The following is a 57,671-nucleotide window of genomic DNA, read 5'->3' as shown; positions in this document are numbered from 1 at the left end:
TTGGAATGAGGGTTTTTACATCCACAACTGATGACTTCACAATGAATCTTTACATTCAGCAACCACCAGGATCACCAGTACTAATTGATCAAGGAACAGCGCTAAACCCCGTTTAAATGAAATTTATAGAGGATATTCTAATTAGCCAGGATACAAACCAAAACGTATAAATTATTAAATTCCATGTTAGCACATACAATTTCACATATTTATAGTAAGGGAATGCTTGTAGAGCAATTTATACTGCATTTCCTTATTTTATGGATGCTAAAGTGCTATTCTTCAAACAGTAGAAATCATAATTAATCTTTAAACAAGAGGGAGAGTAGTTTATTGTTTTATATAAGTGAATCTGATTTTATGATTTTAAAAATCTATAACGCCGACTGTTCAGAGCATGCTCTGACTTTATTATTATACTAATGTATATAACGGAAATGATTATTATAGTAATAGGAAGATTTTCCCTAACCCCTTTCGTTTATAATATCTCTAACATTATAAACACGTTATCTAATAATATATAGTTTTAAAGTTTTAATTTTTATATACTTATACAAGTAATTTACTCCTTTTTAAAAGTTGAAAATACCTTATATATAAGGAGTGGTTTGAATAAAGAGCAAATTTAAGCAATTAATCATGTTAATAGTAGTAATGGCTTTATCAGTTACAGCACTTGCAGCATGTGGAGATAAGTTTCTAGTATGAACTTTAAAACACTAGAATATAAAGTGCATTGAAATCACTTTCTAACTAAATCTTTCTAATTAAATCTTTATAATTAATTCTCTATTTCGGATATTAATACTGATATCTAGCCCGAATACTACATTCATATTTTTTCAACTCTAAAGTTATCGAGAATACTACACATCGCTTTCAAAATTCTTCACATATTACAATAATGTATAATAATGTTAATCTAGGGCGTTCTCATCTGTTCTCATCTGTTCCAACTGGTGATTTAAAAAAGAGTGAAAGATGTTCCATTATTTCTACTTTCCCCTAACCAATTTTCAAAGTCAATCGTATCCCATACCTCTTTTCCATCTCCTCGAACAGGAAAATCATCAATTCTTACTTTATGATTTGTATGACTGTTAGCTATCAAAAGTAACGACTAATCAAGTAAGCTCGTAATAGCTACTAAGTGGCGGGTGGTTCACTTGAATAACACTTATTAAGTTAACAGTGAGATTAGTATGAATAATCAAACCCTCAATAAAATATAGAGGAAAAATTATAATTATATTGAATATAATTACATGTTTTTAAGTATACCTTTAAAGGGGTGTTGTCTATGAGAAAATACTTCTATTTGATTGGGCAAAAAAACAAGAGGATAACGTTTCACTAACCCATAAACTGCGTGGTTCCTCTTCAATATTAGAAGGAGAGTATCAGATTGAAGAAAATTTATTTAAATCCTATTGACAAAAGTAATTGGGAAGAAGCAATTAGACTGTCTGTTAAAGAAGAACAACAAACATTTATTGCATCCAACCTCTATTCTATCGCAGAAGTTCAATTTCTAGATCATTTCTACGCAAAAGGTATTTATCTTGATGAAAAAATGATAGGATTTACTATGTTTGGAATAGATCCTGATGATAATAATTATTGGATTTATAGACTTATGATTGATGAAAGATTTCAAGGGAAAGGTATAGGTAAACAAGCTATATATCTGGTTATTAATGAGATAAGACGAAATAATAACACAAATATTTCTTTAATTATGATTGGATATGCTCCTGAAAACCTTACAGCTAAATTTGTATATAAAAAAGCAGGATTTATAGAGACTGAATTATCACCTTGGGGTGAACAATTAGCTAAGTATTCTTTATGAGCACTTGAATTCTCAACGTTGAGTTTTGGGCTTATAAAAAAACAGTTCAATAGTATAACAATGTAGATAGGAAATGATTTATGCTATATTTTACCTCGTAACATCCTAAAACATACAATAGATAAAAAAGGACGACGCTGAATACGTCGTCTTTTTTATAAAGAGTAAAGTGATTTCTCAAGTTTTTCTTATCACATCAAAGCCAATTATCTCTTAGTTTATATTCAGGTAAAGCTTACACTGTTTTCCATAATGATAAAGCATAAATCCAGTTTGGATCCCCATGCCCTTGATGATTCTGGACTGCTTCATACACTTTTCCCTCGTGTAGAACTCTATCTCCCTTTTTATATGCTTTCTTTGCATCCCATGCTTCATATGGAGCGTTTTCAGTTTTTGTAGTAATTGTGAATGTATCACTCTGTACAGATTCATTTCCAGCTACATCAACAGCTTTCACTACATATTTATAAATAGTATTAGCAACTAAGTTTTTATCCAAATAAGAAGTCGTAGTGGATGTTGCAATCTTTTTCATTGATCCTTCTGTTTCTCTATAAATATCGTAATGGTCTACACCAATATTATCGTCAGATGGACTCCACATTAAATCTACACTTGACGCTGTTGTTCCCATACTATGTAATCCTTTTGGTTGTGTTGGTGCTTCTGTATCAGGAGCCTCAACAGTCGTTTTCACTATAAGCGCTTCACTTTCTTTTGATACATTTCCAGCTGTGTCAATTGCTTTTATAGTATAAGTGTATTCCATACTTGGTTCTAATTGTTTATTAATAAAATGAGTGCCTGGTACGGTATCAATCAACTCTCCATTGCGGAATACTTGATATCCCTTTACCGCCACATTATCCGTAGAAGCGTTCCATATTAGTTCAATACTATTTGCTGTTACTTTTTGAGCTTGAAGGCCATTCGGAATACTTGGTGCCTCTGTGTCTGGTTTCACATCATTAATCAGATTCACATCAATAACATTATAGAACGCATTCACAGTATCCGCTACATCCCATACAGCTAAAATCACATGGTATCCATTACGGTCAGTAGGTACATTGATTTTATGCGCTACATTATTTGAGGCTGCAGAACCATCATGTTGTACAGTACCAATTGGCTCAAAGTCTGCTCTTGTTAACGCTTTATTTGGATCCCATCCTTTTTTTGTAATGTAATAATGCCACTTGCTTGTTAAGTGTGGCGCTGTAAATTTCCAAGTAAACGTATTTTCCCCGCCATTAATTGTATTTTTAAACCAACGATCTATTGTTTGTTGATCTAAAATACCACCAAATTTGCCGCCGGCAGAAGCAATTTGTCCATCAATTGGGCCGGCTTGCGGAAATCCCTTTGGAGCTTCTAAACTTTGTGGTTCGTACATAATGCTTCCACAGTTTACATTCAGCGCACCGTAAGTTTGGCTACATAAAGCGGAACGGCTACCAGGTTTTTCAACAAATCCGTGCGCGTATGCATTTTGAGGAATAAGAGTTGTGCCAATAATTCCAGCTGCTAATGCAACAGCTCCTAGACTTTTTTTGTTCATTTTTAAATTTTTCAGATGTTTAATCATTCGGTTATTCATGTTCATGTCCCCTTCTTGTTATGCTTTGTAGTGTATGTGGGCTTTGATGTAAAAGTATAACAAGAGAGTAAATTGTTTCGGGTACGCGTAAGTTACGCAGGAAATATAGTGAAGATGTATCCTACCCTATATGTGAAATATTTCACTTGACTGATATATCATCACATAGAAACTACTTATATATGTGCAGAAGTTGTGCAGAAATATTTAACTTTTTATTAACAAAAATAACAATCAATGCTGAAATTAACAATTAAAAAGTAAGATTTATATAGCGGATTGTTTAAATGTATCGGGAGACATATATCGAGATAAATCTTCGAAAAATAATGACAACCCTTGTTTTTGATGCATATTCATAAATAAAGTTGGCTCTAATACAACCTGTACCAGAGCCAAACTATTTACTTTATATGAATAATTTCAATTTTAACAGGGAAAGATTTCAGTCCATATACAGAACTAACACTTGAGATAGGGACAGGAAGATTATGGTCAATGAACGAAAATGATTTATATTTTTTCATTAATTCCGTCAATACAATTTTTGCTTCTAATCTAGCTAGGGGAGCACCTAAGCAAAAGTGTATTCCATGGCCAAATGCAAGATGGGGATTTCGACTACGATGTATGTTAAAACTATCAGGTTCTTTAAAATGAAGAGCGTCACGATTAGCTGATCCGAGCCAAGCTGAGATGATTTGATCTACTTGTAGAGTTTGGCCTCCTAATTGAACCTCTTTTTTTACTTTTCGTACAATTCTTTGAGCTGGTGAACGATACCGCAGTACTTCTTCAATTGCTTTTGGAACAAGAGATATATCCTGTTGTATTTGCTTATAAACATCTGGATGTTCTATTAAACAATATAATGAGTTTCCAAGTAAGTTAGTTGTAGTTTCATTTCCTGCTACCAATAGTAATTTACAAAATGATACTACTTCCTTGCCCGAAATATTTTTGTCTACTTCACTTTGAACTAATAAAGAAATAATGTCATTTGAATCTTTTTTTGATTTTCCTCGATTGAGTTGTATGATTTCTTCAAAAAATTCCTCTAATTCATTTTCTGCTTGTAAACGTATATGAAAAAATTCTTTCAAATAATCCGGATCATCATGACTGGGTGAACTTACTATAATATCAGACCACTTCTTGAATCTTTCCATATCATTAACAGAAACACCTAACATTTCAGCAATTACTATAACCGGTAAAGGATAAAATAACTCTCGGACAATATCAAAATTTTCACGATTAGATAATTGAATAAGAATATCACTTGTAATTTGTTGAATTCTCGGCTCCCATACCTTTAATGCTTTAGGAGTAAAAGACCGATGTACAATAGACCGAATTTGCGTATGTTTTGGTGGATCTATCCCAAGGATACTTTGTGGAAATGGAGACTTTTTTTTCTCAGGCATAACATTAGAAAAAAACTCTTTATCCTCTAAAACTCTTTTTACATCTTCGTACAAAAAAACATTCCACATGTCAGCTTGAGAATTAAAGTAAATAGGTTCTTTTTCTCGCATCTCCTTATACCATGCAAATGGTTCATATGGGTCTCCTAAGGCCTGTTTTCCTACTAGCTTATTTGTAGGAATCATAAAGATTGATTGATAAGGTGTTTTCATATATAACGATCTCCCCTCAAAAAATAATTTGCATTACACCGAATGATATTCACCGAATATCATTCGGTGTAATGCAAATTATACAATAATAATCAAAAGTTTCAAAATTCTTTTTCACTTTCAAGATATCAGTTACTATATAGGTAAGGGGGAATAAGGGTTGCATAAAAAAAATTTAACCAAAAGAAAACAACAAGCTCTACAAACACAGAACAATATATTTCTTGTATTTTTAAATTTAACGAAAAAAAAAGAAATTGAAAATATAACTATTGAAGATATTTGTAAAAAAGCAAATATCTCTATTGGTACTTTCTATCATTATTTCTCTTCCAAAGAAGATATTTATCAAAAGTTATTTCAACAAATTGAAGAAAACCTAAATGAAGAATTGGAAAGTATAACTCAACATACGACAATACAAAAAACTATTTTGAATTTCTTTCAATGCATAGCTAAATATACTACTAAATTAGAGTTACATATAAATCTCCTTAACGATTTCAACAAAAAAATATTTGCATATGAACCTTCATTAATTTACAAAACTCTAAACAATTTTGTTAATCAAGGAAGATTTGAAAAAGAATTAACAAATGATATGAGTGTAGAAGAAATAACAACATATCTTTTTACAGTTGCTAGAGGGATTATATTAGACTGGTGTCTTTTAGGTGGCGAGTACTCTCTAGAGCAGCGAATGAATTCTTATATGAAATTAACCCTGAAATCTTTAAAACCATAAATTTTAGTCACACGGTATATTTTCTTATCCCAAGTCGTACTTTTAGCTAAATTTTATCATTCAAAATCATATGAATATCTTGATTTTAAAAAAGCAGACCCTTCATAAATGCCTTTTGTTTCTTATGTGGAATTAAATTTCAGTTGAATTTCACAATTAGATTTTACTGAGAACTAAAAAAGAGAGCATGGCTCTCTTTTTTAACTATTTACTATTTAGTTTTGTTTCAAATTCAGGTAAATTAGTTGAAGCGTTACTAAACTTTTGTTCAGAAAGTTGTATAGATTTTTGTGCTTCTTTCATTCTGTCTTTCATTGGAGCAACACCTCGTACTCCTTCCAGTACAGCATTTGCTAATCTTTTTTAAAATTTTTAGAATTTCACTTGTGCATGTGTAGTAGTTTCTGTAAATTTATCAGATTGACTAGCTGAAACTCCGAATGTAAGAGGTGAAAACGATATAGACGGAGAAACTTGGAATGTTGTTTCTTGATGCAAGTACTTACCATAAGCATCTATCTGAGTAGTAGCTGCTAATTTATCAACTGTATAATAAGAGAATGCGGATAAAGTTAGTACTTTTTCGTTATAGCAAGCGTAGGATTTAGTAACATTATTAGGTAAATCAATATTTAAAGCATAGCCAGAAGGCCCTTTTGACCATTTGTTGCTGTCCTTGGTATAAGTTGCACTCTTAGATTTAGTTTTGTTACAATCATACTTTAGCTTCCATTTTTGTTGTCCGTATTGTGATCCTTGAGAAGGAGCCCAAAAAGAACTGTTAATACTTGTTCCTATAACATCTATTTTTCTATTACTAGGCATAACACTCCATTCTATTGAAGTTTTTACTCTGTATTTTTGTTTCGCTTTTAATGAGACTATATTAGTTGTAACTTTTTTATAAGATGTGGTACTTGTATCGCTAGAAAGTTTTGCCACACCATTGCTTTTTTGAACTCTTTTTGCTTCTTCAAGTTGAATTCCATTTAAATATGTGTTCTTATCAATTTCAATTTCTTTACTTGAATTATTAACCCCATTTTCAGTAACTTTAATAAACTTTTCATTGGTAGCTACAACTTGGCCATCAATTTCTAAGTTTTTCATTATTTCCATTTCAGGCATGTCCGAAATTTCTTCTTTAGTGAAACCTAAAGACTCTAAATGTTTTATTTGCTCCACATTTAGCTCAGCAGCTTCAACTTTAATACCATCCAAATTAAATACTATAAACCCAATCAAAAAACCAACACACAAGTATATTTTTTTCAAAATAATCCCCCCTTAGTTATTTTTATATTTAAATTTAATGATACACAATAAAGTTGTTGCATTTCAAAGGTTTTACTATTGAATTCGAATTTTTATAAATCTGCTTGATAAACCATATATCGACCACTAGAAAGGGTAACGAATACTTGGTTATCTTTAATTTTTACTACAGTGCCATTAGAAGTATAATTATTTAATTTTGTTTTTGCTTTAACAGAAATTTTATTATTTCCGTCAATCTGAACCAAAAGCATCTGACCAGTGGAACTAATTACTATTGCATGTTTATCCTTGAGGGCCACCACTTTATTCCATTTATAATTTTTACTTTCTTGATCAGTAAGTTCTGAACTCTCAATCTTTTCCCCTTCTTTATTAAAAAGGGCGAATTTTGCACCCTCTCCAACAGCTATTATAGTACCATCAGAAAGTCTGTCAATTGACGTAATATCATGTTTTGTTGATCCCCAATCCCCAAAGTTGATGACGTTTCCATTTGTTAGTGACATGACTTGATATTTCCCTTTATCACCTACCATCAAGATCAGGTGTCCACATAACTGAATTGAATCGTTAATATTCCAATCATTTGGCCATTTTCCTGTTCGTGTTACGCCATAAGAATCACCATCAAGGATAGCATAATAACCTTTATCGTAAACTAATAAAAGCCTTCCATCCAATAGTTTCTTAACAAATCTCGGATTACGTTTGTCCGATAGTTGCCCTTGTTCAACTAAACCTGCAGATGAATCTACAACTTTCCATTTTCCTGATGTACCCGCAATAAAAAAGTTACCATCAGATGTTTTTACAATGCCCTTTGTAGGAAAAGAAGGTTTGTTCTTTTCATGTGAAACCATTGATCCACCAGATTCAGTGCTTAATACAGCTAAATCAGTAGAATTTCCAACAAAAATAGTATCCCCATCGATACCTACAGCTTCCTGGATAGTGCCAATTCCATCCCATTTATTACTCACAACACCATACAGATTTGCTGCACTTGCACTTGTAGGTAGTATCAATAAAGCGCTTGCAAGTAATAATGTAGATAATTTCTTGAGTTTAATCATATTTCCACCCCTATAAAATATATTTTATAAATCATATATAAATATATTAACACATTAGGTAATAAAAGGTAGCCGCTAAAACGTATTTATCAAAAGGATTCAGAATAATTAATTATATCATTCGATATGTATATTTGATTATAAAGGTTGCCCTTTAAATATTAATAAATATAAAATTTAGCTATGAAAAATTATGCAGAAAGGTTAAGTAGGGGGCGCATCACATGCCCTATTAAGCTAAGGTATGGTACCCTATGACCTTCCGATCTTGTTGGCTACATGCTTGGTATTTTGTATGTTGTTAAAAATACAAATTCCAAATAAACCTTGATAAGATGTGTTTTTAAAGATTATACAGAAAAGTTTTATCTATTATTTTACTGACCCTGTTTATTTTTGTATTTCAACAATAAAGATAAAAGTGACTCCGATTATATGATTTTAAAATGAATGTCGTCTGTTATACCTCTATAACGCTGACTGTTCAGAGCATGCTCTGAACTTTACCATTTTAGCCCAGAAGACTCCTGCCTCAAGGTGGTTAGATTTTTCTGATTCCGATTTATCATAACGAACTGCAAATGCAAGTTTAGAAATGTAACTCCCTGTTATCACAATTAGCATATCTGCTAATTGTAACCCAACAAACTCCTTAGAATCCTAGTCTACTATTATATCGCTAAATCCATACTTCTAAATATTTTAGAAGGTTTTCCCTGATTAAGAATTAGTGTGGTCCTTCCTTTTCTTGGTCATATTATATCTGTACATCTAGATTGTCACGTTTTGAATAAACAATTAGGTTTTGCTAGCTACATTTTTTTCTTATAAATTAAGATTGTCACTTGAGTTATAAAGATGAGGTTCTATCCTAAAATCTTTCTCAGACTATTTCATAGTCCATTTCTGAAAAAAGCGCTCTGTTTTATCGGAGGGGTTGTAAAAAAGACCATCTTTTTATTTATGACAAAATTAAATTTTTATATAAAAGACACACAATTAAACAAACATAACTACATATGATATATTGTATCCTCTCTTTTTAGATTCAATATTCTTTACAAAAGGGCACTTTCCTAAGTGCTCTTCTAATTACATACCAAATAGCGTTTATGTTTAAAATAATCGCTACAGAGCAATTGGACACATTCCCCAATTTATTTATTCCTATATCCATGTTAAAACTCGTTGTGAGTATGACATAACTCAATCTAGTGAAGCACTGTAACATTTCATGCAGGGCTTCTTTTTTCATCAAGCCGTTAGTTAATTGCACCGACTACCTTGACGTACAAAGTAACGTTTTTGTTGAATTTCCTTAAAATTATATATAAATATAATCAATAATTAGTTATACCATTAAAATTCCTAAAAGTTAATATTATAGAATCGACAATTGCAATAACTTTACTTCCAACATATTCATACTTCTCGATTCTCACCCCCTTGGAGTGCACCTTTTTTCTATATAAATCTTGATCAAAGAGCGCTTTGAAAAGTGCTTATTTTATTTAAAAACTACACCAAAATGAAAGAAATACGCATACAATGTCGTGTATTCTTTTTCAATGTTTGTTTAGGTGAAAGAGCACTCTCCAGGGCGCTCTTTCATTTTTGAAAAGGATTTTATTTAAAATATAAAAATAAAAACATATTTAGTTAAACCACTCATACACTTTTATAGGTGTTGTCATTTGGTCATGGAGTGCTCATCAGGCACTCCTATTTTTCCGCTTACTAAATAACTACTTTGTTAAAATGAACACTTTATATTTTATAATTAAAACTTTTTAATATAAATACAAGCTGTAGTCATTTTCTTTAGAGCTAAATCAAGATAAAAAAGGCACTGTACAATGGGAGAATTTTCGTTTGTTTTACTAAAATATATTGAAGAATTTTGTTATTGACTTAGAAGACAAAACACGTTACCTCGACTGCCTTATTACAAATTCGTTAGCTATCAAAATTAATGATTAACCCAGATGCCCCACTTCAAACAGTGCTTTAAGACGTTAAGTGGCGGGTAGTTCACATAAGTATTACCTACTCAAATGTTCGTTTTTTTCAGTAAAAAGAAAGCACCTGCGCCAGTAGGGACTCTCGTAATGTGAGAAATATTTTTCAATGAGCATTGAAATTAAAATAAGTTACAAACCTATAAACCTGTCTTTCAATTCAATATATGCTTGTCCTTACCAAAAAGCGAGAACAAAAGAGAGCACTCTCCCAATAAGTGCTCTCTTTTAAAAAATATAGGGGAACATATTGGAAACCGTTCAGTATCATTATATGATGATTCTCCTCAACTAAAACTAATATATCCATTAAAACCGGTTAATGTGTATTTATATAACAAAGAAAAAAGCATTCGTTATGGATGCTTTCCTTATCTCCTGCACAACTCTTTGGACATATAAAACCTAAAAAGAGTCTTATGAAACTCGTACTGTAATTTAGGTATTTTATTTAGCTAATTGAGATGCCGTCTGTTATCTTTTCTCTTTTTTGTATTTCCAATTACAATAAATTAATGCGCATTCTGCCCTATTGTAATTGGAAATACGAAAAGACCGATAGACAAAAAAATCCTCTGTAGTCATATGATTTTTTTTTTATTAGTAAAAGTTGGTTTTCCCCCACTCCCTACCGTCTCAGAGGTACGACATAAATATTCCTCTTTCGCCCTTAACTTTTACATATGTTTTATCAAATCTTCAGGAATTGCTTGTTAATCTAAAATGGATATTTGTTAAATCCTTTTCTATAAATCAATCCTTACTTACATTATTTTTTGCATATAAAAGGTTAAGAAGCTGCATATATTCATCTTCTTGTCCAATATCAAATCGTTTCCCTTCAATCATTTTTCCATATACCTTTTTAGTCATAATTAAAGAATGTATCGCATCTGTTAATTGATATTCCCCCCCAACACCAGGTTGAAGCTTTTTTAATAATGGAAAGATATCCGGTGTGAAAACATATCTACCAATTACTGCAAGATTAGATGGAGGGTTTACTTTTGGTTTTTCAATAATATTTGTAACATCTATACAATCTTCTTTTACAATATTGCCTTCAATAATACCATACTTTTCTACACATTCATTTGGTACCCTATGAATGCCTATAACACTATTTTTCTTATCTTCATAAATTTTAATTAACTGGCTTAAAGCGGTTTCTTTATCAGAAACTACAATATCATCTGGTAAAAGTACAGCAAAAGGTTCATTACCAATAAATGTTTCACCTAATTTTATCGCTTCACCAAGCCCTTTCGCATATGGCTGTCTTATATAATGAATTTGAATCTTAGGGACAGTAAGCTCTTTTAACAGATACGATTTTTTCTCTTTTTCCAAAAAAGCCTCCAATTCTAATGATTGATCAAAGTAATCAACTATTAAATCCTTTCTGCTAGAAAGTACAATTAATATTTGCTCAACACCCGACTTTACAGCCTCTTCCACAATATAATGAATTGCTGGTTTATTACCTATAGGAAACATTTCTTTTGGAATTACCTTTGTAATTGGAAGGCTCCTCGTGCCGTAACCAGCTGCTGGAATAATTGCTTTTTTAATCACTAATCTTCTCTCCTTCAATTGTTTATAACAATATATTCAGCACCCTCTGTACCTGCGCATAATGAAATTAAAAGAGGCCTTTACCTTCTGCCTACTTTCATTGCTTATATGAATAGGCCCTTTTACTTGTCACCAATTTAACTTGTCCATCAATATACTGTTACAACTAGTACTAAGTTTAGAAAGGTGATTAGCATATGAAGATATGTATTATAGGCTCTGGTTATGTTGGTATTACATCAGCAGCAGTATTAGCAAACTTAGGTCATGATGTGATATGCGTAGATAAAGATCAAGATAAAATTTACTCTCTCCAAAAGGGAGAATGCCCCATTTATGAACCAGATTTAAAAGAACTTATTCATAAAAATCGAAAACGATTACAATTTAGTTGTGATATTGATAGTACTATTCGACAATCACCCATTATTTTTATTGCTGTAGGGACTCCTTCTACATCAAGTGGAAAGACGGATTTAAAATATATCTATTCTGTTATCGATCTACTAGTTCCAGCTATAACATCATATAAAACTATTATTACCAAAAGTACAGTTCCACCAGGTACAAATCAGCAAATATGTGAAAAGCTTATTAAATCTGGTGTTTCATCATCCCTATTCAATATTGTTTCTAATCCTGAATTTCTTCGTGAAGGTTCTGCTGTTCATGATATGCTCAACCCAGATAGAACTATTATAGGAACCCAAAAAGGTGACAAAAAGTCGTTAAAAATTATGCAGAATATATATAAAGGAATTAGTGCTCCTTTCGTTTGTACTGGTCTAAATGAAGCAGAGATGATTAAATATACATCCAATGCATTTTTAGCTACAAAAATATCATTTATAAATGAAATCGCTCGGATTTGTGATGCATATAACATTGACATTGTTGAGGTGGCAAAAGGAATTGGCCATGACTTTCGAATTAACCCTCATTTTCTTCAGGCGGGAATGGGATATGGAGGATCATGCTTCCCAAAAGATTTACATTCACTCATCTATACAGCAAATGATAGGCACGTAGCAGTTCCTATTTTACAAGCTGTACAATCCATTAACTCCACACAAATAGATCTCTATGTTGAAAAAATCCGAAAAGCTATAAAAGAACCTTTTTTTAAAAAAATCACAGTGTTAGGAATTTCCTTTAAGCCAAATACTGATGATATTCGTAGCTCTCTTGCCGTAATACTCCTTGAAAAATTGATTCCTCTTGGCTATGATCTACATGCTTATGACCCAAAAGCTTTTCTTCCTCCACATTTAAAAAGACAAGTTACACAGCATAATAAACTAGAATCTTCAATCACAAGTTCCGATTGCATTATTATCGCAACGGAATGGGATGAATTTAAAACACTTAATTGGAAACTAGTCAAACAGGTTATGAGGGGATGCACAATCGTAGATGGACGCAATTGCATTGAAAAAGATGAAATAGAAAAATACGGATTACAATATATTGGAGTGGGTCGGTCATGAAAATACTTGTAACAGGAGCCGCTGGTTTCATTGGCTCACATTTGTGTCAAGCGTTACTTAAAAATTGTGCATATCATGTAGTTGGAATTGATCATTTCATCGGTCCTACTCCAGCCACTTTAAAGACAGATAATATACAATCTCTCGAATTGAATTCACGTTTTCAATTCATACAAGAAGATATTTTAAATATAGATTTATCAAAACTATTACAAGATATAGATGTTGTTTATCATCTAGCTGCTATTCCTGGTGTGAGAACAAGTTGGGGAAAAGATTTTCAGTCTTATGTTTCAAATAATATAATAGTTACACAGCAGTTGCTTGAATCCTGTAAACACATAAAATTAGATAAATTTATTCATATATCAACATCTTCTGTTTATGGTGAAAAATCTGGCGCAGTTTCTGAAGATTTATTACCTACCCCCCTATCTCCATACGGTGTTACCAAATTAAGTGGTGAACATTTATGTCATGTTTATCACAAAAATTTTCATATACCAATTGTTATTTTAAGATATTTCACAGTTTATGGGCCAAGACAACGTCCTGATATGGCATTTCATAGATTAATTAAACAACTGTTAGAAGATAAACCTCTCACAATATTTGGTGATGGAACACAAACTCGCGATTTCACCTATATTGATGACTGTATACGAGGAACGGTGGCAGCTTTAGAGACAAAAAAAAGTATAATAGGTGAAGTTATCAATATCGGTGGAAAAGAACAAGCTTCCATTTTAGACATCATTTCTATTTTAGAAAAAATATCAGGGAAATCAGCAACCAAAAAATTTCTAAAATCAGTTCCTGGGGAACCGAAGCAAACATGGGCAGATATATCTAAGGCCAATACATTACTGCAATATTCTCCAACAGTTTCTCTATCCGATGGGTTGGAAGCAGAATTTCATTATATAAAACAACTATACAAAGGAGATTAGTTTATGAAAATTGCATATATATGTACAGAAAAATTACCATCTCCAGCAATTAAAGGTGGAGCAATTCAAATGATGATTGATGGGGTGTCCCCCTATATAAGTCAACATTATGAACTTACTATTATCTCTATTTCAGATCCAAGTCTTCCAAATCAAAAAACACAAGATAATGTCAATTACGTGTATTTACCTCAAAAAGAATATGAACAGCATGTTATAAGAACACTCCAAACCAATACCTTTGATATTATACATGTCTTTAATCGCCCTAAAAATATACCTCTATATAAACAAGCTTCCCCACACAGTAAATTTGTATTAGGTCTTCATAACGATATGTTTGCTGAGCATAAACTATCCATTTATGAAGGCAATCTTATTCTTGAAATGGTTACCGCCATTGTGACCGTTAGCAACTATATTAAACAAACTGTGATTGAAAGATTTCCACAAGCTGAAGAAAAGATTTCTATTGTTTACTCTGGTGTAAATTTAAAACAATCCCCCTCCATCTGGACACCAACAGGACAAAAGATAAGAAATGCATATCGTACAAAATACGGTATCCAAGATAAAAAGGTGATTCTATTTGTTGGCCGATTATGCAAAAATAAAGGACCTGACTTACTCATTCATGCTATGAAGAAAATTATTCAAACACATAAAGATACGGTACTTGTAATTGTTGGTGGTAAATGGTTTAGTGATAACCGAGTAAATAAATATGTGAAAAGGCTATATAAAATGGCTAGGCCAATTAAAGAACACGTAATTTTCACCAAATTTATTCCTGCAGATCAAATTCATAATATTTTTCTAATGGGGGATATATTTATATGTAGCTCACAATGGAACGAACCATTGGCACGTGTTCATTATGAATCAATGGCTGCTGGAATCCCAATTATTACAACAAACCGTGGGGGAAATGCTGAAGTTATAACAGATGAATATAACGGCTGCCTAATAGAACAGTATAATAATCCAATGGAGTTTGCCAGACTTGTCCACGCTTTGCTATCCCAACGAGAATTTGCACAATGGATTGCTGAAAACGGAAGAAAGGTTGTAGAAGAAAACTTTACATTTAAACATACAGCCACAAAACTTGATCAGGTATATAAAAAAGTCGCAGAATCTACAAATCAACCTTCTAAAAACTTATTACGCCCTCTCAAAATTCAAATCATTTAAACTACCATTATTATCCACTTTGTTTAGGTCCACAAAATTTAAACGTAGAGCTAAATAGAATTAAATTTTTTTGATACAAATACATTTTTATTTCCGTACAAAGTTTTTTTATAGGGTAAACTCGATGGAGTAAGAATGCTGCGTTAATCTTTTTCCCGTTTCTTTAACGAGATGATTTAATATGGCAAGGAAACAATTAAATACAAAATGACTACAAATAATTGTTCTCGCAATTAAGGTTTTTTATCCTTGATTCGGCCAAATGCAAATTTGTATACCTAATTGATTAATATGAATTACATCTTGTTTCCTTGTGAAATTTCTATACTATAAAATAAAAATATAGGTAATGCCTAGTCAACTTCTTCCTATATTTAGAAGTTCATATTCTTACCTATTAAATATGTAGAGAGCAAAAAACGCTTGGGGAAACCAAGCGTTTTTAAGTATTAATTATTTTATGCGTCTTCTTCTTCACCCTCCTCGTCTTCTTCGTCTTCGTCATCTTCATCTTCGTCTTCTTCGTCTTCTTCGTCTTCTTCGTCTTCTTCGTCTTCGTCCTCTTCTTCGTCTTCGTCGTCTTCTTCGTCCTCTTCGTCCTCTTCGTCCTCTTCATCTTCTTCTTCTTCGTCATCTTCTTCGTCGTCTTCTTCGTCCTCTTCGTCCTCTTCATCTTCTTCTTCATCTTCTTCGTTTTCTTCTTCTTCTTCGTCCTCTTCGTCCTCTTCATCATCTTCTTCGTCATCTTCTTCGTCGTCTTCTTCGTCCTCTTCGTCCTCTTCCTCTTCTTCTTCTTCTTCTTCTTCGTTTTCGTCTTCTTCATCTTCTTCGTTTTCGTCTTCTTCGTTTTCGTCTTCGTTTTCGTCTTCTTCGTTTTCGTCTTCTTCGTTTTCGTCTTCGTCTTCGTCCGTAAAAGTAACTTCTGTTTCATCAAAATATTGAATTTCAACCTCTACACCATTATGCGTGCCTGATTGTATTACTTCAGCTAGAGTTTTTAGAACTTCTTGTAAATCATCGCCAGGATTAACACTAAAGCCATTCTCAACATCTAGTTTTATTTTTGCTCTTTTCACATCAGCCATTTACCTAACTCCTTCCATATAGATTTATATATACTATGTTGAAAGAGTATAAAAAGATTAATATATTTGCGGAAGTTTCATTAATCGTTCTCCCTAGCTTTATTTACCCATTTTGATACCCATGGACCTTTTAATGGATAATCCGGAGTAATAATAGTGACTTTTATTTTTGGCTTTTCTATTTGCGTTAAAACGACTTCATTTAATTCCTCACTTTGTTCTTCCAGCTCTATTACATCTTGAATCTCTTTATCTTGTATTTCATCAATCATTGTAGTTTTTGATAGTGACTTCTCTTCTAAATCTAGCAATCCGATTTTCGGTAACTCCTCTAATTCCACTTCCTTAATAATCGCTAAACTCTCTAGCACAGAGGATTCATTTAGTACAATATTTTTTTGCTGTTCATACTCTGCTAATTCCCATCCCATTGGCCCTGGTGGAGAAAACACAAATTTCTCTAAATCTAAAATAGGGATTACTATTTCTTCTTGTTCTGAACTCATTTTATTTCCCCCCACTATTGCACTTGATTTCGTGATAAATATCAGAGAAATTTTGTAAAAATTCTTCCTTAGAGTCTTCAAGTGCAATGATATTTTGCAGTGCCCAAATATACTTTTCGTCAGACCAAGAACGCTTTTGTCCTAAATAGTATTTATGTGCAATTGAACAGAATAAGTGAGGAAACGATAAATCAGTCCAAAGAACACGAAATTGTTTTTCTGAAAAATAATTTTCTGAATTATATGAACTCAACATATGAATAGCTAAATTAGTATCCCAAACTGACATTTTTTTCATTACTTTATTTAAGATAATACGTAGGTCCCTCACTGGTAAATCACTTGTAATAGAATGTAACTCTTTCATAAACATAGCATCATCTATTTCTGTAAATCTCGCTAAGGTAAAATCTTGCTGACAAAAACTATTAGATGCAATAACTTCTTTTGTCCATTGGTCATAATATGGATCATTTAGTTCTTGTAATGCTCTCTTTCCACGTTCTAACATTTTATCAACATACTCTAAAAACATAGTTGAAAATACATCATTTGGAAAGGAAAGCGCAATTCTTTTGTTCCCTTCTAATTCTTGTAATTTCCATCTGTATAATTTATGCCACTTCCCTAATCGACTCCGAATTTTACTTTCTTCCATAGGAATATATCCTTCCGATGCTCGATGGAATTTACCTGCATATATTAGTACCTTCTCTAATTGTTCTTTATTATAATAAATGACTTCTTTCCCTTGATGCTTATCATATAGTACATACGCATACTCATTAGATCCAATACAAAAGCCCCCTCTTTTTGTTTTATGAATTTTTGTAATTGGCAACCCATTTTGAAGAAGATGTAAATGTGCTCCAGCAATAAATAGCATCCTTTTTGGGTGCATTTGTGCTTGTTTTAATATTTTTAATCCTTCTTCTGTTTCAACTTCCCACATTGTTCTCCCACTTCTGCTTGATTGTAAATAAATATTACTTATTTCAAATGGATAAAAGCTAAGGACCTTTTTTAAATGTTCACTCTCTAATCGAGTTGTTTCTTCCACCTTTCATCGCCCCCTTCTTAAAATTTATAAAATTTCCCCATACACTTTCATTAAATCCTTAGCAACTCGGTTCCAATTAAATTCTTTTTCTACCTTAGTACGTCCATATTTCCCTAACTGTTTTCTTTTATTTTCGTTATTTAAAAGATTAATTATTTTTTCTGCATATGCATCAGGGTTTTCAAAATCATTGACAATATATCCATTTTTCCCTTCTTCAATTACTTCAGGATTGCCACCTCGATTACTCGTAATTATTGGTAAACCTGCTGCCATTGCTTCGTAATGTACCCTAGCAAGAGGCTCTTGCCACTGTGAAGAGCAAACAAAAATATCTGACATAGCATAAAGTGTTGAAATATCCTTTGGCTTAACAAATTTAATAAAGACTACATGTTCTGGAAACATCGCACCCAAGGTATATAAGTGTTTTACATAATTATTTACATTGTTATCCCCAAACCATTTTGAACCAATAAAAACCATTACAATGTCTGGATTCTCCTCAATTATTTTAGGAAGAGCTTGTAGCAAAATATGAGGACCTTTTACTTTACTTAAGCGTCCAACAAATAAAACTATTTTTTTATTTTGTAAATTCAACTGTTTTTGCACATGATTTTTAACTTTTGTACCGTTCACGGTCCACGAAGGATAATACTCGTTTACATCTACACCAGAATATACTGTTCTTGTCTTTGCTTTTGCAGCTTGAAATCGCGAGGTAATTGTTCTTCCTATATAATCACTAACTGTTACAATTTTTGAAACAGCTGCAATACATGCTTCTCCCTCTTTATCACTTATTTTTTCATATGCAAACATTTCATTATGCACACTTAACACGAATTTCGTCTGTGGTGCTGCCTTACGTAAAATGGTAATCCAATTTGGACGATTGCATAAATGAACCACATCATATTTTTCCTGTTTCAGATGTTTAATAACATAATCGAGATATTCCTCTTCCGGAAACCTTATATACCTTACACCTTTGTTTTTATCTTCTGGTTTCAAATTTGGATCTGTTATAGAAATAACTGTCACATTTTTCCCATTTGAAGCAATAATGGAAGCAACAGAATCTATATAAATTTGAATAGCTCCACCTCGTACAGCTGGTACAGGTAGCTTTTCAGTCGAAATTATTGCTATTTTCATTAAAACGCCTCCCTGTTTCATAAAAATACAACTTCTTCATATGTTACGAAAAAAACTTTGTGTTTGTGATTTTTCAGCCATTTTTTCATCCTTTATTATGAAATTTAGTCAATAGTACTTTTTCTTCTTAAAGGCAAATGGCTAGAACAAAAATGGTCATGTACCATACAGTAATAAGAAAGCATAAAAGGATGGTGATATATGTGGAGAATAACAATGAAGAAGCGGTATATACATTATCGCCCGAAGAGGAACAAAAATTGGTTGAATTGGCAGGGACAATGATTCAACATTGGGATATTCAAGCGACTACAATCGAATTAATACAAGGTGGACAACTGGCCTTAGTATGGAAAATTCATACTGCAGATGGACCATTTTGTTTAAAGAGGATTCATCGCCCCGAAAAAAAAGCTCTATTTTCCATTCACGCTCAAGATTATCTAGCCAACAAAGGCATGCGTGTTCCGAGCATAATCCCAAGTAAAGTGAATCAGTTGTATACAAAGCACGGTCCATTTTTATTTGTTGTTTATGATTGGATTGAGGGAAGACCATTTGAACTTACAATGCAAGAAGATCTTGAAATGATTATGAAAGGGTTAGCAGATTTCCATGTAGCCTCTATTGGCTATAAGCCTCCTCCAGGCATACCTATATTTACAAAACTAGGACGTTGGCCCAATCATTACATTAAAAGGTTTCAACAGATGGAGATTTGGAAAACTTTAGCCGTAACTATGCCAGATGACCCATTTTCACAGCTATACTTGGCTGAAAGTGATGCGTTTATTTTAGAAGCAAAACAAACGCACCAAAGATTATTGGAATCTGAATATACTAAATGGACTGAAGATTTACAAACATCCCCCAATTTATGTCATCAAGATTATGGAACAGGAAATTCCTTATTAGATCTAAGTAATCAAATTTGGGTAATTGATTTAGATACAGTTTCTTACGATCTACCTATTCGAGACTTGCGTAAAATGATTATTCCTCTATTAGATACAACTGGTGTTTGGAATGAAAACCAATTTCAAATTATGATTAACGCATATGAGTCAGTTTCTCCTTTAACACCTGCGCAGAAGAAAATTATGTTCATTGATATGTTATTTCCATACGAATTGTATGATGTAATTCGCGAAAGATATGTTAGAAAGTCGCCATTAATTGCTGATGAACTTGCTGGAGCTATGGAATATGAAAGGATTAAGTCAAAAGCTTTAAATATATTAATAGAGGAATTTTAATACGCAATACTAAAATTTCTAGTGTAAAAATTACCATTATTATTAATAAAGATAATAGTTTTATTTTTATAGTGACATAGAACTTATATAGATGATTCTGGTACAAAAAGAGAATTAAACGCATAGATTCATAACGGAATTGTATCTTATACTTCAAGTCCAAATAATTAATGGATAAATTCTTTCTGATTTTGGACAGACTAATCCCATAATTCACCTATTCTTTTTAACTATATGTATCACTCCTACTCCAGAAAGAATGAATATAGATGTGTCAAAATATTTTAACCCTAGCAAAAAGTGCTGATCTTGTTCTACTATTTTATTCAATCGCTTTTGTTGTCTAAGTGGCATACCACTAGGTATGCTTTTTTCTTTTTTCAACCATTCAATTGCTATAGAGCAAGATAAATTACCAAAACTGTTATAATACAATTCCCAAAACATAAAAAGTCTGCTAGCATTTCTTGAAATAGCGCTTTGCAGCCTGCCGGTCTCTTGTTTTAATTAAATAAAAAGCGCTTGTATTTCCTTTCAAATCAACAGCAAGATATAGGTACATACATGGACCTTTTACTTTGATATATGTTTCTGGCGATTTAAAACAAAGTCGTACCGTTTTGCACCATTGAGTAAAACTCCTGAAGCTTTGATTCAAGATGAAATAAAATTGTTTTCAAAGAAATTCTCCCGATATTTGGTATCATATATCTTAGATAAATTAGGTAGAGAAATAGGATTTTTTCAACAGGAAAATAATTTATAGCGGGCAGAATATAATTATAATAACGTGTTTTAATTTGTATCTTTAAGGAGGCGTTGTCGATGAGAAAATATTTTTATTTGATTGGGCAAAAAATCAAGAGGATAACGTATCACTAGCCCATAAACTACGTGTTTCCTCTTCAATATTGGAAGGAGAGTATCAGATTGAATAAGATTTATTTAAAAGCTATTGACAAAAGTAATTGGGAAGAAGCGATTAAACTTGCTGTTACAGAAGAACAACAAACATTTATCGCATCCAACCTTTATTCTATCGCAGAAGTTCAATTTCTAGATAACTTCTATGCAAACGGTATTTATCTTGATGAAAAAATGATAGGATTTACTATGTTTGGGATAGATCCTGATGATAATAATTATTGGATTTATAGACTTATGATTGATGAAAAATTTCAAGGACAAGGTATAGGTAAACAAGCTATACATCTGGTAATTGATGAGATAAGAAGAAAAAATAATAACGCAAATATTTCTATAATAATGATTGGATATGCTCCTGAAAACCTTACAGCTAAATTTGTACATAAAAAAGCAGGATTTATTGAAACTGAATTATCATCTTGGGGTGAACAGTTAGCTAAGTATTCCTTATAAGCACTTGAATTCTGCACATTAACTATTAGACTTATTCAAGAAAAGAGTCTAATAGTATAGTAATGCAGATAGGAAATGATTGAATACAAAGCGGGAACAACCAATCGTTTTGTTGATTAGAATTGCTTGTGCTTGATTTGGATAGATACGAAACTTATAGGCTTTATTGATCATCATTTCATTCACCTCCATTTCGGTATATAAATATCACACATCGAACATACATTCGATATATAGTGAAGTAACACTTTCTGTATGTCGAACAATTAAGATGGCTTCCTGCCATCCCTTGTTCGAAGCCAATTCATCTCCCGCCTACTCACTGGGCTGTAACCCTTCACGCTCCTTGAGGAAGGAGTCTTCTTGGCTAAAATGATAAAAACCGTAAAGATTAGAAATCCTTACGGTTTTTATTTGGATTATTTACATGCTTTGCGTATTCGGATTTATATAGTTATTCTGAATCACTTTATTTTTAAAAATTTAACTTCATTAGATTTATTTAATTGTAGCCTCCACTTTTATTTGTTCTTTTTGGGTATTGTTATCTATAGCTATATATATTTTTTCAATTTTATAGACGGTATTTCTTGGCAATAATAATTCGTATTGCCCTGGATATGCAGTCAAGTCATCTGAATTCATATAAGCACCATGAGTCCCAGAGCCTACCTTAAATTCTGTCATAACTGGTCTTGTTTTGGCATATCCGGCATCAATAAGTATAGAAGTACTTATATATCCAAATTCTGTTATTGTTTTTCCTTGGAATTTTTTTTGTATTTCCTTGAATTTCTCTCTATCAACCTTGCCATTTTTTATTATGGAATTATCATACTCCTTTCCAAAAATCCATGCATCATCCCCTCGATACACTTTTATATTGTCATTCACTTTTGCCTCTTTTCTATTTAATCCTTTATCTAAGGATTCAATTTTTTTCTTCATTGTAGGATCAGAATCTAATTTACCCGCATGCGTCCTTAAGAATTCATTATACGGCCTTGCATTTTTTGTATAATCTCTTATGGCAGATTTCTCTTCTTTGCTCCACTTACTAAATTGTTTTTTTCCCCAAGCATCAGCTTCTTCTTTGTTTGTACACAGCTTATATTTGTCTACATTATTACAGTCCTTGGGCTTTGACGGTATATTTCCTATATATTTTGATGTAAATTGAAACATCACATTATCATTCGGCTCAGTCATCGCAAATGTAGAGGTAGTACCACCAAATACAGTTAAACCTAATGATAGAATAGTAGCTATAGCTAGACTTTGTTTTTTCATACTAAAACTCCTCTTATTCTGTATTTTTTAAGAATTAAAGGTTTCCATTCTCCAAAATTATGTTTATATAGATCCGTAGAGCTATCATGACTATGAACTTTTACAAATGGGTAACATGGTCATAAAACAATAGAAAAGTATTATAGAAATAGTATTCAATTTAAAGAATAAACTAACCCATTAGAACTCGTACCTTAATAGTTATTCCTATAATTTACCCCTGGTTATTTATTGTATATAAAGTGAAGTGCGCATTGTATTGAATGGGAAATTAATAGAGGTTTTTTGATATTCAAATGTCCCCTGTTGATGTCCAGATGCATCCCACTTATAATACCAACCAACAATTGGGTTGCCGCCAATTACAGTTGATCCAATACTCTTTACTGCTGAACCATTCATTTTTGCAATTGGATTTTGTCCATATCCAATTTCTTTTGTGTAAATATATAGGTAACTTCCCCCATGGTTTCTTGTTGTACTAAAGCTATTAGTATTGATTGTCTCTACCCCACCTTGCTCAGACTCTACTTGGACAACGTTTAATGAAGATAATGGTGCTGCAGGACCAGCAGATGCCTCTGTTGCCATTCCTAAACCTACAAATGTAGTGATTGCTAACGATGAAATCCCTAAAGCTACTTTTTTAAACATAATAAGATCCCTTCCCTCCATTTATTGTATATCATCACAAACATAACTTTATCCCCTAAATATGTAAATAACTAGAAATTTTATAAATATAAGATGGAATATTCTGTTTTATATTTCTGCAGCTTTATCAACACAAGAGATAGGATTTTCGTCGATTTACGTAGACCATATTATAGGCCTTTCAAATTGTTCATTCTTTGTTACTCTGTGGGATTAGGTTATCAAATTAATAAGTTTAATAATTTAAATTCAAGATATTTATCAACTAGAGCTTTATCAATGATAGAACCATTATAGGGGTAGCGAAACGATTTTGGGTATGAGGTGCCACTATGGGGATTAATTAAAAATAAAAAAAGAACTTTATTCAAGTTCTTTTAACCAATGAAACTAGTTGGTCTAGCTCACACCTGTAATTTGACATATTTCTTCATTTTTTCCTTTAATCTATTAAAGCGTGTAGTTATAGGCATACCGCCAACCTTTTAACGAGAATATACGCTAAGCAAGATTTCACATAAGAAAACGTCACTTTATATATTATTCCTATAAGAAATCACAATGTGCGATCCAATCATTTGTTTTACTATTTTTAGCAAAATAAATTCCGCCACCATGAATCATCTTTAAATGTGCTTTTGGATCTTCTGTTATTTGAAAAACAAATTCATAATCCGCGGGCCATTGGATGCCTGATTGGGCAAAACAAGCATAGCCACCTAATTTATGTATGTAATGATTTTCTTCAAAAATATCCTCGTAGTAGTCAATCTCATTTGTGTTTTCAAGTTCTAAAATTCTATCTTGCATGTTGTTTGGAAAATCTTCTGTATCCCATTGTGGAAACTCATCAGTTACTAATTTAGGTATTAAGGGAAAAGGTTTTAGATTAGGAAACGTAAGTGACATTTCATTCGGTACTAGTTCCTCTAAAGAATCATATTCTCTAATAAAAAAATTTCCTGATAAGTTGGACAAATCTTTAGCAAAGTTTGGAGAGAGAAATACTGCGATGGCTTTCATATCTTTTACTGCTTCTGGAACAAAAGGTATTTGAGTTAAATTAAGCATCATGATCGCATACATTTTTTCTTCATAGCGGTCGATTGGATAAGTTTCATTTGCTAATGAATAGGGAATCTTTCCAATCCAACTTTCATTTATAGATAAATCGGGTCTTTTTCCACCTGTTTGAAAGATAGTTGCTCTTTTTCTTAGGATATGCTTTATTTGATCTATTTCCAAAGTATTTCTCCTCCTAAATTTATATTTTATTTTCTCCTTATTTCAATGAATAATTATATTGTATCAATATTGTGAGTTTTTTGTTATAACAATTCTTTTGAAGGGTACTATTAGCAGCAATTTCACGTATCTTTTTGTGGTTTTACTGTCGATTTAAAACAAATTTGCACTGTTTTAAGTCCTTTTAATTTGCAAAACTATGTGATATATTTTTAACATAAAGAGCGAAATATATCACGTAGGAGGATTGTATGAAAAATAAAATGGCTTATTTAGGATTTATCGGTTTTTTAGGGTTTTTGGCACCTTTCTCATTTTTAGGTGATATTACTTGGGCAGGTCTCCTATTCAATTTCTTTTTCTTCTTTGCATATGCAAAAGTGGTACCAGATGAGCTTTTTATACTACATGTTCGCATCGCTGCTACAAGAGCTTTTTTCGTAGCATTGGTGCTAGGTATCATACTAGTTTTGAGTATATTTATTTTTGAAAATCTACATATAATTCGTTTCCTTGTTATTATTTCAGTTTTTGCACCATTAGGTACCTTCTTAATTAACTTAGAAATATTTGAGCGTAGGGAAAAGAAAGGAATGCAAGATGCCACTTAAGACTCGAATGAAAGAATATAGAGTAAAGTTAAATATGTCTCAGGAAGATTTAGCTAATAAGGTTGGGGTTAGAAGAGAAACAATTGGCAATCTCGAAAACGGAAAATATAACCCTTCATTCAAACTTACTTATGATATCGCAAAAGTTTTAGAAGCGCCTATCGAGACTCTGTTTTGGTTTGAAGAATAGAATAATTCTAGTACAAGTAAGTCAACTTTTGTAATTAATATATTCATGTGTTTTGATCAATTTTTTCATAAAATCTACAATCAGAATTTAAAAATTGGAATCTATTTTGATTAATTTTTTTCAAAATAGATTCTTTTTAGTCTTAATTCAATACGGATTTTCAAAGCATTTAGGGGCACGCCACATCGCTATCAAGCTGACAAAACAAAATATCCCCTAAAACGAAAAAGAGATGAAGAAAATAATAAAAAGCTTATCATTATGTACTAAAAGATAAGCTTTTTTGTCTATACTTATTAAATTTTATTGGATTTATTCCATGCTAATACAGTAATAAAATATTGAATACCAAACAAAATAGTAACAAGTAGAATAAACTTAATACATACTAAGATCCATCCAACAATATCTTGAGGTAATTGATTATGATATGTAGTGTATGCTACACCAGAAAAAGATAAAATAAGAGTATAAGATAATTTAGCTTTTAATTTTTGTTTTAATTTTTCCTTGTTATCGATTTCTGGTTCGTAAACACCAGCTAAAATGGATCTAATAAAGAAGAATACCATATAACAGATAATGATACCAAGAGCTGTAGCCCATTCTAGAAACGGCCTTTGTAAGTATACGCCCCTTATTATTAAATCTAAGAAGGCTAGCAATAAAACCACAATTCCAGATTGAGCCCAAATTTTCATTTCGATTTCTTGAATTCTTTCATCTGAATGTGTACTGAGTGAAAACAAATTTTTAAATTTTTCCATTCTATTTTTCCTCCCAAAATAATTCATCTAAAGTTTTATCGAGTGATTTAGTTATATCAATACAAAGCTTTAAAGATGGATTGTATTTATTAAGTTCAATAAGGCCGATTGTTTGTCGGGTAACATTTACAAGCTCAGCTAATTCTTGTTGAGTTAGCCCCTTTTCTGTTCTTGCAATTTTTATTTTGCTTACTGACATTAAATGCACCCCGTTTGTAAAGGTAATCTTTACTTTATATCTTATATTCTATATATTAAATTACAAATAAAATAAATGCAATATATATTTTACATTAGGACGTATATAGATTGCTTTTATCCTTTCTTTTTCCATTTCTATTATTGTTGTCTCTAAAACTATCTCGCAAAGTTAAAAAACAAATTATGATTCTGGTACTGCGCATATTTATGGGAGCTTTGTAACACCTATTACATCAGTTTATAAGCCAGGATTATTTGTAGATGTTATGAAAATTGATGAACATTATTATTATGATGGCAGCTTTAAAATTAAAAAATAATGAAAGTAAATTTCACTAATGATAATATTTTTGATATGATCAATGTATAATAAAAACATAACTCATGTAATAGTCTAGGCGGTATACTTGACCAACGGCCGCTTAGCTAATGAGTTATACCCCTTAGAAAAGGTATCTTGCAGCAGGGGTGCCTTTTCTTTTATTTTTAGTGGTAAATTATTTTAAATTGAAGCTATATAATTAAAAAGTATAATAATTAAATGTAAATGAAGGAAAAGGTATATAAACTGTAATAATACAAATTATTACAAGTATTAAAAACTGCAGATACGTTTGGGTTTGTACTAAGCAATCTAAATATTTGTTGGCAGCATTTAACGCGTTTAAAGACAGTTTCCACTTTCTAAAAACAGCGTTCATAACATCCTTCCATTTTTATAATAGTAAATACATTTGACTCATACTCTTACATTCTAGTCTCCCCTACTTTTATTAAATGTAATCTTATCTCACTCTACTTTATAAAATTTCACGGACCATAATTTTCAATTATATTTAAAATATAGTCAACAAAGGGATTTCTATTATATATCTACTATTTCATCTTGATGGCTATGCGGGTTATTTCATTGAATTTATCTTTAAAACATAGAAATCATTTTTTCGTATTCAACACTGTAATTCTGTGAAATTAGAATGGCTAGAGTGTCATTTATATGAAATACTAATTAGCATTTTTCATGTCCCTCCATCATGTTTCAAATTCATCAATTACTCCTCATCAAGAAGAAACGAGACAGAAATTTCATATTCTTTCCTTCCTAATTAAAGTGTAGTGACCATCATATCATTAAACTTTCACTAAAATCTTCCCCTTACATTATGATACGTTTTGTAATTTAACACTCCTCCCCTCAAGTGGCTTCTGTATATAATACATTTAAAATATATTTTTTATAAATCAAAGATTTCCTGACATACTCTTAAAATTTTTTGTGCACGAATAAAATCTCTCCGTAAACGTCCAATAACTTTAAAATATACCAAAATTGAGAAATATGAAAAAGACACTCTTATGAGTGCCCTTCTTAGCAACTAAGTCCGCTGCAGCTACTTACCATAACCCATATGAATTTCTCCTGTAAGAGGATATTTTAAGTTCATATTTAGTTATTAAAATAAACCGCACCAAAGTTTTCATTAAATCTTTTACACCAAACAGAAACCGAACCATATTCATTTACATCTATCCCTTCAGGAATTTCGTAGTTTTGGTCTCCTTTATTTCCCTTTAATTTTCCTAATTCAATATACTTATAGTTTTTCACGTCTTCATTATTTTTCAAACGATTTGTAGGAACTAATACAACTCGTACATCTGGACCATTAGATGTTGCAAAATTAGAAAGCCGTAAAACACGTTTTCCATCCGCTAATTGGTGAATTTTTGCCGTTCCGGTTGTTTCATGGACACCGTTTTGAAACTGACCTTCCCTTATTACTCGATCACTTTGCTGCTTTACTTCAGTTGATTGTATCTCTGCTTGTGGCAATGATTCATTTACGTGCTTATCAATAAATAATTTCTCTGGTCGGAACAATGACCATAAAATCCCCAATACGATTATTAAACCACCTATAAGCCATACATATTTTCTTTTCATAAAGTAAAAAACCTCCTGTAACATATTGTGTAGTAATATGTTAACAAGAAGGTCTTTCATTTTTCTAACGTAAATGTTACAAAAGTCTTTCAGCCATCTTATTTTTTTACTGATGTGATGGGAAGAGTGAACCAAAATTCACTTCCCTGCTTACCATCTGCGCGATTCCTTACACCAATTTCCCCTTTGTGCATTTCAATTAATGATTTTGCAATAGCTAATCCAAGTCCGGAACCTCCAGATTTTGAACTTCTTGATCGATCTGTTCTAAAAAAACGTTCAAATACACGTAATTGATCATTTGGAGAAATTCCTATTCCTTCATCTCGCAAAGTGAATTGGACCTGTTGAGTTAGTTTATTTTCCACTACAGTCAATTCAATTGTTCCAGAGATAGGAGAATATCGAATTGCATTATGTAATAAATTACCTATGACCCTTTCTATTTTACAAGGCATAATCAAAAGTCGAGGTAATGTATCAGGGACATCCAATTGCACATGGATTTGTTTGTCTCCTAATAAGACAGAATGTGACTCTAATACATCTAATAGAACTTTATCTAAATGTGTGAAACTTGGGTGAAAATCTACTTGCTCAAACTCTAACTTTGAAAGATCAAATAAGTCGTTAATTAATCCGTTTAATCTTTCTATTTCTTTTAAAACCGTTGCTAAGTATTGCTTTTTCATTTCAGGATCTTCAATCAGGTTATCTTGTAATGCTTCTATCATCATTTGCATGCTAGCCATAGGTGTTCGTAAGTCGTGTGAGATATTGGTAATTAGCTCCTTACGAGAGTTTTCCTGTTGCTCTAACTTAGTAAACCCTTCTTCTAATTTTTTTGCCATCTGTTGAAAGGCAGTTGCCAATTCTTTAAACTCTCGTGGTTCTTGCCCAATTATATACATCGTTTCAAAGTGTCTATCACTAAATTGTTTCGTCAATTTTATTAAATTTTGTATAGATCTCATGATAGGACGTGTCATTAACCAATAAATAAACGTTGAAATAATAAATGCCACAAATGCAATTACTGTTAATAACCGTGTTTGTTCCGGTTCAAGTAACATTTTCGTTTCACTATACCATATAGCAATTACCATAATACTGGTACTTAATAGATTCATGAGTAACAATTGAATACGTAATCTCATGTTTCATTTCCTCCATTTGGCTCAAAGCGATATCCTATACCCCAAACCGTATGAATCCAACGATTCTTTATCGTATGCTTCTCGAGCTTTTCACGTAAACGACTCACTAATACGGTAACTGTGTTTGATGCCCCTTCATGTCCAAAATCCCAAATTAATTCAAGAAGCTGCGAGCGAGAAAATACTTGTTTTGGATGCTTTGCCATGAGATAAAGTACCTCAAACTCTTTCACCGTTAACTCCACTTCCTTATCACAAACAAGTACATATCTTGTCTTTGGATATATTTTTAAATCTGGAAACTCTATCACTTCCAATAGAGACTCTTTCGCTTGTATTGGTACATGGCTTCCTCTTCTTAGTATAATTTGAACCCTTAATACTAATTCACGGGGGGAAAATGGCTTTGTTAAATAATCATCTGCCCCCATTGTTAAGCCTAAAATTCGATCCCTTTCCTCTCCCTTAGCAGTTAACATAATAATAGGGACATTTGACTGTTGACGAATTTCCTCGCATAATTCCCATCCATCTTTTTTTGGCATCATCAAATCTAATATAATTAAATCTGGTTGATGTGTAAGAAATAAATCCCAACCTTCTTTACCATTTACAGCGGTATAAACTTCATATTCTTCTCTTTCTAAATACCGTTTGCATACTTCTCGAATATTTTCTTCATCTTCTACGATTAAAATTCTTCTCTTCATATACTATCCTCACTTCTTTTTCACCAATAACACAAAATTTATTTTTTCTATTATTTAATAAAAATATCTTTATAGGTAAAGATATAGAAACTAATCACTTGAACTACCCCCATTTTCACTTCCCTTAGAAGTGAAAGTGGGGGATTCCTAAGTAAAGAGTTCTATCGAACTCTAATTGATTAGGCTAACCCCGCAGTCCTTGCGGTTAGAAGCCTTATTGCTTCATTCTTTAGATTGATACTTGCGTTAATATCCCTATCATGGTGTGTACGACAAGAAGGACAGTCCCATTCACGTAGGTTTAGATTTTTAACGTCTTTGTTTTGATATCCACAACAAGAACATAATTGACTGGAAGCAAATGTTTTCGATACGACAATGATTTGTTTGCCATACCATTTTGCTTTATATTCCAACATGGTTCGAAACTGTGACCAAGATACTTCACTAATTGCTTTTGCTAACTTACGATTTTTTAACATATTCGATACTTGCAAATCCTCTATGCCGATAACATCGTGGTTTTTGATGATTTCAGTTGTACAAAACCAACATCTCTAGCAAGATCTCGTAAGATATTTGGAGATAAAAAGCGTTGAATCTCTTGAGAAAATAGTTGTAATTCATCAGATATAGAAATAGACATACAAAAACGCCATCCTTTCCTATAATTCTACAGTAAGAATAACGTCTTTTTTGCTTAATGAATAGTGTGAAACCTTAGCTTTATGGCAATGTGATGGTACCTTATTTAGTCGTTTGATAACATTTCTAACAGATTGGTACATATATCCCCTTCAGTAATTCTAAAGGGGCCCATTAATATATGCATTATTATCAGTTATTTATAATTCTATTTGGTGAGAGTCTCCCTGAATATACATACAGATACTCAAAAGTGACAACATAATACCCATAACGAAAGTCATAGGATTATCTTCTTTTTCCTTGTCAAAAGTAAAGAAGGTTACTATACAAAAAATAATTGTGAATATGGGGATGATTACAAATGCGTAACCGAATATGAATGAAACTCCCCCCATAACCATGCCTATTAGTCCATATGGATTTTGAGTTGGAATTTCTTCTATAAGTTCCCTCTCATAATCAGAAATGCCTTCATAATCATCTTCTTTCCATTTGTCCTTTAGTCTATTAAGAAAATCGATTGTTTTTTTGAAAAACTTCATGGTTTACACTCCTAAAGATTACATGAACGCTACGGTTTATTAAGTTTTCGCCTCTTTATTTTAACAGTAGGTACATTTGCTTTTTCTGAATAAAAACTATTCATTAATCTAAACCATTATATAAGTAAAGTAGAGAAATAAGAATAGAAAAATCTCGTTTTGGGGTAATTGATTTTCTTAGCTTGATAGCAATGGGGTATTATGAGTTCTGAAGTTAATGGGTATGGCTTCACCATATCATTTTGAGAAAATTGTACGTTTAGAAGCAAATTGTACGCAACCATCTGTTTTCTTACTCTTTAAGGAAATAGATAGTTTTTTATTTCTATATATCAGTTGGAGGGTTTTTATTACTTATACTTTGATTGAAAAGATAATAATCATTACCGTATTACAACATTGTAAGGTAGATGTAAGAAAAATAGATATCTTCATTAAAGCATAATAGCTAAACTAGCGATATATGAATCAACCTGAGATTATATTACACATCGGAGGTAACTTTTATGAGTAAAACCGTATTACATGTAAATAAAGTAGAAAAGGTATATGGTAAAAAGGGGGAAAATCAATCCCATGCAACAGTTAAATACTAAACAGGATGTATTTATTATGATGGTGACACATGATCCTTATAGTGCAAGTTATTGTGGGCGTATTTTATTTATTCAAGATGGAGAGTTATATAAGCAAATTCATCGAAGTAATACACGAAAAGCTTTCTATAAAGAAATTTTAGATGCTTTAGCTACACTTGATACTACTTCAAAAGAAATGGAGATATAACATCATGTTGCTTAAACTTTCTATTTCCAGTATACGAAAAATGATGAAAGATTATATCGTGTTATTAATTGGATTAGTCATTTCCATTTCTATTTTTTATATGTTTCAAACGCTGGCGATGAATACAGAATTTACAAAACATAATAGTATTATCGGTTCCATTGCACTGACATTTCAAATTGGCTCTATTTTACTTATGTTTGTTTCTCTCTTTTATATTTTCTATGCTAATTCTTTTCTACTTTCCTTACGTTGTAAAGAATTGGGAATGTATTTAATATTAGGTGCAAAGAAAAATAAAATTAGTCTCTTACTGTTTTTTGAAACATTAGGCATGGGGTTTTTAGCAATCATTTTGGGAAGTATGTTAGGGGTTCTCCTTTCAAAACTAGTGAGCTTCTTATTAATGAAACAATTAGAGATTTCTCTAGAAGGATACCAAGCTTTTTACCTACCCGCCTGGAGTAAAACCTGTTTCTTTTTTTGCATATTATTTTTCCTTACTTCTATAATCAATGCGATTCGTTTATCTTTGAAAACAGAGTTACATTTAATTCGTACAGAACAAACGATAGACCGTATGCCAGCAAAAAGTCTTACTACCATGCTATTAGCTATAGTGGGAATAGGCGGAGTTGGGGTAGGTTATTATTTGGTTATGGGTCCTGGGATTAAAAAAGTTTCAGATATTCAAATACCACTTTTGACCATTACATTAGGAACATATCTACTATTTATGTCTCTTTTACCTGTATTAGTAAATGTATTGAAAAAAACAAGTTTAAATGAAAAATATATCAACGCTTTTACTTTTGCTCAATTACGATTTCGTGTTAACAATCTAGCAAAAATGCTAGGAACGGTTACACTGTTGATTGGACTTGGAGTTGGTGCCATGGCTGGTGGTATGTCTTTGCAACAAAATACAGAGTTAAGAGCAAATAAAACTCAAGTATATGATATTACAATTTTGAATCCAGAACATGCAGATTATGAAGCATTGGAAAACATGAAAATAACAGAAAAAAATCAATATCGTTATAAGAGTAATAATCAAGCGATTTATTATTTAAAGGATGATCTTGTTGCTCATCCACCGCTTACATTTTTGAATCAAGAAGAAAATCAGCCGCATCGTATTACAGAAAAGCTTCCAGCGGAAGCCTACAGCATGTTTAATGGCAATCGAAACAACCAAATGTACAAGACGTTACCACCAGAGTGGAGCCGAGCAATGGCGTTTGAATTTAGGATAAATATGCAAATATTTAATCAGAAACCAGTATATATCTTAGATCAAAAGCATTATACATCCATTTCTGGGTCAGAGCATGTATTTTTAGTAGCTAAAGTAGATGATTTTCTAAAGTATAAAAAAGAATTGAAAGAGATAGATACTCGCCACCAAAAACAGTTACCTACCTCTCAGAAAGAGGAGCCCTTGTTAACAAAGTATGGTATGTATGAAGGGATGCTTGCTTTCTCAAAAGGAACCGTTTTTATGGGATTCTTCTTAGGTATTGCATTTTTAGCGATGATGGCAAGTTGTTTGATGTTTAAAATACTTTCTGGAGCTACCAGGGATATAGAACGCTATCACATGCTTCGTAAAATAGGTGTGCGTAAAAAATTACTTACAAAATCTATATATAAAGAGCTTGGCAGCATCTTTGTATTTCCAGCTATTTTGGGATTAATACATGTTTTAGTCGGAATGAAAGTTTTTGCATATGTAGCCATTTTTACAGATCCCTATATTAATATTTGGGTCCCAATTTCTATTTTTCTCATTATCTATACAATATATTATTGGATTACTGTGCAACTGTATAAAAGAATTGTATTTCCAAAAGAACTATAATAAATTCTATAGAATATGAAAAAACAGAATCGGATTAAAAAATGGTATTAAACAATAAGAATATAATCAAATGAATATATATACGGAGGAATAAAAATATGAAAAAATATATAATTATACTTGCATTGGTAACAATTTTGACTACTTTAATGTCTGGGTGTAGACAAGTAAATGGTTTGTATGAAAAAGCAACAGCAAAAGAATATTATGTCCAAATTCAAGGTAATGAAGATAAGCAACAGCATCCAACCACAAAAGAATATAAATTAGACGCTTATAATGAGGACGGAGAAAAGGCTAAAGTTACTTTTACTGTGTCGGAAGAACTAAAGGCCCCTGTGTTTCTTCGTATTCATGTATTAAAATCAAAAGATCCTGATGAAAATCATTTCGTTAAGGATTACGAAACAGTAAAAGAAACCGAACTACCTGAGAAAGTGAAAGAGAAAATAAAAGGTAAATAAAGAATAGAGATTATTTCGTATGAAAAAATTTCTTAAAAAATGATTAAAAAAGGTAACCTGTACGGTAAAAGGCAGGTTACCTTTTTATATGGAGTCCCGCCAACCAAATGATATAAAACCCACAATAATACATTTTATGGAAGATGAAAACCGACTTTTCTACGTTAAGGGGAAAATCATTCATTTTATCTAGATAAAAAAAGAGAACATAAATTTAAATTATATTCTCTTTCTCTCTTATTCATATAGGAAATATTCGCTTAAATCAAACCTAGCTACCTTGTTAACTAAAAGAAATTTAACTATAATGCTAATAAATATTGGATATCCTAATTAAGTATAAAGCATATACAGTAAAACATCACATTCTCATTACTTTTTTTCAGGAAGAACAATTCCTTTATATAATTGAACTGTAATAAGATAATAGATTGAATAGATAACTACGAAAATCAAGATTGGTAACCAAATACGGAAATATGGGTCAATTAAGATGAAACCAAAAATCTTCATACCCAATAATACATGAATCATACCTACTATCCCTGGAAATAAAAATACTAAAAATAACTCTTTATAAATGGATTTTGCTAATAATTCATGACGGACTCCAATTTTACGAAGCATTTCATAGCGTACAATATCTTTTGATGCACCCGAAAGAATCTTAAACATTAGGCAGCTTGCCATCATCGCAAGGAAAGCAATACCTAAGAAGAACCCCATAAATACTGTTCCGCTGGCACTGGCGTAAATCATAGTGTATATTTGATACTTGCTGAAGATATCTTCAACTGTGATATTTTTATATTTAACTAGCTGCAACTCGTCAATTTTTTTCCATTTATCTAAATATGTTACAAAATCCTCAGTTTTTCCAATTACAACAATGTTTTCTTTTTCTTGTATGCCATCGTACATTTTTTGATCTACTATTTTTTTTACTTTTTCCATGTAATTTAAATAGGTTGGTTGAAGAGAGCGTAAAGCGTCATCCCACTCTTCTGGGATAATATTGGTATTCTCCTCACCATATTTTGAAATGGCTCCTACAGGAAGATTTTCAGAAACTCGTTTTACTTTCTTTCTATCTTTTTTTTCCGTTCCAGATTGCACAAGTGGACGGTTTCTCTCTAAATCTTCTTTTAAGTAGTAAACATATTTTTCATCTACTTTATAGTGATATTCATTCTTTTCTTTAAATGTAATACCATCTAGAATATTCTTTTCTTCAGCTGTTGGATTATGAATGACTGTATCGTATATTTCAAGTTGATCCGTCGATTGAATTACGTTATTTTTGAAGGCCATCCCACCTGAAATCGCCCCCGCACCAAGTGCTACTAACATTGCTACTGTTGCGAGTACCTTTGTTAAACTATTAATACGAAAGTTTAATTGAGCAAATGTAAAAGCATTAAGACCTTTCTCACTACGCTTTTTATTACTCTTTAATTTTTTAATAATAAGCGGAAGGACAGAAGTAAATAACAAATACGTTCCCGCTGTAGTTGTAAGCATCGCAATCATAGGACCCTGTTCTTTTAACTCATCCATATAAATCATCGAAGCATATCCAATTCCTAATAAGATAATGGCTAAAAATGAAACAATCCCAGTCCACTTACCTTTAATCATTGTACGTTCTGCTGAAGCATCTGCATGTACAAGTTGCAGAACGGAGATGCGTGATAATTTCACACTATTCATAATGGCAGATAACACAAATAATACCAAAAAGAACATACAAGTAACTAACATAGATGGTACATAAAACCCTTGGTAACCACTCGCAGTAAAATCCAGTTGCTTCATGAGGAGTTTACCAATCCCTTGTGAAAGCCCTATTCCTACTGTAATTCCAATTACTAAGGATACTGCCCCAATAATAATCGTTTCTAGAAACATAAGTAATGTAACCTTATGTTTTTTTGCACCTAACATCATATACATCCCAAATTCTTTTTGGCGAAGAGACATTAAAAAAGAATTTGCATATAGAACATAGAAGAATGTAATGATTGCTAATAGAGCTGAACCTGTTTGAAAAACAGGCGCAATTGAACGAATAGTAGTATTTGCTTCAACAAATGTTTTATTTAATGCTAGCGTTTGAAACATGTAAAAAATTGAAATTGACATAACAAGACCAACTAGTAAGACAATATAATCTTTTAGCTTACTTTTTAGCCCTGACATAGAAAGTTTAAATATCATGGTGGACGTCCTTTCTTATCCTTTTTGTGTACCTAAATCCGCAAGTACATCTAAAATTTCTTTATAGAACGCCTCACGTGTACCAATACGATGTATTTCTTTATATAACTCACCATCTTGAATGAACAAAATGCGTTGGCAGTAACTTGCACTATATGGATCATGCGTAACCATCATAATCGAAACATCTTGTTTTTCATTTAGATTTTTCATTGCTTCTAAAAGGCTTTTTGCATTTTTTGAATCTAGTGCCCCTGTTGGCTCGTCCCCTAAAATAATTGCTGGTTCATGTACAAGCGCGCGTGCTGCTGCAGAACGTTGTTTTTGTCCGCCAGATACCTCGGATGGGTATTTTTGAAGTATTTCCGAAATCCCCAACATATTGGCTACCTTCTTTACTTTTGGACCAATCTTACGCGATGGGACTCCTTGAAGTGAAAGTGGCAGTGCAATATTTTCATAAATAGATAGATTCTCTAATAAATTGAAATCTTGAAAGATAAATCCTAATTTTTGAGAACGAAAATCTGAAAGCTCTCCTTGCTTCATTTTAGTTATATCGATACCAGCAATTTCAACAATGCCGCCCGTTACTACATCTAATGTTGAAATTACATTTAATAAAGTTGTTTTTCCTGAACCAGACGGTCCCATGATTCCAACAAATTCTCCCTCTCGAATCGAGAAAGATACATCTCTTAAAGCGTGTGAATGATTTTCACCTTTTTTACCGTACACTTTTTGAACATTTTTTACATTTACAACTGAGTGGTTCATAATATTCTCCTACCTTTGTTTTTAACTTCATAAATTCATTATTTATTTTTCAAGTTTTTCTTTTGCTTTCTCAGGAACTTCTTTTTCCTGCACTTTCTCAAATTTGTAAACATACTTTCCTTTTACATGAACCTTTAAATAAGAATCTGGATAATCATCCTTACCAGAAACCCCTACTTTAATGGTATTTTCATCGCCTGATTCATCAACTCCGTTTAACATGTAAAAATATCTCTTACCATCAGGTTTTGCTTCCCCTTTTGTAAGGACGTACACATCTTTTTCTTTCACTAATGGATTAAATCTATCTATTGTTTCTCCTCCCATATAAGTTAATAATCCACCCCCTACAACAACTAATCCTGACACTGCAATCCAAGCTTTTTTCATCTTTCATTTCCACCTTTCTTTTTCTTATATGATTAAGTGTGATTTCATTCATTTTTCAAGTTTAAATAAGAAGAATATTTAACGCATTTCCAAGTATAAAGAGCATTTCTTAATAAAAAGTGGAGGAGCTTCTTAAGATTTTCTTAACAAACAGTTTCCTATTGTAAAAAAGAACCCTTCCTTTAAGAGAAAGATTTATCCCTATATAAATCATAGGAGATTGTTTGCATATTGACTTTAGTTTTATGTACAATAAAGGTAAAGATATAGTCTGAAACAGGAAGAGGAAAACCATGTCCAATTCATTAGTAAATTTACGTATCGATTTTGCATTTAAGCAGTTATTTGGCACAAATGGGAATGAAGATATTTTAGTTGCTTTTTTAAATGCCATATTAAAAGATTCTTTAGAATCACCTATTGTTGCCTTACAATTAGAAGATCCACATTTGCATCGAGAATATGAAGAAGATAAATTATCGATTTTAGATATTTCGGCTACATTAAATACAGGTACAAAGGTAAATGTAGAAATACAATTGAATAATAATCACGATATGATTAAACGAAGCTTGTATTATTGGGGAAGGTTATACACCTCTCAATTGCAAAAAGGAATGCCTTATAGCTCACTTCATAAAACGATTACCATAAACTTATTAAACTTTGTGATGTTTCCAGAATATGAAGCGTTTCATACAACAGGAATCCTTTGGAATCAACAACAACAAAAGTTATTAAGTGATGATATAGAAGTTCATATTGTAGAGATTCCAAAGTTACTACAGCAATGGCGTGAAGAAAAAGTTAATCCGTGGGAAGATTCGTTTGTTCGTTGGTTATTATTGTTACCAGCGAATGAAGATGAGTATCTCACACAAACATTGGAGGACATTGCCATGAATCAAGATCCGATTTTACAAAAAGCAATGAATAAGTGGGAACGTATGAGTCAAGATTCTTCTTTTCGTCAAGCATATGAAGCAAGAGAAAAGGCCTTAATGGATGAGGCTGCAAAGTTTGCTCATGCTCGTAATGAGGGAAAAAAAGAAGGAATTCAAGAAGGGGTTCAGCAAGGGAAAATACAGATGATTAAAGGTATGCATGAACTTAGTGTACCACTTGAAACGATTGCTAAAGCCAGTAAATTAGGCATAGATGAGGTTGAACGTATTTTAGCACAAAAATAATCAACAACAAAAAAGAGCCTATTAATTAGGTTCTTTTTTTGAGTTATTTGTAACAATTTTTATCGTTTTCCGACAGAAGACTCCTTCCTCAAAAATGTGAAGGTGTGAAACACTAATTTTGGGTGGGAGATGAATGTCGGTTGGCATAAGCCAACATGTTTGCTACCATATATTTGTACAGATTGCTCTTTGAAAACCTTATATCTTCTTCTAAAATCTAATGTGATTCTTAGACAAGTGGAAAAGTGCCGGTTTGAAAAAGTCTAATCGTTTATAAAAAAGATGAATTGCAATAACTTAGGGGTCTGTTTAGCCATGGAACGAAATCATGCAATAAGCATTAGTGAACATTCAAAACAATACCGAAGGTATTAGCTGAATGAGTATGAGACACCGATATCGTACATATTTCAGAGAAATGTCGGCAAAATTTTTTCAAGAGCTAATCTTATTGTTTACAATAAGTCACATTGACAAATATGAGTATATTAAATATAGTACTATTTGATAATTATTATATTATTTATAGACTTGACCCGTCGGCACGAGGAGGATATATAAAATGCATGCATTCAAACGAAAGTCCATTAAACTTTCCATTTTAGGTATAGTTATTTTTTTAGTATTAGGGGGACTAGGACTTTTCCTCATCAATAAGGGGTTTATTTCAATTTTCCAAGATAAGGTTTATAAACAAACTGATAAAAATCCAATCCATTTTAAAGAAATTGATACGTTTTTATTTACTACACATATACCAGAGGGGCATGAAGCGATTTGGAACCAACTACAACAATATGAAGAGCAAAAAGATTTACGAATCAGCATGGCAAACTTAGTAGATATAAAATCCCAACAAACAAGAGAATTAACCACGAAAAAATACAGTCCTTTCTTTCATGTATCAAATTATTCAGAAAGTAAGGTACCCATAAAGGTAACATTATATAAAAATCATGAAGTCAAGTATGAAAAGACATTGCAACCAGGTGATATGTTTGAAAGAAACGAACAACTAGGTCGAGGTAAATATAGTCTAAAACTAGAATGTATAGGTCAAGGTTATTGCAAAGCTAAAGGAGCTATAACTACTGGGGATATTAATTGGGATTAGGAAAAAGCTAAGGAAGACTTTCTCATTTTGAAAGTCTTCCTTTTTATATAAGTTGCATCTAGCTTCCAAGATAATATTCTTTTTGAACTGTTTCTCTTTAAAGTATTGCATTTGTGATTCTCTTTACTCCTTTTTTCAAGAATGTAAATTCAATTACACAACTTCGCAACAGAACCTAAGAAACCACGAATTTTTTAGAAAAAGCTTGGGAGTTTTCACAGCTTATTTACTACTCATATAAAGATCAATTTTGTACCAGGGTCTTTTTAAGTATCTTTTAAAATAATTAAAGGTTAATTTTATTTAGAAGTGCTAACTTATTAGTTGTAAATAATAAGTAATCTAATTTCTTTGTTCTAATAAAGATATGTTCTGAATGCTGAAAGCATTTTCCGATATTAACCACTTTAGTAGTGTCTGTAATATTATTATTATTTTTATAAACTTTAAGTATGTCCTCTAAGGGAATACTTATCATTGCACTTTGCCATATAATAGTCATTGTTTCTTTTGATTTTATAATTTCAATTTCTTTCATATTACTATTAACTCCCTAATATATTTAAGTTTGTTTATATAATATAAACTCAATATTAAGAGCATAAACCCTCCAATTTCATTAATATTTTCACAGCCATTTTGTAAATACAAGTATTTATGAAAAAAGAGGATTAATTAATCCTGTACCCATATATTTTGAGATAGGGCGCTATAGGGACGCAGCAAAAATTCCTTCTTTTTGGGGCCATTCAAAGAAACAGATAGGATTCAAAAAATCAATTGGATCCCATCTGTTTCTAATCTTTGTTAATATATATATAATTTCGAAAGATCTTCTTCTAACAAACTGGAATTATAATTAGGGGCTAGTACAATGTTTGTGTATGTTCCTACACCTGAAAGGTACTTGTATTTATGTTTAAAACCGGATGGAATAAAAACAGATGCAGGGCTTTCAATGACTTCCACGTCTCCTTCGATTTCCACTTCACATATAAGCCCTGTCCCATCTATGTTATTACCCCAAAAAATAAAAGCACTATCACAATGATGTGCATGATAATCCACATGCCCTTCCAAGTTTTCGTCCATATGTTGATTACAGAATATACGTTGTATTACATAAAATGATGCACGCTCATCTGTTCTATGATCCATTTGTACCCATCGTTCCCCTGGTCCATCCCTATGATACAAAAGTTCAGACGCCCCTTTTACAAATGGTTTGCTAACGCGTAAATTCTTTGAAAGGCGAGGGCCTTTTCTTTCTACCCGTTTTTGTTGTATCTTCCTCACTCTTCCTATCATTTCAGGTTGAATTCCTTCATATGCTAAAACATTATGATTCACAGCTTTTATGTGATAAGGTGCTATATGTGTAAAAACATTTTTTCCAATGATAGGTCTCCAATGATCAACTTTACAACCTGTAGCCAATTGAAGAGATTGTGTTAATTCTGGAATCATTTTTAATTGAAAGTATTGATTATATTTTTGTGATAACAGAACAGATAAATTTAGTAAATCAACAATCCCAGCCCGTTCACCTATCCCGCATAAAGTTGCATCAATGACAGAAGCCCCAGCATCAATAGCCGCAAGAGCATTCGCTAGTGCTAGTCCTAAATCATTATGTAGGTGTACTTCAATTTCACAGGGGAATGTTTCAACCGCTTTCTTGACTATGGTTGCACACTCATTAGGTTCCCAAATTCCCACCGTATCAGCTAAGCTAATTCGATTTGCTCCAGCTTCAGATGCAATGTGTCCAAGGTAAGCGATATCTTCCCAGGTAGTTCTGGAAGCATCTTCAATTGTAAATCTGGTTTTCATTCCTAAAGTGTTAGCTTCTTCAATTGCTTCCTTCACTTGGCTTACCACATAATCTTTTGATCGATTGGTATACTTTGTTTGCAAAGAAATTGGATTAATAGACGCCCAAATTCCTACCCAATCGGCACCTGCTCGATAAGCAGCATGAACTTCTTCTTTTTTTGCTCGAGCATGCATTAAAATATCAGCATGTTCTGCAGAGGCAGCAACCTCTTGGCAGATCTCCTCTTCTTCACGAGAAACCCCAGGATGTCCAACCTCAATTAAGGTGATTCCAAAATCCTCCATCGTATGAAGCAGGTTAATTTTATCTTCTTTTGAAAAACGGACGCCACATTGTTGTTCGCCTTCGCGTAAAGTGGCATCTAATATTGTTATATTCTGGCTCATTACTCTTTTCCTTCTTTCATTTCTATAAAGTTCAATACTTGTTCAAATAGTATAGGGTGATTTTTTTCATAAACAGCCCAGTGCGTAGCATCAGGAATCACAACTTCCTTTTTGTGTTTGGCACCTGTTAATTTTGACAACATATCTCTATCGGCAAATAAATCATCTTCTCCATAAATAACCAGCACAGGAGAAGTAATCTGAGATGTATCATATAAAGGACGGTTATTCCAAATAGAATATAAATCTTCAAGAGGCCCCATCGGTCGACGAATTACGCCATTATTTTTCTCGCTAATTGGATCTGAGCGAAGAAATACTTCTTTTACAGAATCCATAGCTTCATTTGTTACAATTTTTTTCTCGCCCATCATCATATGCCAGTGATGCATTCCTTTATCAAAGTCTACAGCTTGATAAGAGGGTGCATGAGGATTAAATTCCCCTCGCTGTAACGGATTGTCAAAGGGCTCTGTCATCATTGGAAGCTTAAATCCATGCATGTATCCATATAAAACAAGTGTATTAACATCATTAGAATGTGATATTGCATAATTTCCAGCTACCACTCCCCCATATGACCAGCCAACAAGATGAATTTTTTTTACATTCCTTTTACTTTTAATCCAATTCACAACCGTTTCTAAATCTTTTGTTGCATCGTCCAAATGAATGATTGGTTTATTTTGGTTAGGCGGTTCTGACATTTCTTTCGGTCTTGAAGATTGCCCAAATCCTCTAAAATCCATTGCCCACGTGTCATATCCTTTTTTAGCATACGCATCCATCCATGAGTATTTTGATACATCAAAAGCTTCTGCAGTAGGAACGCTAAACGGTTCTAAAAACAAAATGATTTCGTCAGATGTATACTGTTTTTTGGTATTTATACTTTTATGAAGTAAAAATAATGTTTCGTCTTCTTGTGAAATTTTATATTCTTCTTTTGCTATTTTAGATTCTTTGCTCTTCTTTGGAACCTCTTGGTGATTAGAACAGCTAGACAGTAAAAGAATAAAGAATACTCCTATTAAACTTATATATTTCCAATTTTTCTTCATTTTTAAATTCCCTTTCATTTCATAGAAATGATGGCTATAATTCCAGCTGCAATAATTAATCCAGCTGGTAACCCCTTTGTAAACAATACGGCAATTAGAGTACCAATTAAAACGCCTAATAATATGGTAGGATTCATAGGTAGAACCCCTACCCCTTTTCCTCCTATAAACGACACCATAAAACCCGCTAAAATTGATCCCAAACCAATAGGAGAGGTAATACATTTTATTATGTTTTCAATGGTAATCTTCCCAGATGTGATGGGCACTAAAAGAAATAACATGAGAAAGAAAATTCCAATCGGAAAGGCATATTGTTGAATATAATGCAATATCGCTTTTTGCCCAATAGCAAGCAACAAACCTAGTAAACTTGCGGCACTAGCTAATGCATAATCTTTAACAACCAAAGCGAGTATAAAAATAATTCCTAGCAGTATAAAAGAAACCATATATTTTCCCTCTTCTATAAAGTTGTATAATTCCAACTGCCGTTTTCAGGTTCACATACCTGTACCATATTTGGATCTGAAAGGTTAATTTGTATAATATTTGGACTGGTTATAGGTTGTAAATCTTCTCGATTTACAATAAACTTGAATGCTTCAAAGCTTGCTAGAATCCCAACAATATTTGCAACAGGAGATAGTACAGCCCATGGGCGATCTTTTTTCACATAGCTATTCGCCCACTGTTCATCTGCACCATGTTTGATAGAATACAGAGCACGTCCATCTTTTAAACTATGAATTCTATTTTGCATTTCAGGCGTCAGTTCTTGTTGATAAGACGGATATCCTAATGCAATTTCATAAGGGACAGATTCAGGAGTTAATGACATTACCCCACCTCTAAAAGGAGGAGTAACAGCAATCCAGATAGAAGGAATTCCTAAAGCTTGAGCCGTACGGTGAATAATAACTCTTGCGACCAAATTATCAGTAGCATCTATAATGATATCTGTATTTGCTAGCAGATCTTTTGCGTTATTTTCTGTAACAAACTCTTGTGTGATCTTTACTTGTAGTAAAGGATTAATGTCTTTTAAGGTTTCTAGAGCCACAAGTGCCTTTGACTTCCCTAAATTACTTATAGAGCTAAGCATTTGTCGATTAATATTACTCGCTTCAAAAACATCCTGATCAATCACATGAAGATTTCCTATCCCCATTCGTGCCAACTGGATAAGTGTAATCCCCCCTACTCCTCCAGCACCCACTACAGTAACACGAGCATTCTTTAATTTCTTCTGTTCTTCTATAGAAATTACACCAATATTTCGTGTAAAGCTCTCTTCATATATATTTTGTGTATTTAAATTTTCAGTGAACAAATTTGCTTCCCCCTTATAATGTTGCATAATCCCAACCGTTTTCTGGTGCTTCTTTTACCTGGACAGGAGTAAGACTATCTACATCTATAACTATGCCCTTTGGTGCTCTAGCTAAAGGTTCACGACCTGTTAGCACTTGAATTGCTTCATGAAAACTAAAAAGTGATAAAAGATGAGCACGCATAGGGGTAATAATCCACCCTACTTTTCCATCGCAAAAATCTTGTGCCCAATCTTCTGGTGCTCCTTTTTCGACTGAATACCATGCTCTTTTTTTCTTGACATCAGCAATTTGTTGCCTTAGTTTAGGATCTGTTAATTTTGAACCTACAATCGACACATTCAATGCCTCCTCATAAGGAATTCCAGTTGGATAGAATGTAGAAACAAATCCTCTTGTAGGTGGACTACCTGACATCCCTACACTCGGTATACCTAATTCCCTAGCTGTTCTATGTATAATTACCCTGGAAGGCATATCATCGACAGCTTCTACCACAATATCGTGTCCTTTTATCAGTTCCATTACATTGTCTTCATCTACTTTTGCTTGTAAGAAGTTTGTTGAAATATAGGGATGTATATCTTTTACTACCTGTTCTGCAACTTTTGCTTTTGGTGTTCCCACCACACTAGAAAGGGCTAACATTTGTCTGTTTATATTAGATATTTCAAATTCATCTGGATCGACCCCTGTAATATGCCCAATCCCCATCCTAGAAAAGAGGATTGCTTCGTAACCTCCTACTCCCCCTAACCCAAAGATAATTACTCTTTTATTCCTAAGACATTCTTGTTCCGCTTTTGAATAAACACCAATATTCTTTTTTACCATTTCCCAGTAATAGGAATCCATATCCATTTCAAAACCTCCTGTATATGTAATAATTATTTTGAAAAAGACTAGCTATATAAAATAATCATTACATATAACAATAAGATTGAAATATGTTATTTTTGTGAGTTATCTGTAAAAAGAAATAAAATTTTCAAGTTATTTATCTTTTGGGTTCTAATGCTGGAGATAAAAGACTTTGAATCTCTTGAGCAAATAGTTGTAATTCATCAGATACAGAAATAGACATACAAAAACGCTATCCTTCCCTATTGCCATTGCACCGTTAGATTGTAAATAGTACCAACTTCTATTTTTTGTAACCAATTTGTTTTCATTGATCCATTTGCATTTAAGTAGTACCAATTTTTATTTTCTTTCAACCATACAGTAGACATAGCGCCGTTATTATCAAATTAATACATTTTTCCATTCATAGTATTAAATTTTGTAGCCTTGGGACCTTTTTCATAAGAGTAGTACCATTTTCCATTGATATTTTCCAATCTTTAACCATCGTTCTATCTTCGTTACATTGTAGATATCATTACACATCTAGTAGCTTAAGAAATTAATTGTCCCAAAAATGAAAAATATAAGTCAAATTCTCATTAATAACTGTAAAAAGATAGGGTTTTCGTTATTAAAACTTTTTAGCAGAACCTGTTAACCTTCGGAAATCATCGATGTCATCTTTTGTTTTTTAATAATTCTGATATATTGTAGACAAATTTCGACAATATATGCTATATTTTACCCAAGCATCAAATGGTTAGAATCTTCAAACTAATTTGGTAGTAACTATAATATTTGTTTGAAATTTATCTAATCTTGATTCTGTTTGTGAAGTAGCTCTATATTCAACTAGAGAGGAGGAAATGTAAAAAGGTATAAGAATGATTAACTATTATGAATATGCATTACATCAACTGTTTCGAATGATTCAGAAGGATTTTAGACAGTGGCTTCTAATTAAATTCAGTGATTAGAGTAGATTGATTGTTTTTACTTTATTACTAGTAAATGATGTTAGCGCTTTTATTGGAAAAGAAGATGTTGGAAATGATGCAATTGTCTATGTATCGTATATTCGGAAAAATTTATCATGATGATTTTTTAAAGAGGACTTATATAGAAAGGAGAGATTTATATATAAGTAATATCAATTCTGGATAAACTCAGCTAAGTTCTGTTGTAACTATCGATTAAATTCATTTCATTTAGGAGGGGTAATATGAAATTAATATCAAAGATAGTAATGACTGCGTTAATTGTATTAAGTACATTTGCATTCAACTTAGGTGGACAATTTGATAAGGATTATCTTTCTAGCTCAAAAGCATATGCGGATGTAATCAAGGCACTCCCACAAAATGCGTCAAATATAGAGTTAGAGTATGCTCCTGTGTATGACTACGACACAGACGGGTGTTATGCGACTGCAGCAATTTCTCCAGATGGCACGACTAACCCTGGTCTAAGTTTGGGCGGTTCGCTGAGCGGTAACTGTAGAGATCTTCGCCAACTGGAAAATTCAAACACTTATTCTCGGGCCAAATCAAATAATGGTTGGACTGCAATTATGTATGCGAGTTACTTTGAGAAAGATCAAATGACTCCCAACGCTGCTGTGGGTGGACATCGACATGACTGGGAACACACAATAGTTTGGGTTAAAGATGGTCAGGTTCAATATGTAACTTATTCAGCACATGGTAACTGGTACACTAATCCTCGCTCAAGCGTCAGATTCGATGGAAAACACCCGAAAATTGTATACCATAAGGACGGCTGGGGGACACATGCTTTTCGCCTGGCTAATAGCAATGACGAGCCGCCAGAAAACCATTATCACCAGTGGCTCCATCTACCAATGGTTGGTTGGAATGGCTATCCAAGCCTAGCTATTCGAGAAAAATTAATGACTACGAACTTTGGATCTGCAACAATTGAAATCAAAGATGGAAATTTTGAAAAATCCCTTGAGGAAGCAAAGCCACCTATTAGCTTTGACCCTTACGCACCGGAACTGGAAGATGGTGGTACTTACCAAATAGTTTCTACTTTAAATAATAGTAGTGTCGTTGACTTAAATCAAGCAGATGGAAATGTTCTGTTGTGGCAAAATGGCAACGCTAATAATCAAAAATGGAAGCTAGTATATGATTCAAATAAAAATGCATATCAATTTAAAAGTGTCACAAATGAAAATTTTATATTAACCTGGAATGATTCTAATGGTTCCAATAATGTAGTTGCTGCATCTAATCAAAATAAGGAAGAGCAATATTGGATACCAACAGAAGCAGGAAATGGATATTATTATGTAAGAAATAAGAAGGATCCAAGCAAAGTGTTAGATGTAAGTGGTTCTGGTACTGCAAATGGAACAAATGTTACAGTATATAATTTCCATGGTGGTAATAATCAAAAATTCAAATTGTCTAATGTAACAGGAAATTTAACAAGAGAGATAGATTCACTTTATCGTGCGCAGCCTGGTCAAAGCAGCAGATCAAGTGATAATTTTTCACTTGATCATCTTGCGGCAGGTACCAAAGTACGAGTTGTTTTGGAAGGAGAAGGTGCTACCTCTTTGTCATTTAGTGTTGCAAAAGATATACGTAATGGTTCAGACCGTGGGATTTGGTCAAATGTTAGAGATGGTTCTATTCTAACGATTCCTTCAGGAGATGATAGAAAGAATTTGTATATCGCAGGCCCTCCTAGTGGATATACTTCTAACGGTACATTTAAAGTGAAATTCTACGCTCTTCCAAACTAAAAAATATTATATCTATTCCTTTTATATTAATCTAATTAGAAAAGGAGTATGCATATTTCAAAAGTTTTTTCGGCTTGCTCGATTGGATTAACTATATTAATAGGAAATATAGTATTCTGTTGCAGAAGTTTTCTCCACTTAAAAATATAGGATAAACATAAATTCCTCGTTATAATATTAAAAAAGTAAATTACCAATCCAAAACTTTACTTTTGGGAATATCAATTGATATTCCCACCTCCTATAAAGAGAGAAGAAGTTATATCCTTCTTCTCTCTTTATTTTCAAGAATTTCATATTTGATAAAACACCCTAAATATTATAAATATCTTTCAATAGTCTTATTTTTTTCTAATGTTATGGGAAGAGTAAACCAAAATTCACTTCCTTGTTTATCATCTAAACGATTTCGCATTCCGATTTTTCCATTATGTAGTTCAATCAATGATTTTGCAATAGCTAGCCCGAGGCCCGAACCTCCTGACTGTGAACTTCTCGATTGATCTGTTCTATAGAAACGTTCAAATATACGTAATTGGTCACTTGAAGAAATACCTTTCCCCTCATCACGTATAATAAATTCTACTTGTTGAGTTTGCTTATCTTCTTCTACAATTAATACGATTTCTCCCGACACTGGGGAATATCGAATAGCATTATGTAATAGATTACTCATAACACGTACGATTTTACATGGCATAATCCAAAGTTGAGGTAGTGTATCAGAGACGTGTATTTTTAATTCAATCTGTTTTTCTGACAATAAAACCGAATGAGACTCCAGTACCTCTAATAGAACGTTGTCCACATGAGATAAACTTGGGTGAAAATCATCTTGTCCACTCTCTAACTTGGAAAGATCGAATAGGTTGTTAATTAGCCCACTTAATCGTTGAATTTCTTTTAGAATTGTGGCTAAGTACTTCTTTTTCATTCCAGGATCTTCAATTAGATTATCTTGCAAAGCCTCAATCATTAATTGCATGCTAGACATAGGTGTTCGTAAATCATGTGAAATATTCGTAACTAGCTCATTACGTGCTTTTTCTGCTTCTTCTAATTTGGTAAATCCCTCTTCTAAATTTTGAGCCATCTGCTGAAAAGCAGTTGCCAATTCTTTAAACTCTCGTGGTTCTTTCCCAATTATGTAAGTTGTCTTGAACTGCCTATCACCAAATTGTTTTGTTAATTCCATTAAGTTTTGGATAGACCTCATAATTGGGCGTGTCATTAGCCAAAAAATAATTGTTGAACCAATCGTTGCTAAAATAGCAATTCCTGTTAATAATTTTGTTTGTTCAGGTGCAAGTAACATTCTCTTATCACTATACCAAATAGCAATCAACATGATACTGGTGCTAAATAGATTCATGAGTAATAATTGATATCGTAATTTCATGTTTCATTTCCTCCATTTGGCTCAAAACGATAACCAATGCCCCAAACCGTATGAATCCAACGTGTTTGTTTTGCATGCTTCTCCAATTTTTCTCGTAAACGCCCTATTAATACAGTAACTGTATTCGTATTTCCTTCATATTCAAAATCCCAAATGAGATCCAAAAGTTGTGATCGAGAAAAAACCTGCTTTGGGTGCTTAGCCATGATACATAGCACTTCAAACTCTTTAACTGTTAACTCCACTTTATTTCCGTAAACAAATACGCATCGTGTATTTGGATAAATTTCTAAACCTAGAAATTCTATCACTTGTGATACAGGCTCTTTCTCTGGGAGTGCTATCTGATTACCTCTTCTCAATATAATTTGAACCCTTAATACTAATTCACGGGGTGAAAAAGGTTTTGCCACGTAATCATCTGCCCCCATTGTTAAGCCTAAAATTCTATCCCTTTCTTCTCCCCTAGCAGTCAACATTATAATAGGGACATTGGATTGTTGACGAATTTTCTCACATAATTCCCAACCATCCATTTTTGGTATCATCAAATCTAAAATAATTAAGTCAGGTTGATATTGATTGAGTCTATTCCATCCCTCTTCTCCATTTATAGCTGTATAGACTTCATACCCTTCCCTATCTAAGTACCTCTTACATACTTCCAGGATATTTGCTTCATCCTCTATAATTAAAATTCTGTTTTTCACCCGTACAACTCCTTTGCTTTTCACTACTAATGAAAAAGATAATTCTCTGATAAAATTGCCTCTCATAAATTTTTAAAAGTTATATACAATGATGATAACTAACAAATGTATTCAATCTGAATCATATCTCCCTTGAAATCAGCATAAAACATTATACAAGTTCTTACGATTGTTTGCCCATATAAAAAAACGTGATCCCCCTTTTTTAGTCTTGGGGCATCACGTTTTTTTAGTTTAATGGCGAGATTACCTTATCCCCTATTACCCTTTGTTTCATACGTTCTAACAGCCATGTATAGTTGATATTAGATGGCGTTGTCTGTTCTTATCCAAAGCTTTTCTTTATTTGCAACAATTGGAGCTAGTCCTTTATCTGCAAAAGAATTGCTCTCTTTTACTGAGCTCTAGTTAGATTCCATATATTATTCCCATTACCAGTAGCGTATTTCATATAATTATTGTCATATTCCCGCTGTATATAGTTACCATTAGATTGTATTTTGAACAGTTTATAGAATGTTGGACTATCGGATACAGAATTAAATTTAAAAGTACTTGCATTTCGTTTTTGGTCTAAATGAATATAACCATCCTGAAGTTTTAAATAGGCATAATCTGAATAAATAGGATTTGCGAATTTAATTAATACCTCTTCATCTTTTTTGATCGATTGTCCAGGTTTAGGTTGACCTACTCTTTCGATAACTAGATTCACTTTTTCAGAGCTAGAAAGTTCACTCTGAAGGTATTCCCATTTATTGCTGGCATGATGACTTCCCCAATATCTTTTATATGTGTCTGGATTATTATCTGCTATAGTATAAGAAGCCCCCTCTACAACAAATTCACCTGAATTATCTACTACATAATTATCAAATTCGGCATTATATTTAACAACGGTAGAAATCTTGTTTGTAGGTAATTTATTTTGTGAATCCTGGACTTCAAATGTAACTTTATTTGACGGTAAAAATTCACCAAATGGTACATTTTCTCTAGACTCATATATGTGTCCATTCCCACTTCTAACTAATGTTACTTTTTTCGTAGAACCTTGTCTAGTTTCATAGGAAGCGGAGATTTCATTTTTTGCTCCAAATAAACCAGGTGAGATTGTTGCACGAATCTTTTTTGTAATAGGATCATAACTACTTTCTTCTAATTTTGGTGGCTGTAAGTTTTCGAAAGCCCCGTGTTTAGCGTTAGTATATAAACCCACATTCTCATTATTTTTATAATTTTCCAATGTAGTACCATAACTAGCTGCATTGGAAGATGAAACAACTTCTATAGAATTATTTCTTGTAGACTTGCTCACAATATTATTTACTTTACTTGTATCTATATTTATATGTTTAAACACTTCGTTATATGATAAAGCTGGATACTCACCGCGAGATCCCTTTGGAGTATATACTCTAAACTTAGGCTTATTTCCAATGTCTGTTTCTAATTCCTCTGTAGTTGCATTTACTCTAGATTCATATTTTCCTGAATCTCCTAAATTCATGAATTCTCCATCTTTCTCGATAGATACATCCATTGTACTTGTAGGTAACACTTCAATCGCAAGAAGCTCCCCTTGTTCAACGGCTTTTAATTCATCTAACGATAAGAAAATATTCACATCTGCTTGTCCCTCTAAACTGTCGATGACTACTTCTGTTTTATTTCGTCCACCTTTTTCAGTACTTAGGTAGTTTGCCTTATAACGATCTTGTGTTGCTTTTACAGTATTAATAATTTTATTTCCTAAACGAATATTAAAATGCGGTGATACATTTTCAGCAGATGAGGTACCTACATTTTTATATTCCAGGTGTACGCGTACTTTTGCTGCTTTCGCTGTATCCACAGTTGTTGCGGTAGACCAATCAAAATTATTTGTATAACTCTCCGTTTCAGTAGTTGTTTTTGAATATCCGTATCCCACGTTTACTGAAACACTTCCGGAAGGAACAGGACCGGCTGCTGAGCCTTCTACACCACCGGTACCAGTTAGGCCTACATTAAATGAATGTTGTGTGGCTACACTTTTTTCCCATCCTCTGCTGATCGATCCACCGTTATTATCCGTAATGGTTGCAATAGGGATTACTTCGATTCGTTTCAAACCAATTTGTAGATTGGGTATATTAGCAACTATAGGGTTAAAGTCCGTATCAGAATTACTGTTATAATTCTCAACTTCATACATGTCTGTAAAAGGATCTCCATCTGAATTTGCACTCATAGGATTTGAAATAAATTTGAGCTTTCCTTTATCCTTCTCGGGATCCCATGCTAGTGCTTCATTTTTTCCGGTTTTTCGATTAAACTCAATTTTATAACCATTCTTCTCCAAATCGTTTGAGATACCATCGTTATCCCAATCATTATTTTGAACATCAATGTTTTCTTTCATCAACTTTCCTATTTTATCATTAGTATCATAAACAGGATTTTTTCCTTCTTTTGCATTTGCATCTTCTTTAAATACTTCAACTTTGCTTCCTTCCGTTGGAAGACTTGTTTCTGCTAATGCAGGTGAAGCTAGTGTTAAAGCCATTGTTAAACTCCCTACTACACTAAGCGTGGGTTTTAATTTCTTCATCTTTGTTTTCCTCCAAATTGCCTTTATATAATTTAAATACCGATTAGAAATAAAATATTTTTAAAAGAGTATTTTTTAACTTGACCTCATCATATCCGTTAAGTCTTACAAAACGCTAACGTAAATATAACAAAAGTCTTGCAAAGCTATAAAAAATTAAATTAGTGGTTTTTTTGCAAAATTTTTAAATACCCCAAAATAGTAAATGAAGTACATATTACCCTACTTATACTTATAAATTTTATATGCAAAACTATTAAATTTGCTTATAGGGGTCACCATACATCACTATCAAGCTAAGCTCATACAACATCAATCATAGTAGAGGTTGCTTCTTTTTTCTAAAGGCTACTGTGTAGGAAATGGTGCCCCCTATTTATCGATCAATATCAATGGTTAATTAAAGCGATGACCTCACTACTTATAGGTTTTTAATAAATTAGTATAAAAATAATAAAATATAAAAAGAATATGTTAAATAGCTCTTAATCTACTTGTAATGGATTATTTTTAATTCAGCCCTTATCGTATTACCTTATTGAATAAAACCTCTTATAAAAGAATCTGAAAGGTCGTTTTTAAGTTATAAAAACTAATTTTCAGATTCTTTGTAAATAAAAAGAAAAAGGGTCCGTTTTATGGGCCCTTTTTTCTTTTATTATTTTAACTTAATGTAATCTGTGTTGTCCTGATAATTGCTCTTCAGCCATTCGAACTAGGCGTTTTGTAATTTCTCCACCGACAGAGCCGTTTGCACGTGATGATGTATCTGGTCCAAGTATGACTCCTAATTCACGGGCAATTTCATACTTCATTTGCTCAATAGCACTTGCTGCAGCAGAAATAAGAATTTCATTTGTATTACTTTCGTGTCTTTGAATATTCATAATTGCACCTCCACTATATTTGTATATAACATGTGCTTAATTATAATATTTATACGTAAGTAAACTATTTTCTTCTATTATTTTTAGGAGAATTCTTTTTCGTTCTCTCTTTACCATATTCCACTAACTGAATTTGAAACACATCTGAATCCTGAATTCCTAACACATTCATTTCTTCTCTAAATGAACGCCAGGACTCTACCTTTATTGATTTTTCTTGGTCATTTCTTAATGTGTAGATTCTTGAGTACTATATAATTAAACCTTCTCACATGTTAAATAATGTACATTTAATTATGTAATAAATACACAATTAAACAATTTTTCATATTAAAATTTCAAACCAACATATCCGCAAATGAAGTCCCCACATTATTCTTCCGTTTCATATGTTTTTCTAAATAAATCTTTGTTGTTTGGATATTTTCATGACCAAGTGTTTGCATTAAATGATATAAATCTGCATTTCCTTGTTCAACTGCCATGATTGCAAAAGCATGACGGAATGTATGTGCCGTTACAGGATTTTCACGATACTTTAGAAAATCTAAATTTGTCTTTTTTATCATGTCTGTTACCTGATTTGATAACGTTTTTGGATTATAAAAATTCCCTCTTTGATTTACGAATAAAGGACATTCATCTCCCCGATCCAATATAGTTTGGAATCCTCTTCTCCGTCTCATTTCGCTAATACATTGGAATAAATGCTCAGGAATGAAAAGTTCACGTGCTTTATCTCCTTTTCCTGTGACTTTTAACCAATACTTTCCGTCATAATGTAAGTCTTTCACTCTCGCGGTGCACAATTCTTGAATTCTTGCACCGGTACTTGCTAGAGCTAGTAAAATTGTATAGTTTACTAAATGCCCTTTCTCTTTATAAAACCCTAAAATTTTCATCACTTCATCATAAGATAAATCCCGATTTGGCCGGTCCTGTTCATTTACATTAGCGCGCTGCAGTTCTTCATGAAGAGGTTTTTCAATGTAAGAAAATACATGAAGATGTTTTAGAAAAGAACGAATGAGCACTGTTTTCTTTGCAAGTGTTGCCACTGCATATGTTTCCCCATTCCTACCGTTCTCTACCTGCTTCAACCAAGCATTATATTTACGAATATGCCAAGGCTGTAATGTTTTTAATAAAGATTCATTTTGTTGTACTTCTTCCCCACTCAATTCAAATTCTTCTGCATACTGCACCATGCACTGACAAAATGATAAGATTTCGGACACGTAACTCTTTTTCGTATCCTCTTTTCTATTCTTCTTTTCATCCATATCTTTTTGTAAATGTACAAAATGATAAATGACTTCTATATCACTTAAATACGTATACTTACCCTTCCCCTCTTTTTCTGCAACCTCCATCTTCTCTTCCACCTTATCTACATAACCATTGTTATGCAGATAAGGAATGATACCACTTATATTCTCTACATATATATACATATACTTACTCTTATCATTTATAATAGGTACATTTTCATTTATATTGTTTTTACCCATAAGTCGAATTCACCTCTCCTATTGAAGATTATGAATATAATTCTCTTTATTACCTATAAATATTATTTTATTTCACTTCTATCTATTATACAAATGATAATTCATATTCTTTCTGTAAGAATCCTACATTCTTCTCTATTATCTTATTATTATATTTTTTTATAATTTATTAGTAAATAGATATCGTTTAATTGTTTACTATTTAATATTAAAATTCCATTTATAATAAAGTAAACCTTAAAATTTTATTAAAATATAAAACAAATTACAAACTTTTTTAAATTATAAAAATGTATAAGAACTTTAATAAATTCTATTTCTTATTTTAAATATAAATCATATTCTGATATGATAGATACATATCTAAAATACTAGTAAACAATAGTTATGGAGGTGTCCCTACATGACACAAGATTTATTGTTCATTACAAAACCTACTGTAACGACAAAAGAGGCAGCCGGCTTATTAGGCGTAACGGTACAAACAATTTTACAAAAAGAAAAAGATGGATTAATAGAATGTGTATATAAAGATAACTGGAAGCAATTCGGTAGTAAGATTTTCTATTTAGAGGATATTGAACGTTTAAAGAATATTGAAGAGGTTGAAGGATATAGCACAAAAGAAGCAGCTGAAATCCTCAATGTAGCACCATCTACAGTCTTTACCTATATCAAATCTGGTAAATTACCTGCAACAATGGTAGAAAAACGAGGAAAACAAGTATATATTATCGATTCGGAAGAGCTAGAGATTTTTATGCTTGATTATGAAAAAACTAAAACAAAAGAGCGGAAAACATTCATTACTAAGATTCAAGAGGAAGAGATATATTTATATCAATCATTAACACATCAACACACTGGAAAAGCAGCTAGGGTAATAGAGATCAATGGAGCAGATGGCAAGATTCTTACAGAAGATGAAGAAATTTTCCCTCTATCCACTTATAAGGAGCGTAAGTATTCCTTTGAGCCTTTCCATAAACAAGCTGTAATTACGAAACGTGGGTATTTATCTTTTTCATTTAAAAAACCTCAGCTATTTCATTCCATCACTTATAATCTAATAAATATATTTTATAAAGAGCTAGGTGTCACAAATATGCGATTGAGTGTTTCATCTGATACTATCAAATTAGAAATTAAACCTTTCGTATTACAAGTTGATCCATTGCAGTTTCAAGAGGAGATTAAATACTTACATTCTCATATGAAATCCGGCACGATACTTCCGCACGTAGAAGGTATTTACTTTAAAAGTAATGTAGAGTCATTAACGTTTCATGCAGATCATGAATTCAAGCAAAAAATAGTGCAAATGGCTGCCGATGCAGGTATGGGACAGGAAGAATTCTTATTACAAGCTGTAAAATCTTATATAAGAGATTTAGAACAACGATAAATATTTATAAAAAGAAAAAGCGTAGAAATTGAATCTTTCTACGCTTTTTAAAATATTCAATTTACATACTCATTTCCATGAAATCACCATATGCAATATCACCTTAATAGGAATGTTAATTATTTCAAATTAAGCCAATATTTGCAGAAAAACCATATATACTATATTGGGTAGCACCACACATCCATCAACTTAAGGTATATTTTTAAACAAAATGCGGTCTTTCCATATAGTTTTTTATTATCTTTTGTAGATTTTATAAAAGCGGGCATATCAAATAAACCCTGACGGGTTTCAATTTTTT

50 protein-coding genes and 7 pseudogenes are annotated in these 57,671 nt (G+C 32.4%); 18 read left to right on the top strand and 39 right to left on the bottom strand.

The window, feature by feature from the left end:
* Positions 1–967 precede the first annotated feature (967 nt).
* On the bottom strand, positions 968–1,114 hold the full coding sequence (locus AC22L0_RS24790) for a hypothetical protein (protein ID WP_487272479.1): 147 nt from the start codon (positions 1,112–1,114) through the stop codon (positions 968–970).
* Positions 1,115–1,408: 294 nt separating this feature from the next.
* Here AC22L0_RS24790 and AC22L0_RS24785 point away from each other — a divergent pair, with 294 nt between their 5' ends.
* Positions 1,409–1,855: a GNAT family N-acetyltransferase gene (locus tag AC22L0_RS24785; RefSeq protein ID WP_487272478.1), complete on the top strand. Its 447-nt coding sequence runs from the start codon at positions 1,409–1,411 to the stop codon at positions 1,853–1,855.
* 235 nt (positions 1,856–2,090) lie between these two features.
* On the opposite strand, the gene AC22L0_RS24780 is transcribed toward AC22L0_RS24785, so the two are convergent.
* Both AC22L0_RS24780 and AC22L0_RS24775 read right to left on the bottom strand, forming a co-directional pair.
* A complete protein-coding gene (locus AC22L0_RS24780; protein ID WP_074593129.1) occupies positions 2,091–3,458 on the bottom strand; it encodes a lytic polysaccharide monooxygenase in 1,368 nt (455 codons plus the stop codon).
* 404 nt (positions 3,459–3,862) lie between these two features.
* Positions 3,863–5,098, bottom strand: a complete 1,236-nt coding sequence (locus tag AC22L0_RS24775) for a cytochrome P450 (protein ID WP_487272476.1) — start codon at positions 5,096–5,098, stop codon at positions 3,863–3,865.
* 160 nt (positions 5,099–5,258) lie between these two features.
* Between AC22L0_RS24775 and AC22L0_RS24770 the strand changes: the two genes are divergently transcribed.
* A complete protein-coding gene (locus AC22L0_RS24770; RefSeq protein WP_325833440.1) occupies positions 5,259–5,843 on the top strand; it encodes a TetR/AcrR family transcriptional regulator in 585 nt (194 codons plus the stop codon).
* A gap of 204 nt (positions 5,844–6,047) precedes the next feature.
* On the opposite strand, the pseudogene AC22L0_RS24765 reads toward AC22L0_RS24770, so the two are convergent.
* The 5 genes and pseudogenes from AC22L0_RS24765 to AC22L0_RS24745 form a co-directional block, all read right to left on the bottom strand.
* Positions 6,048–6,197: pseudogene (locus tag AC22L0_RS24765) on the bottom strand (ribonuclease); the annotation flags it as partial.
* Positions 6,198–6,215: 18 nt separating this feature from the next.
* A complete protein-coding gene (locus AC22L0_RS24760; protein WP_487272475.1) occupies positions 6,216–7,118 on the bottom strand; it encodes a hypothetical protein in 903 nt (300 codons plus the stop codon).
* Positions 7,119–7,210: 92 nt separating this feature from the next.
* A complete protein-coding gene (locus AC22L0_RS24755; RefSeq protein WP_487272473.1) occupies positions 7,211–8,194 on the bottom strand; it encodes a hypothetical protein in 984 nt (327 codons plus the stop codon).
* 468 nt (positions 8,195–8,662) lie between these two features.
* Positions 8,663–8,818, bottom strand: coding sequence for a hypothetical protein (locus AC22L0_RS24750; protein ID WP_249268314.1), 156 nt, complete (start codon positions 8,816–8,818; stop codon positions 8,663–8,665).
* A gap of 2,147 nt (positions 8,819–10,965) precedes the next feature.
* Positions 10,966–11,787 carry a UTP--glucose-1-phosphate uridylyltransferase gene (locus AC22L0_RS24745; protein WP_087965571.1) on the bottom strand — a complete coding sequence of 274 codons (822 nt, stop codon included), beginning with the start codon at positions 11,785–11,787 and terminating at the stop codon, positions 10,966–10,968.
* Between the two features lie 197 nt (positions 11,788–11,984).
* On the opposite strand from AC22L0_RS24745, the gene AC22L0_RS24740 reads away from it, so the two are divergent.
* From AC22L0_RS24740 to AC22L0_RS24730, 3 genes are read left to right on the top strand one after another with little or no spacing between them, the layout of a single operon-like run.
* On the top strand, positions 11,985–13,274 hold the full coding sequence (locus AC22L0_RS24740; protein WP_087965558.1) for a UDP-glucose dehydrogenase family protein: 1,290 nt from the start codon (positions 11,985–11,987) through the stop codon (positions 13,272–13,274).
* Entirely contained in the window at positions 13,271–14,224 is a 954-nt protein-coding gene (locus AC22L0_RS24735) for an NAD-dependent epimerase/dehydratase family protein (RefSeq protein ID WP_487272472.1), read from the top strand. Before AC22L0_RS24740 ends, AC22L0_RS24735 begins: the two co-directional genes overlap by 4 nt.
* A gap of 3 nt (positions 14,225–14,227) precedes the next feature.
* Complete coding sequence (locus tag AC22L0_RS24730) at positions 14,228–15,418, top strand: glycosyltransferase family 4 protein (protein ID WP_087965554.1); 1,191 nt, start codon at positions 14,228–14,230, stop codon at positions 15,416–15,418.
* Between the two features lie 458 nt (positions 15,419–15,876).
* Here AC22L0_RS24730 and AC22L0_RS24725 read toward each other — a convergent pair whose 3' ends face one another.
* The 4 genes from AC22L0_RS24725 to AC22L0_RS24710 form a co-directional block, all read right to left on the bottom strand.
* Positions 15,877–16,503, bottom strand: a complete 627-nt coding sequence (locus AC22L0_RS24725) for an AAA family ATPase (protein WP_487272470.1) — start codon at positions 16,501–16,503, stop codon at positions 15,877–15,879.
* A gap of 80 nt (positions 16,504–16,583) precedes the next feature.
* The gene (locus AC22L0_RS24720; RefSeq protein ID WP_487272469.1) at positions 16,584–17,009 is read right to left on the bottom strand and encodes a hypothetical protein; all 426 of its coding nucleotides are present in this window, start codon (positions 17,007–17,009) and stop codon (positions 16,584–16,586) included.
* 1 nt (position 17,010) lies between these two features.
* Positions 17,011–18,069: a spore coat putative kinase CotS gene (cotS, locus tag AC22L0_RS24715; protein ID WP_087965550.1), complete on the bottom strand. Its 1,059-nt coding sequence runs from the start codon at positions 18,067–18,069 to the stop codon at positions 17,011–17,013.
* A gap of 24 nt (positions 18,070–18,093) precedes the next feature.
* Positions 18,094–19,230 (bottom strand): glycosyltransferase family 4 protein, encoded by a 1,137-nt coding sequence (locus AC22L0_RS24710; protein ID WP_087965549.1) that lies wholly within the window; start codon positions 19,228–19,230, stop codon positions 18,094–18,096.
* 152 nt (positions 19,231–19,382) lie between these two features.
* Between AC22L0_RS24710 and cotI the strand changes: the two genes are divergently transcribed.
* On the top strand, positions 19,383–20,486 hold the full coding sequence (gene cotI, locus AC22L0_RS24705) for a spore coat kinase CotI (RefSeq protein WP_487272514.1): 1,104 nt from the start codon (positions 19,383–19,385) through the stop codon (positions 20,484–20,486).
* A 200-nt stretch (positions 20,487–20,686) separates the two neighbouring features.
* Here cotI and AC22L0_RS24700 read toward each other — a convergent pair.
* Positions 20,687–21,078, bottom strand: a pseudogene (locus tag AC22L0_RS24700) (DDE-type integrase/transposase/recombinase); the annotation flags it as partial.
* A gap of 338 nt (positions 21,079–21,416) precedes the next feature.
* Between AC22L0_RS24700 and AC22L0_RS24695 the strand changes: the two are divergent.
* Entirely contained in the window at positions 21,417–21,866 is a 450-nt protein-coding gene (locus AC22L0_RS24695) for a GNAT family N-acetyltransferase (protein WP_487272468.1), read from the top strand.
* A gap of 66 nt (positions 21,867–21,932) precedes the next feature.
* Here AC22L0_RS24695 and AC22L0_RS24690 read toward each other — a convergent pair.
* The 4 genes and pseudogenes from AC22L0_RS24690 to AC22L0_RS24675 all read right to left on the bottom strand — a co-directional run.
* Positions 21,933–22,043 (bottom strand): annotated as a pseudogene (locus AC22L0_RS24690) (helix-turn-helix domain-containing protein); the annotation flags it as partial.
* 321 nt (positions 22,044–22,364) lie between these two features.
* The gene (locus AC22L0_RS24685; RefSeq protein WP_487272467.1) at positions 22,365–23,156 is read right to left on the bottom strand and encodes an ADP-ribosyltransferase; all 792 of its coding nucleotides are present in this window, start codon (positions 23,154–23,156) and stop codon (positions 22,365–22,367) included.
* Positions 23,157–23,384: 228 nt separating this feature from the next.
* The gene (locus AC22L0_RS24680) at positions 23,385–23,810 is read right to left on the bottom strand and encodes a DUF4879 domain-containing protein (protein WP_046960447.1); all 426 of its coding nucleotides are present in this window, start codon (positions 23,808–23,810) and stop codon (positions 23,385–23,387) included.
* A gap of 546 nt (positions 23,811–24,356) precedes the next feature.
* Complete coding sequence (locus tag AC22L0_RS24675; RefSeq protein WP_087965537.1) at positions 24,357–25,055, bottom strand: DUF1963 domain-containing protein; 699 nt, start codon at positions 25,053–25,055, stop codon at positions 24,357–24,359.
* Between the two features lie 251 nt (positions 25,056–25,306).
* Between AC22L0_RS24675 and AC22L0_RS24670 the strand changes: the two genes are divergently transcribed.
* Positions 25,307–25,666 carry a DUF3796 domain-containing protein gene (locus AC22L0_RS24670; RefSeq protein ID WP_087965534.1) on the top strand — a complete coding sequence of 120 codons (360 nt, stop codon included), beginning with the start codon at positions 25,307–25,309 and terminating at the stop codon, positions 25,664–25,666.
* Positions 25,656–25,856: a helix-turn-helix transcriptional regulator gene (locus tag AC22L0_RS24665; RefSeq protein ID WP_001128814.1), complete on the top strand. Its 201-nt coding sequence runs from the start codon at positions 25,656–25,658 to the stop codon at positions 25,854–25,856. The genes AC22L0_RS24670 and AC22L0_RS24665 overlap by 11 nt, the downstream gene beginning before the upstream one ends.
* A gap of 296 nt (positions 25,857–26,152) precedes the next feature.
* On the opposite strand, the gene AC22L0_RS24660 is transcribed toward AC22L0_RS24665, so the two are convergent.
* Both AC22L0_RS24660 and AC22L0_RS24655 read right to left on the bottom strand, forming a co-directional pair.
* Entirely contained in the window at positions 26,153–26,623 is a 471-nt protein-coding gene (locus tag AC22L0_RS24660) for a DUF6773 family protein (protein WP_140160703.1), read from the bottom strand.
* 1 nt (position 26,624) lies between these two features.
* Positions 26,625–26,822, bottom strand: coding sequence for a helix-turn-helix transcriptional regulator (locus tag AC22L0_RS24655; RefSeq protein WP_140160702.1), 198 nt, complete (start codon positions 26,820–26,822; stop codon positions 26,625–26,627).
* Positions 26,823–27,012: 190 nt separating this feature from the next.
* On the opposite strand from AC22L0_RS24655, the pseudogene AC22L0_RS24650 reads away from it, so the two are divergent.
* A pseudogene (locus tag AC22L0_RS24650) lies at positions 27,013–27,144 on the top strand (DUF5065 family protein); the annotation flags it as partial.
* Positions 27,145–27,733: 589 nt separating this feature from the next.
* A pseudogene (locus tag AC22L0_RS24645) lies at positions 27,734–27,903 on the top strand (IS4 family transposase); the annotation flags it as partial.
* 368 nt (positions 27,904–28,271) lie between these two features.
* Here the strand turns inward: AC22L0_RS24645 and AC22L0_RS24640 are convergent.
* The 5 genes and pseudogenes from AC22L0_RS24640 to AC22L0_RS24620 form a co-directional block, all read right to left on the bottom strand.
* Entirely contained in the window at positions 28,272–28,769 is a 498-nt protein-coding gene (locus tag AC22L0_RS24640; RefSeq protein ID WP_000824729.1) for a DM13 domain-containing protein, read from the bottom strand.
* 98 nt (positions 28,770–28,867) lie between these two features.
* A complete protein-coding gene (locus tag AC22L0_RS24635; RefSeq protein WP_087965530.1) occupies positions 28,868–29,926 on the bottom strand; it encodes a sensor histidine kinase in 1,059 nt (352 codons plus the stop codon).
* On the bottom strand, positions 29,923–30,636 hold the full coding sequence (locus AC22L0_RS24630) for a response regulator transcription factor (RefSeq protein WP_087965528.1): 714 nt from the start codon (positions 30,634–30,636) through the stop codon (positions 29,923–29,925). The genes AC22L0_RS24635 and AC22L0_RS24630 overlap by 4 nt, the downstream gene beginning before the upstream one ends.
* Before the next feature lie 179 nt (positions 30,637–30,815).
* Positions 30,816–31,178, bottom strand: a pseudogene (locus tag AC22L0_RS24625) (RNA-guided endonuclease TnpB family protein); the annotation flags it as partial.
* Positions 31,179–31,481: 303 nt separating this feature from the next.
* A complete protein-coding gene (locus AC22L0_RS24620; protein ID WP_065705848.1) occupies positions 31,482–31,826 on the bottom strand; it encodes a DNA translocase FtsK 4TM domain-containing protein in 345 nt (114 codons plus the stop codon).
* A 567-nt stretch (positions 31,827–32,393) separates the two neighbouring features.
* Here AC22L0_RS24620 and AC22L0_RS24615 point away from each other — a divergent pair.
* The 3 genes and pseudogenes from AC22L0_RS24615 to AC22L0_RS24605 all read left to right on the top strand — a co-directional run.
* A pseudogene (locus AC22L0_RS24615) lies at positions 32,394–32,612 on the top strand (bacitracin ABC transporter ATP-binding protein); the annotation flags it as partial.
* A 4-nt stretch (positions 32,613–32,616) separates the two neighbouring features.
* The gene (locus tag AC22L0_RS24610; protein WP_377827124.1) at positions 32,617–34,473 is read left to right on the top strand and encodes an FtsX-like permease family protein; all 1,857 of its coding nucleotides are present in this window, start codon (positions 32,617–32,619) and stop codon (positions 34,471–34,473) included.
* 98 nt (positions 34,474–34,571) lie between these two features.
* On the top strand, positions 34,572–34,937 hold the full coding sequence (locus AC22L0_RS24605) for a YxeA family protein (protein WP_065705842.1): 366 nt from the start codon (positions 34,572–34,574) through the stop codon (positions 34,935–34,937).
* A 372-nt stretch (positions 34,938–35,309) separates the two neighbouring features.
* Here the strand turns inward: AC22L0_RS24605 and AC22L0_RS24600 are convergent, their stop codons facing one another.
* Genes AC22L0_RS24600 through AC22L0_RS24590 form a run of 3 tightly spaced genes read right to left on the bottom strand, consistent with a single transcriptional unit; the run spans position 35,310 to position 38,321 of the window.
* Positions 35,310–37,154 carry an FtsX-like permease family protein gene (locus AC22L0_RS24600; protein ID WP_087965520.1) on the bottom strand — a complete coding sequence of 615 codons (1,845 nt, stop codon included), beginning with the start codon at positions 37,152–37,154 and terminating at the stop codon, positions 35,310–35,312.
* Between the two features lie 15 nt (positions 37,155–37,169).
* Positions 37,170–37,931, bottom strand: coding sequence for an ABC transporter ATP-binding protein (locus AC22L0_RS24595; RefSeq protein WP_065705841.1), 762 nt, complete (start codon positions 37,929–37,931; stop codon positions 37,170–37,172).
* 42 nt (positions 37,932–37,973) lie between these two features.
* The gene (locus AC22L0_RS24590) at positions 37,974–38,321 is read right to left on the bottom strand and encodes a YxeA family protein (RefSeq protein WP_087954697.1); all 348 of its coding nucleotides are present in this window, start codon (positions 38,319–38,321) and stop codon (positions 37,974–37,976) included.
* Positions 38,322–38,614: 293 nt separating this feature from the next.
* On the opposite strand from AC22L0_RS24590, the gene AC22L0_RS24585 reads away from it, so the two are divergent.
* The gene (locus tag AC22L0_RS24585) at positions 38,615–39,511 is read left to right on the top strand and encodes an Rpn family recombination-promoting nuclease/putative transposase (protein WP_087965519.1); all 897 of its coding nucleotides are present in this window, start codon (positions 38,615–38,617) and stop codon (positions 39,509–39,511) included.
* Between the two features lie 562 nt (positions 39,512–40,073).
* Positions 40,074–40,625: a hypothetical protein gene (locus AC22L0_RS24580; RefSeq protein ID WP_087965515.1), complete on the top strand. Its 552-nt coding sequence runs from the start codon at positions 40,074–40,076 to the stop codon at positions 40,623–40,625.
* Positions 40,626–40,911: 286 nt separating this feature from the next.
* Here AC22L0_RS24580 and AC22L0_RS24575 read toward each other — a convergent pair whose 3' ends face one another.
* The 7 genes from AC22L0_RS24575 to AC22L0_RS24545 form a co-directional block, all read right to left on the bottom strand.
* Positions 40,912–41,163, bottom strand: a complete 252-nt coding sequence (locus AC22L0_RS24575; protein WP_065705835.1) for a SunI/YnzG family protein — start codon at positions 41,161–41,163, stop codon at positions 40,912–40,914.
* A gap of 269 nt (positions 41,164–41,432) precedes the next feature.
* A complete protein-coding gene (locus AC22L0_RS24570) occupies positions 41,433–42,848 on the bottom strand; it encodes a homocitrate synthase/isopropylmalate synthase family protein (protein WP_139848281.1) in 1,416 nt (471 codons plus the stop codon).
* The gene (locus tag AC22L0_RS24565; RefSeq protein ID WP_139848279.1) at positions 42,848–43,909 is read right to left on the bottom strand and encodes an alpha/beta hydrolase; all 1,062 of its coding nucleotides are present in this window, start codon (positions 43,907–43,909) and stop codon (positions 42,848–42,850) included. The genes AC22L0_RS24570 and AC22L0_RS24565 overlap by 1 nt, the downstream gene beginning before the upstream one ends.
* Positions 43,910–43,923: 14 nt before the next feature.
* Entirely contained in the window at positions 43,924–44,361 is a 438-nt protein-coding gene (locus AC22L0_RS24560) for a DUF441 family protein (protein WP_487272464.1), read from the bottom strand.
* A gap of 14 nt (positions 44,362–44,375) precedes the next feature.
* On the bottom strand, positions 44,376–45,269 hold the full coding sequence (locus tag AC22L0_RS24555; protein ID WP_377827115.1) for a HesA/MoeB/ThiF family protein: 894 nt from the start codon (positions 45,267–45,269) through the stop codon (positions 44,376–44,378).
* On the bottom strand, positions 45,256–46,104 hold the full coding sequence (locus AC22L0_RS24550) for a HesA/MoeB/ThiF family protein (protein ID WP_087965507.1): 849 nt from the start codon (positions 46,102–46,104) through the stop codon (positions 45,256–45,258). Before AC22L0_RS24550 ends, AC22L0_RS24555 begins: the two co-directional genes overlap by 14 nt.
* A gap of 242 nt (positions 46,105–46,346) precedes the next feature.
* A complete protein-coding gene (locus AC22L0_RS24545) occupies positions 46,347–46,475 on the bottom strand; it encodes a hypothetical protein (RefSeq protein WP_180985147.1) in 129 nt (42 codons plus the stop codon).
* A gap of 836 nt (positions 46,476–47,311) precedes the next feature.
* On the opposite strand from AC22L0_RS24545, the gene AC22L0_RS24540 reads away from it, so the two are divergent.
* A complete protein-coding gene (locus AC22L0_RS24540) occupies positions 47,312–48,862 on the top strand; it encodes an NPP1 family protein (RefSeq protein WP_487272463.1) in 1,551 nt (516 codons plus the stop codon).
* A gap of 319 nt (positions 48,863–49,181) precedes the next feature.
* Here the strand turns inward: AC22L0_RS24540 and AC22L0_RS24535 are convergent, their stop codons facing one another.
* The 5 genes from AC22L0_RS24535 to AC22L0_RS24515 all read right to left on the bottom strand — a co-directional run bounded on the left by AC22L0_RS24535 (position 49,182) and on the right by AC22L0_RS24515 (position 55,962).
* On the bottom strand, positions 49,182–50,261 hold the full coding sequence (locus AC22L0_RS24535) for a sensor histidine kinase (protein ID WP_087965504.1): 1,080 nt from the start codon (positions 50,259–50,261) through the stop codon (positions 49,182–49,184).
* The gene (locus AC22L0_RS24530) at positions 50,258–50,971 is read right to left on the bottom strand and encodes a response regulator transcription factor (protein ID WP_139848273.1); all 714 of its coding nucleotides are present in this window, start codon (positions 50,969–50,971) and stop codon (positions 50,258–50,260) included. Before AC22L0_RS24530 ends, AC22L0_RS24535 begins: the two co-directional genes overlap by 4 nt.
* Positions 50,972–51,365: 394 nt before the next feature.
* Positions 51,366–53,564, bottom strand: coding sequence for a binary toxin-like calcium binding domain-containing protein (locus AC22L0_RS24525; RefSeq protein ID WP_487272462.1), 2,199 nt, complete (start codon positions 53,562–53,564; stop codon positions 51,366–51,368).
* A gap of 668 nt (positions 53,565–54,232) precedes the next feature.
* A complete protein-coding gene (locus AC22L0_RS24520; RefSeq protein WP_087965498.1) occupies positions 54,233–54,451 on the bottom strand; it encodes an alpha/beta-type small acid-soluble spore protein in 219 nt (72 codons plus the stop codon).
* A gap of 338 nt (positions 54,452–54,789) precedes the next feature.
* Positions 54,790–55,962 carry a tyrosine-type recombinase/integrase gene (locus AC22L0_RS24515; protein WP_087965496.1) on the bottom strand — a complete coding sequence of 391 codons (1,173 nt, stop codon included), beginning with the start codon at positions 55,960–55,962 and terminating at the stop codon, positions 54,790–54,792.
* Positions 55,963–56,365: 403 nt separating this feature from the next.
* Between AC22L0_RS24515 and AC22L0_RS24510 the strand changes: the two genes are divergently transcribed.
* Positions 56,366–57,367 carry a helix-turn-helix domain-containing protein gene (locus AC22L0_RS24510; protein ID WP_487272461.1) on the top strand — a complete coding sequence of 334 codons (1,002 nt, stop codon included), beginning with the start codon at positions 56,366–56,368 and terminating at the stop codon, positions 57,365–57,367.
* The last annotated feature ends 304 nt before the right edge of the window (positions 57,368–57,671 follow it).

This window comes from Bacillus sp. LQ01 (assembly GCF_057624735.1).
The sequence above is the reverse complement of the archived record's forward strand: the minus strand, read 5'-3'. Positions and strand labels throughout refer to the sequence as shown.

Excerpts from the sequence above, each read along its gene's own strand:
- AC22L0_RS24725 (WP_487272470.1), bottom strand. The coding sequence starts at position 16,503 with ATGGCTGATGTGAAAAGAGCAAAAATAAAACTAGATGTTGAGAATGGC.
- AC22L0_RS24580 (WP_087965515.1), top strand. The coding sequence starts at position 40,074 with ATGCATGCATTCAAACGAAAGTCCATTAAACTTTCCATTTTAGGTATA.
- AC22L0_RS24515 (WP_087965496.1), bottom strand. The coding sequence starts at position 55,962 with ATGGGTAAAAACAATATAAATGAAAATGTACCTATTATAAATGATAAG.
- AC22L0_RS24570 (WP_139848281.1), bottom strand. The coding sequence starts at position 42,848 with ATGAGCCAGAATATAACAATATTAGATGCCACTTTACGCGAAGGCGAA.
- AC22L0_RS24630 (WP_087965528.1), bottom strand. The coding sequence starts at position 30,636 with ATGAAGAGAAGAATTTTAATCGTAGAAGATGAAGAAAATATTCGAGAA.
- AC22L0_RS24560 (WP_487272464.1), bottom strand. The coding sequence starts at position 44,361 with ATGGTTTCTTTTATACTGCTAGGAATTATTTTTATACTCGCTTTGGTT.
- AC22L0_RS24635 (WP_087965530.1), bottom strand. The coding sequence starts at position 29,926 with ATGAGATTACGTATTCAATTGTTACTCATGAATCTATTAAGTACCAGT.
- AC22L0_RS24755 (WP_487272473.1), bottom strand. The coding sequence starts at position 8,194 with ATGATTAAACTCAAGAAATTATCTACATTATTACTTGCAAGCGCTTTA.
- AC22L0_RS24555 (WP_377827115.1), bottom strand. The coding sequence starts at position 45,269 with ATGCAACATTATAAGGGGGAAGCAAATTTGTTCACTGAAAATTTAAAT.
- AC22L0_RS24685 (WP_487272467.1), bottom strand. The coding sequence starts at position 23,156 with ATGAAAAAACAAAGTCTAGCTATAGCTACTATTCTATCATTAGGTTTA.
- AC22L0_RS24600 (WP_087965520.1), bottom strand. The coding sequence starts at position 37,154 with ATGATATTTAAACTTTCTATGTCAGGGCTAAAAAGTAAGCTAAAAGAT.
- AC22L0_RS24545 (WP_180985147.1), bottom strand. The coding sequence starts at position 46,475 with ATGTCTACTGTATGGTTGAAAGAAAATAAAAATTGGTACTACTTAAAT.
- AC22L0_RS24540 (WP_487272463.1), top strand. The coding sequence starts at position 47,312 with ATGAAATTAATATCAAAGATAGTAATGACTGCGTTAATTGTATTAAGT.
- AC22L0_RS24525 (WP_487272462.1), bottom strand. The coding sequence starts at position 53,564 with ATGAAGAAATTAAAACCCACGCTTAGTGTAGTAGGGAGTTTAACAATG.
- AC22L0_RS24750 (WP_249268314.1), bottom strand. The coding sequence starts at position 8,818 with ATGCTAATTGTGATAACAGGGAGTTACATTTCTAAACTTGCATTTGCA.
- AC22L0_RS24610 (WP_377827124.1), top strand. The coding sequence starts at position 32,617 with ATGTTGCTTAAACTTTCTATTTCCAGTATACGAAAAATGATGAAAGAT.
- AC22L0_RS24660 (WP_140160703.1), bottom strand. The coding sequence starts at position 26,623 with ATGGAAAAATTTAAAAATTTGTTTTCACTCAGTACACATTCAGATGAA.
- AC22L0_RS24595 (WP_065705841.1), bottom strand. The coding sequence starts at position 37,931 with ATGAACCACTCAGTTGTAAATGTAAAAAATGTTCAAAAAGTGTACGGT.
- AC22L0_RS24640 (WP_000824729.1), bottom strand. The coding sequence starts at position 28,769 with ATGAAAAGAAAATATGTATGGCTTATAGGTGGTTTAATAATCGTATTG.
- AC22L0_RS24510 (WP_487272461.1), top strand. The coding sequence starts at position 56,366 with ATGACACAAGATTTATTGTTCATTACAAAACCTACTGTAACGACAAAA.
- AC22L0_RS24590 (WP_087954697.1), bottom strand. The coding sequence starts at position 38,321 with ATGAAAAAAGCTTGGATTGCAGTGTCAGGATTAGTTGTTGTAGGGGGT.
- AC22L0_RS24550 (WP_087965507.1), bottom strand. The coding sequence starts at position 46,104 with ATGGATATGGATTCCTATTACTGGGAAATGGTAAAAAAGAATATTGGT.
- AC22L0_RS24520 (WP_087965498.1), bottom strand. The coding sequence starts at position 54,451 with ATGAATATTCAAAGACACGAAAGTAATACAAATGAAATTCTTATTTCT.
- AC22L0_RS24575 (WP_065705835.1), bottom strand. The coding sequence starts at position 41,163 with ATGAAAGAAATTGAAATTATAAAATCAAAAGAAACAATGACTATTATA.
- AC22L0_RS24585 (WP_087965519.1), top strand. The coding sequence starts at position 38,615 with ATGTCCAATTCATTAGTAAATTTACGTATCGATTTTGCATTTAAGCAG.
- AC22L0_RS24565 (WP_139848279.1), bottom strand. The coding sequence starts at position 43,909 with ATGAAGAAAAATTGGAAATATATAAGTTTAATAGGAGTATTCTTTATT.
- AC22L0_RS24670 (WP_087965534.1), top strand. The coding sequence starts at position 25,307 with ATGAAAAATAAAATGGCTTATTTAGGATTTATCGGTTTTTTAGGGTTT.
- cotI (WP_487272514.1), top strand. The coding sequence starts at position 19,383 with ATGGTCATGTACCATACAGTAATAAGAAAGCATAAAAGGATGGTGATA.
- AC22L0_RS24710 (WP_087965549.1), bottom strand. The coding sequence starts at position 19,230 with ATGAAAATAGCAATAATTTCGACTGAAAAGCTACCTGTACCAGCTGTA.
- AC22L0_RS24775 (WP_487272476.1), bottom strand. The coding sequence starts at position 5,098 with ATGAAAACACCTTATCAATCAATCTTTATGATTCCTACAAATAAGCTA.
- AC22L0_RS24620 (WP_065705848.1), bottom strand. The coding sequence starts at position 31,826 with ATGAAGTTTTTCAAAAAAACAATCGATTTTCTTAATAGACTAAAGGAC.
- AC22L0_RS24780 (WP_074593129.1), bottom strand. The coding sequence starts at position 3,458 with ATGAATAACCGAATGATTAAACATCTGAAAAATTTAAAAATGAACAAA.
- AC22L0_RS24655 (WP_140160702.1), bottom strand. The coding sequence starts at position 26,822 with ATGTCAGTAAGCAAAATAAAAATTGCAAGAACAGAAAAGGGGCTAACT.
- AC22L0_RS24535 (WP_087965504.1), bottom strand. The coding sequence starts at position 50,261 with ATGAAATTACGATATCAATTATTACTCATGAATCTATTTAGCACCAGT.
- AC22L0_RS24720 (WP_487272469.1), bottom strand. The coding sequence starts at position 17,009 with ATGAGTTCAGAACAAGAAGAAATAGTAATCCCTATTTTAGATTTAGAG.
- AC22L0_RS24730 (WP_087965554.1), top strand. The coding sequence starts at position 14,228 with ATGAAAATTGCATATATATGTACAGAAAAATTACCATCTCCAGCAATT.
- AC22L0_RS24680 (WP_046960447.1), bottom strand. The coding sequence starts at position 23,810 with ATGTTTAAAAAAGTAGCTTTAGGGATTTCATCGTTAGCAATCACTACA.
- AC22L0_RS24605 (WP_065705842.1), top strand. The coding sequence starts at position 34,572 with ATGAAAAAATATATAATTATACTTGCATTGGTAACAATTTTGACTACT.
- AC22L0_RS24735 (WP_487272472.1), top strand. The coding sequence starts at position 13,271 with ATGAAAATACTTGTAACAGGAGCCGCTGGTTTCATTGGCTCACATTTG.
- AC22L0_RS24740 (WP_087965558.1), top strand. The coding sequence starts at position 11,985 with ATGAAGATATGTATTATAGGCTCTGGTTATGTTGGTATTACATCAGCA.
- AC22L0_RS24665 (WP_001128814.1), top strand. The coding sequence starts at position 25,656 with ATGCCACTTAAGACTCGAATGAAAGAATATAGAGTAAAGTTAAATATG.